This window comes from Mycobacterium sp. OTB74 (assembly GCF_029892685.1).
GTDB lineage: Bacteria > Actinomycetota > Actinomycetes > Mycobacteriales > Mycobacteriaceae > Mycobacterium.
Window position 1 is genome coordinate 114,243 of sequence record NZ_JARXVD010000007.1, and the last position, 57,671, is coordinate 171,913.

The 57,671-nt window shown below is 64.9% G+C and carries 49 protein-coding genes and 2 pseudogenes (2 of these 51 cut by a window edge); 9 read left to right on the forward strand and 42 right to left on the reverse strand.

Annotated elements, in window-relative coordinates:
* Positions 1-1,580 carry the 5' portion of a carboxylesterase family protein gene (locus M2432_RS12075; protein ID WP_280827044.1) on the reverse strand. It extends 43 nt beyond the left edge of the window, so only the first 1,580 of its 1,623 coding nucleotides appear in the window; it begins with the start codon at positions 1,578-1,580; its stop codon lies beyond the left edge, outside the window.
* Positions 1,581-1,713: 133 nt separating this feature from the next.
* On the opposite strand from M2432_RS12075, the gene M2432_RS12080 reads away from it, so the two are divergent.
* Positions 1,714-2,967: a cytochrome P450 gene (locus M2432_RS12080; protein WP_280827045.1), complete on the forward strand. Its 1,254-nt coding sequence runs from the start codon at positions 1,714-1,716 to the stop codon at positions 2,965-2,967.
* On the opposite strand, the gene M2432_RS12085 is transcribed toward M2432_RS12080, so the two are convergent.
* Positions 2,933-3,574 (reverse strand): TetR/AcrR family transcriptional regulator, encoded by a 642-nt coding sequence (locus M2432_RS12085; RefSeq protein WP_280827046.1) that lies wholly within the window; start codon positions 3,572-3,574, stop codon positions 2,933-2,935. The two genes, M2432_RS12080 and M2432_RS12085, sit on opposite strands and share 35 nt — an antisense overlap.
* Positions 3,575-3,666: 92 nt before the next feature.
* Between M2432_RS12085 and M2432_RS12090 the strand changes: the two genes are divergently transcribed.
* Positions 3,667-4,050 carry a hypothetical protein gene (locus M2432_RS12090; RefSeq protein ID WP_280827047.1) on the forward strand — a complete coding sequence of 128 codons (384 nt, stop codon included), beginning with the start codon at positions 3,667-3,669 and terminating at the stop codon, positions 4,048-4,050.
* Here M2432_RS12090 and M2432_RS12095 read toward each other — a convergent pair.
* The 8 genes from M2432_RS12095 to mftA all read right to left on the reverse strand — a co-directional run bounded on the left by M2432_RS12095 (position 4,045) and on the right by mftA (position 10,946).
* Positions 4,045-4,179 carry a hypothetical protein gene (locus M2432_RS12095; protein WP_280827048.1) on the reverse strand — a complete coding sequence of 45 codons (135 nt, stop codon included), beginning with the start codon at positions 4,177-4,179 and terminating at the stop codon, positions 4,045-4,047. The two genes, M2432_RS12090 and M2432_RS12095, sit on opposite strands and share 6 nt — an antisense overlap.
* 244 nt (positions 4,180-4,423) lie before the next feature.
* Complete coding sequence (gene mftG, locus M2432_RS12100; RefSeq protein WP_280827141.1) at positions 4,424-5,812, reverse strand: mycofactocin system GMC family oxidoreductase MftG; 1,389 nt, start codon at positions 5,810-5,812, stop codon at positions 4,424-4,426.
* Positions 5,812-7,224: a mycofactocin biosynthesis glycosyltransferase MftF gene (gene mftF / locus M2432_RS12105; RefSeq protein ID WP_280827049.1), complete on the reverse strand. Its 1,413-nt coding sequence runs from the start codon at positions 7,222-7,224 to the stop codon at positions 5,812-5,814. Before mftF ends, mftG begins: the two co-directional genes overlap by 1 nt.
* 13 nt (positions 7,225-7,237) lie before the next feature.
* The gene (mftE, locus tag M2432_RS12110; protein ID WP_280827142.1) at positions 7,238-7,990 is read right to left on the reverse strand and encodes a mycofactocin biosynthesis peptidyl-dipeptidase MftE; all 753 of its coding nucleotides are present in this window, start codon (positions 7,988-7,990) and stop codon (positions 7,238-7,240) included.
* Between the two features lie 138 nt (positions 7,991-8,128).
* Positions 8,129-9,313, reverse strand: coding sequence for a pre-mycofactocin synthase MftD (gene mftD, locus M2432_RS12115; RefSeq protein WP_280827050.1), 1,185 nt, complete (start codon positions 9,311-9,313; stop codon positions 8,129-8,131).
* 3 nt (positions 9,314-9,316) lie between these two features.
* Positions 9,317-10,507, reverse strand: coding sequence for a mycofactocin radical SAM maturase (mftC, locus tag M2432_RS12120; protein ID WP_280827051.1), 1,191 nt, complete (start codon positions 10,505-10,507; stop codon positions 9,317-9,319).
* Positions 10,504-10,836, reverse strand: a complete 333-nt coding sequence (mftB, locus tag M2432_RS12125; protein ID WP_280827052.1) for a mycofactocin biosynthesis chaperone MftB — start codon at positions 10,834-10,836, stop codon at positions 10,504-10,506. The genes mftC and mftB overlap by 4 nt, the downstream gene beginning before the upstream one ends.
* A 2-nt stretch (positions 10,837-10,838) precedes the next feature.
* Positions 10,839-10,946 (reverse strand): mycofactocin precursor MftA, encoded by a 108-nt coding sequence (mftA, locus tag M2432_RS12130; RefSeq protein WP_280827053.1) that lies wholly within the window; start codon positions 10,944-10,946, stop codon positions 10,839-10,841.
* A gap of 101 nt (positions 10,947-11,047) precedes the next feature.
* On the opposite strand from mftA, the gene mftR reads away from it, so the two are divergent.
* From mftR to M2432_RS12145, 3 genes are read left to right on the forward strand one after another with little or no spacing between them, the layout of a single operon-like run.
* Positions 11,048-11,635, forward strand: coding sequence for a mycofactocin system transcriptional regulator (gene mftR, locus M2432_RS12135; RefSeq protein WP_280827054.1), 588 nt, complete (start codon positions 11,048-11,050; stop codon positions 11,633-11,635).
* A gap of 57 nt (positions 11,636-11,692) precedes the next feature.
* Positions 11,693-12,208 carry a sigma-70 family RNA polymerase sigma factor gene (locus M2432_RS12140; RefSeq protein WP_280827055.1) on the forward strand — a complete coding sequence of 172 codons (516 nt, stop codon included), beginning with the start codon at positions 11,693-11,695 and terminating at the stop codon, positions 12,206-12,208.
* Positions 12,205-13,482 (forward strand): VOC family protein, encoded by a 1,278-nt coding sequence (locus M2432_RS12145; protein ID WP_280827056.1) that lies wholly within the window; start codon positions 12,205-12,207, stop codon positions 13,480-13,482. Before M2432_RS12140 ends, M2432_RS12145 begins: the two co-directional genes overlap by 4 nt.
* Positions 13,483-13,485: 3 nt before the next feature.
* Here the strand turns inward: M2432_RS12145 and narI are convergent.
* The 7 genes and pseudogenes from narI to M2432_RS12180 form a co-directional block, all read right to left on the reverse strand.
* A pseudogene (gene narI / locus M2432_RS12150) lies at positions 13,486-14,202 on the reverse strand (respiratory nitrate reductase subunit gamma); the annotation flags it as partial.
* 10 nt (positions 14,203-14,212) lie between these two features.
* Complete coding sequence (gene narJ / locus M2432_RS12155; RefSeq protein WP_280827057.1) at positions 14,213-14,899, reverse strand: nitrate reductase molybdenum cofactor assembly chaperone; 687 nt, start codon at positions 14,897-14,899, stop codon at positions 14,213-14,215.
* Positions 14,896-16,554 carry a nitrate reductase subunit beta gene (gene narH / locus M2432_RS12160; protein ID WP_280827058.1) on the reverse strand — a complete coding sequence of 553 codons (1,659 nt, stop codon included), beginning with the start codon at positions 16,552-16,554 and terminating at the stop codon, positions 14,896-14,898. Before narH ends, narJ begins: the two co-directional genes overlap by 4 nt.
* A 31-nt stretch (positions 16,555-16,585) precedes the next feature.
* Positions 16,586-20,275 (reverse strand): nitrate reductase subunit alpha, encoded by a 3,690-nt coding sequence (locus tag M2432_RS12165; protein WP_280827059.1) that lies wholly within the window; start codon positions 20,273-20,275, stop codon positions 16,586-16,588.
* Positions 20,268-21,447 (reverse strand): annotated as a pseudogene (locus M2432_RS12170) (nitrate/nitrite transporter). Before M2432_RS12170 ends, M2432_RS12165 begins: the two are co-directional and overlap by 8 nt.
* 150 nt (positions 21,448-21,597) lie before the next feature.
* Positions 21,598-22,797 carry an FAD/NAD(P)-binding oxidoreductase gene (locus M2432_RS12175; RefSeq protein WP_280827143.1) on the reverse strand — a complete coding sequence of 400 codons (1,200 nt, stop codon included), beginning with the start codon at positions 22,795-22,797 and terminating at the stop codon, positions 21,598-21,600.
* A gap of 30 nt (positions 22,798-22,827) precedes the next feature.
* Positions 22,828-23,295, reverse strand: a complete 468-nt coding sequence (locus M2432_RS12180; RefSeq protein ID WP_280827060.1) for an Lrp/AsnC family transcriptional regulator — start codon at positions 23,293-23,295, stop codon at positions 22,828-22,830.
* Positions 23,296-23,438: 143 nt separating this feature from the next.
* On the opposite strand from M2432_RS12180, the gene ddaH reads away from it, so the two are divergent.
* The gene (gene ddaH / locus M2432_RS12185) at positions 23,439-24,317 is read left to right on the forward strand and encodes a dimethylargininase (protein ID WP_280827061.1); all 879 of its coding nucleotides are present in this window, start codon (positions 23,439-23,441) and stop codon (positions 24,315-24,317) included.
* The gene (gene rocD / locus M2432_RS12190; protein WP_280827062.1) at positions 24,311-25,531 is read left to right on the forward strand and encodes an ornithine--oxo-acid transaminase; all 1,221 of its coding nucleotides are present in this window, start codon (positions 24,311-24,313) and stop codon (positions 25,529-25,531) included. Before ddaH ends, rocD begins: the two co-directional genes overlap by 7 nt.
* On the opposite strand, the gene M2432_RS12195 is transcribed toward rocD, so the two are convergent.
* The 10 genes from M2432_RS12195 to M2432_RS12240 all read right to left on the reverse strand — a co-directional run bounded on the left by M2432_RS12195 (position 25,518) and on the right by M2432_RS12240 (position 36,041).
* A complete protein-coding gene (locus M2432_RS12195) occupies positions 25,518-26,363 on the reverse strand; it encodes a mycofactocin-coupled SDR family oxidoreductase (protein WP_280827063.1) in 846 nt (281 codons plus the stop codon). The two genes, rocD and M2432_RS12195, sit on opposite strands and share 14 nt — an antisense overlap.
* Positions 26,364-26,485: 122 nt before the next feature.
* Positions 26,486-27,385 carry a hypothetical protein gene (locus tag M2432_RS12200; protein ID WP_280827064.1) on the reverse strand — a complete coding sequence of 300 codons (900 nt, stop codon included), beginning with the start codon at positions 27,383-27,385 and terminating at the stop codon, positions 26,486-26,488.
* Between the two features lie 284 nt (positions 27,386-27,669).
* Positions 27,670-28,509, reverse strand: a complete 840-nt coding sequence (locus M2432_RS12205; RefSeq protein ID WP_280827065.1) for an SHOCT domain-containing protein — start codon at positions 28,507-28,509, stop codon at positions 27,670-27,672.
* A gap of 57 nt (positions 28,510-28,566) precedes the next feature.
* Positions 28,567-29,286 (reverse strand): protein phosphatase 2C domain-containing protein, encoded by a 720-nt coding sequence (locus M2432_RS12210; protein WP_280827066.1) that lies wholly within the window; start codon positions 29,284-29,286, stop codon positions 28,567-28,569.
* A 141-nt stretch (positions 29,287-29,427) separates the two neighbouring features.
* Complete coding sequence (tuf, locus tag M2432_RS12215) at positions 29,428-30,618, reverse strand: elongation factor Tu (protein ID WP_280827067.1); 1,191 nt, start codon at positions 30,616-30,618, stop codon at positions 29,428-29,430.
* A gap of 131 nt (positions 30,619-30,749) precedes the next feature.
* On the reverse strand, positions 30,750-32,852 hold the full coding sequence (gene fusA, locus M2432_RS12220; protein WP_280827068.1) for an elongation factor G: 2,103 nt from the start codon (positions 32,850-32,852) through the stop codon (positions 30,750-30,752).
* 104 nt (positions 32,853-32,956) lie between these two features.
* Positions 32,957-33,427, reverse strand: a complete 471-nt coding sequence (gene rpsG, locus M2432_RS12225; RefSeq protein ID WP_280827069.1) for a 30S ribosomal protein S7 — start codon at positions 33,425-33,427, stop codon at positions 32,957-32,959.
* Positions 33,427-33,801: a 30S ribosomal protein S12 gene (gene rpsL, locus M2432_RS12230; RefSeq protein WP_280827070.1), complete on the reverse strand. Its 375-nt coding sequence runs from the start codon at positions 33,799-33,801 to the stop codon at positions 33,427-33,429. Before rpsL ends, rpsG begins: the two co-directional genes overlap by 1 nt.
* 304 nt (positions 33,802-34,105) lie before the next feature.
* A complete protein-coding gene (locus M2432_RS12235) occupies positions 34,106-35,317 on the reverse strand; it encodes a hypothetical protein (protein WP_280827071.1) in 1,212 nt (403 codons plus the stop codon).
* 88 nt (positions 35,318-35,405) lie between these two features.
* Positions 35,406-36,041: a TetR/AcrR family transcriptional regulator gene (locus tag M2432_RS12240; protein ID WP_280827072.1), complete on the reverse strand. Its 636-nt coding sequence runs from the start codon at positions 36,039-36,041 to the stop codon at positions 35,406-35,408.
* A 253-nt stretch (positions 36,042-36,294) separates the two neighbouring features.
* Between M2432_RS12240 and M2432_RS12245 the strand changes: the two genes are divergently transcribed.
* Together M2432_RS12245 and M2432_RS12250 are read left to right on the forward strand one after the other, a co-directional pair.
* On the forward strand, positions 36,295-36,666 hold the full coding sequence (locus M2432_RS12245; protein WP_280827073.1) for a DUF3060 domain-containing protein: 372 nt from the start codon (positions 36,295-36,297) through the stop codon (positions 36,664-36,666).
* A gap of 61 nt (positions 36,667-36,727) precedes the next feature.
* On the forward strand, positions 36,728-37,129 hold the full coding sequence (locus M2432_RS12250; protein WP_280827074.1) for a DUF3060 domain-containing protein: 402 nt from the start codon (positions 36,728-36,730) through the stop codon (positions 37,127-37,129).
* A 15-nt stretch (positions 37,130-37,144) separates the two neighbouring features.
* On the opposite strand, the gene M2432_RS12255 is transcribed toward M2432_RS12250, so the two are convergent.
* The 15 genes from M2432_RS12255 to M2432_RS12325 form a co-directional block, all read right to left on the reverse strand.
* A complete protein-coding gene (locus M2432_RS12255; RefSeq protein ID WP_280827075.1) occupies positions 37,145-37,909 on the reverse strand; it encodes a crotonase/enoyl-CoA hydratase family protein in 765 nt (254 codons plus the stop codon).
* Positions 37,906-38,652, reverse strand: a complete 747-nt coding sequence (locus M2432_RS12260) for a PaaX family transcriptional regulator C-terminal domain-containing protein (protein WP_280827076.1) — start codon at positions 38,650-38,652, stop codon at positions 37,906-37,908. Before M2432_RS12260 ends, M2432_RS12255 begins: the two co-directional genes overlap by 4 nt.
* Entirely contained in the window at positions 38,624-39,532 is a 909-nt protein-coding gene (locus M2432_RS12265) for a crotonase/enoyl-CoA hydratase family protein (protein ID WP_280827077.1), read from the reverse strand. Before M2432_RS12265 ends, M2432_RS12260 begins: the two co-directional genes overlap by 29 nt.
* The gene (locus M2432_RS12270) at positions 39,529-41,175 is read right to left on the reverse strand and encodes an acyl-CoA dehydrogenase family protein (RefSeq protein WP_280827078.1); all 1,647 of its coding nucleotides are present in this window, start codon (positions 41,173-41,175) and stop codon (positions 39,529-39,531) included. Before M2432_RS12270 ends, M2432_RS12265 begins: the two co-directional genes overlap by 4 nt.
* A 53-nt stretch (positions 41,176-41,228) precedes the next feature.
* The gene (locus M2432_RS12275) at positions 41,229-42,644 is read right to left on the reverse strand and encodes an amino acid permease (RefSeq protein ID WP_280827079.1); all 1,416 of its coding nucleotides are present in this window, start codon (positions 42,642-42,644) and stop codon (positions 41,229-41,231) included.
* A 79-nt stretch (positions 42,645-42,723) separates the two neighbouring features.
* A complete protein-coding gene (locus M2432_RS12280; protein ID WP_280827080.1) occupies positions 42,724-43,473 on the reverse strand; it encodes a deoxyribonuclease IV in 750 nt (249 codons plus the stop codon).
* Positions 43,474-43,521: 48 nt separating this feature from the next.
* Positions 43,522-44,607, reverse strand: a complete 1,086-nt coding sequence (locus M2432_RS12285; protein WP_280827081.1) for a hypothetical protein — start codon at positions 44,605-44,607, stop codon at positions 43,522-43,524.
* Positions 44,608-44,711: 104 nt separating this feature from the next.
* Positions 44,712-48,668 carry a DNA-directed RNA polymerase subunit beta' gene (locus tag M2432_RS12290; RefSeq protein WP_280827082.1) on the reverse strand — a complete coding sequence of 1,319 codons (3,957 nt, stop codon included), beginning with the start codon at positions 48,666-48,668 and terminating at the stop codon, positions 44,712-44,714.
* Positions 48,669-48,726: 58 nt separating this feature from the next.
* Positions 48,727-52,239, reverse strand: coding sequence for a DNA-directed RNA polymerase subunit beta (locus M2432_RS12295; protein ID WP_280827083.1), 3,513 nt, complete (start codon positions 52,237-52,239; stop codon positions 48,727-48,729).
* Between the two features lie 477 nt (positions 52,240-52,716).
* Entirely contained in the window at positions 52,717-53,790 is a 1,074-nt protein-coding gene (locus M2432_RS12300; protein ID WP_280827084.1) for an ATP-binding cassette domain-containing protein, read from the reverse strand.
* 237 nt (positions 53,791-54,027) lie between these two features.
* The gene (rplL, locus tag M2432_RS12305) at positions 54,028-54,414 is read right to left on the reverse strand and encodes a 50S ribosomal protein L7/L12 (RefSeq protein WP_280827085.1); all 387 of its coding nucleotides are present in this window, start codon (positions 54,412-54,414) and stop codon (positions 54,028-54,030) included.
* A 62-nt stretch (positions 54,415-54,476) separates the two neighbouring features.
* Positions 54,477-54,998 (reverse strand): 50S ribosomal protein L10, encoded by a 522-nt coding sequence (gene rplJ / locus M2432_RS12310; RefSeq protein WP_280827087.1) that lies wholly within the window; start codon positions 54,996-54,998, stop codon positions 54,477-54,479.
* A gap of 298 nt (positions 54,999-55,296) precedes the next feature.
* Positions 55,297-56,226 carry an ROK family protein gene (locus M2432_RS12315; RefSeq protein WP_280827088.1) on the reverse strand — a complete coding sequence of 310 codons (930 nt, stop codon included), beginning with the start codon at positions 56,224-56,226 and terminating at the stop codon, positions 55,297-55,299.
* A gap of 17 nt (positions 56,227-56,243) precedes the next feature.
* Positions 56,244-56,861, reverse strand: coding sequence for a malonyl CoA-ACP transacylase (locus M2432_RS12320; protein WP_280827089.1), 618 nt, complete (start codon positions 56,859-56,861; stop codon positions 56,244-56,246).
* Positions 56,858-57,671: the 3' portion of an NEW3 domain-containing protein gene (locus tag M2432_RS12325; RefSeq protein WP_280827144.1), read on the reverse strand. It continues 3,362 nt past the right edge of the window; the window shows 814 of its 4,176 coding nt (coding positions 3,363-4,176); its start codon lies beyond the right edge, outside the window; the stop codon is at positions 56,858-56,860. The genes M2432_RS12320 and M2432_RS12325 overlap by 4 nt, the downstream gene beginning before the upstream one ends.

Sequence of the window (57,671 nt, forward strand, 5' to 3'; positions counted from 1 at the left end):
TCGAAATCGCTCGTCACCTGGGTGCCGTCGGGGCGAAATGACAGGCGCTGGTCATCGGTACCGCCGGTCAGCTGCGGCCACTGCGGTCCGCCCGGAGCCTCCGGCCTGCCGGTCGCGACGAACGCGCTCCAGTAGTCGATCATCTGGTCGGACAGCGCCAGCTGGGCGTCTGACATCGGCGGCGCCCCACCCATGTCGAAGATGTATCGCAGATCCAGCGAATGGCTGGCGCCGAGTGGAAATGGCAAGTGGCTGAACGGATCCGGTGTCGGTGGGGCCGGATCGCTGAACTCGTAGCCATAGACCGACGCACCGTGGGTCAGCGCGTCACCGATCCGGTCACCCACACACGAGAACACACCGTCGGTGACCGCAGCCGAATACGCTTGCGGAACATTGCCATTGAATTTGCTCAGCGGGTAGTTTTCGGCCACCGCCGCGGCGTCGGCGCCGAATGTCGACGACAACAGATGCGGGTATGACGCGGCGGTGAACCGCTTCCCCGCCCTGACATATTGCAGCGCAACGAAAAGCGTGAACTCGTCCCGCGTGGTGCCGATCACCACCGGCACCTTAGCCGCCGAACCCGTATCGAATGCAGTCACCGGGTCTACCGGAAGCGAAGCCGTACCGAAGACCGGACCGCTGAGCGAGTCCTCACCAATATGGTAGTACCACACCGGCTTTCGCAGCCGTTCGGCCGGAATCCGGCGCAGGCAATCGGCCGCGGAGGCAGGATCGGTGCATCCCAGCGCGTTCGCATAGGCCGTGCTGGCGCGCTGGGCCTCGGGCAGCGCAACCTGCGCCTGGCACGGGCCGCTCTGGATCATGGCCGCCCGGAACAAGCCCGCCGAATCCGGTGCGACCAGATGGTCACACACCGACATTCCGCCGGCGGACTCGCCCGCGATGGTGACCTTATCGGGGTCGCCACCGAACGCGGCGATGTTGTCGTGCACCCAGCGCAGCGCCGCCTGCTGGTCAGCCAAGCCGTAGTTGCCGACATCAGGGCCGTCGCCGAGTGCGGGGTGGGCCAGAAAGCCCAGCGCACCCAGCCGGTAATTCAAGGTCACCACGACCATGTCGCCGCGCGCGGTCAATCGCTTCGCGTTGTAGATGCCACCGCTGCCGTTGATGAACCCGCCGCCGTGAATCCAGACCAGGACCGGCCGCCGGCCATCGGAGGGCTTCACCTCCGGCGTCCAGACGTTCAGGGTCAGGCAGTCCTCGCTGGTGTTGCGCCCCATCTCGAGGTCACCCTCAGGGTTCTGCAGACACCGCGGACCCGGCTCGGCAGCATCGCGGACTCCCGTCCACGGCACCGCAGGAGCCGGCGGCCTCCACCGCAACGGACCGATCGGCGGTGCGGCATAAGGGATTGCACCGAAAAAGCGAAGATCGGGCGCGAGCAGCCCGCGCACCGTTCCCGACGCTGTCTGCACCAGAGCCGGATCGGCCTCCGCTGTCGCCGCGGTGGCGGGAGTGGCACCGTCACCGCGGCCGCACCCGGCGAGCAACACCACAGCGGCGGTCAGGGCGAACACCCGACGCACCGCACGGCTCGCAGACAAGGACGACATGGAGCCCGAGCCTACTGAATCAACGCCCCGGTCACCCGATCGCGGCAATCCACGACGAGTGACCCAGAGCCGACCTATATTACCAAGTACACCATCAAAACCGCAGGTCGAGCGCGAGGATGTCACAGATTTGATGAGCACACGCACCATGGACGAGGCCGCCAAGGTTCTGGCCGACCCCACCGCATACGCTGACGATCAACGCCTACACACCGCGCTCACCCACCTTCGCACAACCAATCCGGTTGCCTGGGTTGATAATCCACCGTATCGACCATTCTGGGCGGTTACCCGGCACGCCGACATCATGGCGGTTGAGCGGGCAAACGACTTGTTCATCAACGAACCGCGCCCACTGCTGGCCACCGCGGCCGCCGACGACCTGGCCCGTGCCCAACTCGAAGCCGGCATGGGACTTCGCACCCTGATCCACATGGACGACCCACACCACCGCAAAATTCGCTCCATCGGGGCCGACTGGTTCCGGCCGAAGGCCATGCGGGACCTCAAGGCCCGAGTCGACGCCCTGGCCAGGCGCTACGTGGACAAGATGGCCGAGAGCGGCCCGGAATGTGACTTCGTCACCACAATCGCGGTCGACTATCCGCTGTACGTGATCATGTCGCTACTGGGGCTGCCCGAAGAAGACTTCGGCCGCATGCACATGCTCACCCAGGAGATGTTCGGCGGCGATGACGACGAGTACAAACGCGACAGCGGATCGCTCGAGGACCAACTCGCGGTCCTGATGGACTTCTTTGCCTACTTTGCGACGCTGACCGCCTCGCGTCGGGCCAACCCCACCGAAGACCTGGCATCGGCGATCGCCAATGGCCGGGTCGACGGCGAACCGCTCGGCGATGTCGACACCGCGTCCTACTACGTGATCGTGGCCAGTGCGGGCCACGACACCACCAAAGACGCCATCTCCGGCGGGCTGTATGCACTGATCGAAAACCAGGGCGAACTCGCCAGGCTGAAGGCGAACCTGGATCTGATGCCGACCGCGGTCGAGGAGATGATCCGCTGGAGCACCCCGGTCAAGGAGTTCATGCGCACTGCGACCGCCGACACCGAAATTCGTGGCGTGCCGATCGCCAAGGGCGAATCTGTTTATCTGGCTTACGTTTCCGGCAACCGGGACGAGGAGGTTTTCGCCGACCCGTTCCGGTTCGATATCGGCCGTGACCCCAACAAGCACCTGGCGTTCGGCTACGGCGTGCACTTCTGTCTGGGCGCCGCGCTGGCCCGAATGGAGATGAACAGCTTGTTCACCGAACTGCTGACGCGGCTGGATTCGATCGAATTAGCCGGTGCCCCAGAGCTTTCGGCGACCACCTTCGTGGGCGGGCTCAAGCATCTGCCGATCCGGTATTCGTTGCGCTGACCGAATGCGTGGCCAGGAATCCGTCGACGGCCGCGGCGGCGATCTCGCGGTAGTCGAAATCGGGCAACGTGCTGATCTTGCCCAGCACGATCGGACCGAGTAGCAACGCCGCAGCGCGCACCCGGTCCACCTCACCGAGTTCGGCTATGGCATCGGGACTGCCGAGTACCGCGTCGAGCGGTTCGGCGTACTGCGCGGCCACCCGTTCACGCAGGCTGCGCATCTCCTGGCTCTCGACACCCCCGCCGCCCCATGGCAGGTGCTCGAGGTTGCCGCCCAACGCCAACCAGGACATGGCAGCCAGACTCACCGGGGCCTCGGCGATCAACTCTGCCTGGGCATTGACCAATTCCAGCAGTCGATCCCGCAGCGTTCCCTCGCTCGGCGGTATCGGCGCCGGCGGGATCACTGCGTGAAATGCCGCTGCCAGCAAGTCATTTCCACTCGAAAAGTGCCGGTACAGCGTGGCCCGGGCAACGTTGGATGCCCGGATCACCGCGTCGACCGTCACCGCGCTGGGCCCACCGGCGCGCAGGAGCGAGGTCGCCGCGTCGAGCAGCTTCGCCCGCGATCTGACCGTCCGCGGATCGCTGCGTTCGCCTGGCATGCGGCAAACTCCTCCGCCTAGGAAACAAGACAGTTAGTCTTGTTTTGCGACTTCTGACCCGCTAGCCAGCGTACTCATCGAACGGAGTCCACATGGTCACCGAGCTGACCGGGGCGCCAACGACAATCACCTCGCCCCGCCGGGCAGTCACGGTGCTGTTCCTGGTGATGTTCGGCTTCTTTTACCTGGCGATGCAATTCATGCAACTGGTGATGGGATACAGCCCCATCGGCACCGCCGTCGCGCTGTCACCGCTGGCGGTACCCATGCTGGTGCTTTCCCCGATGTCGTTGTGGTACCTGCCCGGGCTGGGCCTGCGGTTGGTGGTCTTCACCGGCCTGCTCCTGCTGGCCGCCGGCCGGACGTGCCTTCGACTGGTCCACTTGGATTCACCGTACTGGGATCTGGCGTGGCCTCTCCCGCCCGCAGCACCGGCGTCGGAATCTTCACCGCCCCAACGACATCGGCGATCATGACCGCGACACCACCCGGGAAATCGGGGCGGCCCTGGGCATCGCGCTGACCGGGTCGTTACTGGCCGCCGGATACACCAAGAACATCAGCCCAGCGCTGACAGGCTTTCCGCCGACCGCACGCGAGGCCATCCGCGGCTCGCTGGCGGGCGCCACAACTGCAGCCGCCTGACTCGGCCCGCGCGCCGATCAGCTGATCGGCACTGCACGGTTGGCGTTCCTGCACGCAATGCAATCCACCCTGCTGGTACTGGCGGTGATCACCGCGATCGCCGCCGTGGTCATCGCGCTCCGAGGCCCCGGACGCGGTCGTTCGTCGTTGCTGCCGACGCCATTACCCGGTTGGCATCGTCATCAACGTCGACAATAAAGCTGTTCAGCCGCTGACGAATTCGGCCGCACGATGGCCGATCATCACGATGGTGGCATGCGGACCCCGCCCGGTGATACCGGGCAGGATCGACCCATCCACCACCCACAGGCCGTCGATTCCGAGCACCCGGCACCGGGGATCGACGACGGCCCACTCCTGCCCGTCGGTCCCCATCGGCGCGGTTGCCGACAGGTGTTGCGCCGTGGACCAGGACGGGTCGCCGACCATCGTCGTGGCCCCGAACAGTTCGCGCACCCGGTCGTAACCGGCACCGAGAACCGTTGCGTCGGCTGGGTCGGCGTGGTAGCGGTGCTCGATCACCGGTGGCACCCGCGGATCGGCAGATACCAAGCGAACTCGACCGCGAGACTTCGGACGCATCAGCGAAATCCCGATGTGCACCGGATCCACATCGGCGGTAGATCCGGTCATCGCAGCGAAACCGCATGTGTAAGGCCGTATTTCCAGCCCACCGTCGGTCAGCAGCACCTCGACGGGAGGACGGCCCGGAGTGCCGGGCCAGTCGACTGGCACCACCAATTCCGGATGATCCGCGGTATTGGTGCCCACGGGTAGGTCCGCGACCACCGGCAGCCCGGCGGCCCGCAGCTCACCGGCCGGACCAATCCCGGACAGCATCAGCAGGTGCGCCGATTCGATTGCCCCGGCGCACAACACAATCCGATCGGCATGCAGGGTCATTTCACCATCTGGGCCCGAGCAAGCGATTCCGGCCACCCGGTCCTGATCGAACAACACCTTGAGCACCTTGGTGCCGGTCAGCAGCGTCAGATTGGGCCGCCCCAGCGCAGGCACCAAGAAGGCCTCCCCGGGCCCGTGCCGGAACTGGGAGTCGGCCACATTCAGCGGCACCGCCCCGATGCCCCGCCTCTCGCCGTTCGCCCCGTTGAGATCGTCGATCCACCGGTACGCCGCGGCCGCGCCGTCGATGAACGCGCGCGCCGCCGCACCGAAATCGGCGGTGCGCCGCACCGGAATAGGTCCCTTCAGACCATGTTCAGGGCCGGTGAAATCACGGTCGGATTCGATGGCCCGGTAGTGCGGCAGTACGTCGTCCCAACTCCAGCCGGGCAGCGCCCAGGCGTCGAAGTCTGCGGCCGCGGCCCGGCAGAAATAGCCGCCGTTGACCGCGCCCGAACCGCCGACCACTGCGCCACGGACGATGCCGACCGGCTGGTGTGGATCATGCGTCAACGTCGTTCGATGATGCCGGCTGACTGGACTGTCGGGGCCGATCGGCAGCACCCAATCATCGGCGGGAGTCCAGGCCGGGCCGGCCTCGACCAATGTGACCCGGCAGGACGGATCCGCGGAAACACGTTCGGCCAGAACGCAGCCGGCACTGCCCGCACCGACAATCAGTACATCGATCAAGTACGGATCTCGGGCTTGAGCGCGCCCAGGTGACGCTCCTTGAGCACGCCACCCCACAACCCGACGCCATAGGCGATGTCGTCGAGCCGCTTGAGCACCAGATACGTCAACAGCCCAACCCGCTGAACTTCCTCGTCGACCGCCTGCTGCCGCCGAACCCAGTCGACAACACCGTCCACCACGGCAGCGATCAGCACCACATGCCGCCATCGGCGGAACAAGCAGGCCAACACCATGGCCACCGGCCAGTAGTGCCGACAGAGCGCCGCGGCGAGCTGCAACGCCGCCGCCCATAGCCCCTGCGCGGCCACCGCCGCGACCTCGCGGGGCTCGGTTTCAACGGAACGCAGCGAGTTTGCGATGCGTTTGCCCGTGATTGCCGCCACGATAGTCGAGGCCAGATAACCGACGCCCGAACCCATGGCCAGCAGCACCCACACCACCAGCGTCCATCCGGAGATGACCAGCGGCGCGGTCTTGCCCGGATGACGCAGCGCCAACGGTGCGGCCGATGATCCGTAGAAAGCCTTGCGGGTGAACCACTCTCGCAGATCGGTGCGGTGCTCGTGGGCGACCAGCGCGATCGGCTCGTACCGTAACCTGGCACCTGCCTCGATGAACCGCCAGCACAGGTCCACGTCTTCGCCGCACTGCAGCGTCTCGTCGAAGCCGCCGACTTCGTCCAACACCGACCGCCGGCAGATGATCGCCGCGCTCGGGACGTAGGCCACCGGGCCGTAGGGCACCACAGGTGCCTCGCGGATTCCCAGATCGAGCGAGGAGCGCACGGCCTCGTACCGGGCGATCAGATTCTCGGGCTCACGCAGCCCTACGATGCGCGGGGCTACCAACGCCACGGCCGGGTCACAAAAGTGCCCCAGAAGCGCTTCTAGCCACCCGCGACGGGGCACCACGTCCGAGTCCAGGAACGCGACGAAGTCTGTCTCGCAGGCCGCCAGCCCGGTGTTGCGGGCTGCGGCCGGTCCGCGACTGACGTCATGGTGCAGTACCCGCACGTCGCAGTGGTGGCCTTCCAGATCAGCGGCCATCAGCGGTACCGCCGACCCGTCGTCAACAACCACCACGCGCAGTCCGCGCAACGCCCCGAGCAGTCGTACCACGCCAATTGCGTTGTCGCGCACCGGGATGACGATGGTGACGTCGCGGTACGACGGCCCCGTCGCCGGGCGTGGATGGGCGACGGTGGCGTCCAGCAAAGTGCGGGCCAGCTGCGCACTCTGCGCGTCATGCACCTCTAAGCGGCCGCCGTCGAGCATGGTCTGCGCCGCGGGTGCAAGCTTCAGCAAGCGGGTCGGCGACCCGCCGAGCAGCGCCGAACCCTCGCCGAGCACCTTGACCCGTCGATCCACCTGGACGACAAACCCATCGGGCAGCCTTGGACCCGTCATATTCTGGTCGCCTTCACGCCAGCATCCCCCCACTACCCGGCGCCCAGGCGCCGATTCGGCGGACGCAGGTTTGCACCATCTCTGCAAAGATACGGGCGCCCTCGGCGGCGGTCGCCGTCGTGGGGTCGCCCAGCACACCAACCGGGCTGACAGCCGCCACCCCGCCGCTGCGCATCACCGGAAGCAGCTCGCGCAGAGGCGCGGTGTTGCCCGGCACGGTTTCCGACAACCAGACGTCGCCGGGTGAAATATGTAGCAGTACAGACGTTTCGGTATGCCCCGCATGAGCGTCGGCTCCCGCAGCCGCGCACGGGTACCAGGCCACGTCCCGCCCCTCGGAGCGCAACAGCGAAGTCGCAGCCGTCAGCGCGGCCACATTGCCCCCGTGTCCGTTGACGAACACCACCCGGGACGCCCAGTTGCAGGCCGAACGGCCGAACTCCACCAGCAAATGTTCCAAAGCGGCCAGTCCGATCGAGACGGTGCCCGGGAAACCCTCATGCTCGCCACTGGCGCCATAGGCGATGGCCGGCGCCACCGTCCACGCCGTCGACCCATCGAGGAGCTCGGCGGCGGCAACGGACACAGCGATGGCGATCCTAGTGTCGGTGTCCAGTGGCAGGTGCGGCCCATGCTGCTCGGTAGAACCTAGCGGGACGATCACGCAAGGCTGCAGGGATCGCAGGTGCCTCGACGTCGAGTTCCCGAGCTCGCATGGGAAGGCCACCCGCCGATGGTAAGCCGAATTAGCCTGGAGTGCGCCAATTGTTGACGTATCGGCAACAATTGGTGGACAAAGAGCGAACAATCACCGGATTCCAAGGGTCCAACTCACCACGCCAGCCACGGCAGCCACGCGCGTTTCAGTAGTGCCGTCGACATTCGCGATCGGGTCAGCGCCGGTTCAACTACGTGGAACGCCCAGAGTCCGGGTGAAACCCTCCGGCACCAGAACGTCATCGGGACCGAGGTCATGCACCGACGCCTTGCCCAGACCGCGCAGCGCCGAATCGATGCCGCCGTGCATGATGTCGAGCACGTTCTCCACACCGGTTTGGCCTTCGGCCGCCAAGCCCCACAGGTACGCCCGGCCGATCATCACCGCGCGGGCACCCAGGGCCAGCGCCTTGACCACGTCGCTGCCGCGCCGGATGCCGCCGTCCAGCAACACCTCGACCTGTTCGCCGACCGCGTCGGCGATAGCCGGCAGACAACGAATCGAGGCCGGGGTGCTGTCCAGGTTGTTACCACCGTGGTTGGACACCGAGATGGCCGAAACACCTGCATCCACAGCACGTTTGGCGTCGTCGACCCGGACGATGCCCTTGAGCATGAACGGCCCGCCCCACAACTCCCGCAACCAGGCGATGTCTTCCCAGGTCGGAGCCGGGGTACCCATCCACTCGCCGTAAGCCTGGAAGAACGGCGGGCCGGCCTCACCCTTGGCACCCTGGTTGGGCACCGAAAGGGCCGGTGGCCGCAGGGTCTTGGCCCACTGGAAGAACCACCGCGGCTTGGTCATGACCTCGGGGCTCATCTTGATGATGGTCTTGAGATCCATCTTCTCCGGGATCTTCGGGCTGCCCCAGTCCCGGCCGTGCGAGAAGCTCCAGTCGGTGGTGACGATCAGGCCTACCGCACCGGCGGCGCGGGCACGCTCGACCCGAGCGGCGATCGCATCACGGTCACCGAGCCAGTACACCTGGAAGAAGGTCTTGGGGTTCACCGCAACGACCTCTTCGATTGGCTTGCTGGCAAAGGAGGACAGGCCCATGGCGGTGCCACGAGCGGCAGCGGCTCGCGCCACCGCCACCTCGCCGTCCGGGTGCACAGCCTGAACACCCGTCGGCGAGATCACCACCGGCAGCGAAATTTCTTGCCCCATGACGGTTGTCGCCAGGTCGCGCTTGTCCAGCGCGCCGATGACGTGCGGGGCGAAGCCCAGCTCGCCGAACGCCTCTACGTTGTCGGAGACGGTCAAGCCCTTTTCGCTCGCCGAGATCAGCGAGGAGTAGGCGGACTTGGGCAGTCGCTTCTTGGCGCGCTGCTGCGCGATGGCGACGGTTTCGAACCAGGTATCACGAGCCATGATCTATACAGGACTTTCGTTGCAGAATTTCTGGGGGGCTTTAACCGGCATGGCCAGCAATTTGAGCGGAATCGGCCCTTTACGGCCGCCGCTGCGCGAATGGTCGATGTGCGACTTGGGCTTTTCGCGATCGGTTGCCAGCGCGGGCTCACCGAAGCCCTGTACGCATTCGGGGTCGGGACCGTCCATGGGCAGTCCGGTGAAGAATTTGGCCGCCATGCAGCCGCCACGGCAGCTGTCGTAGTGTCCGCAGCTACCGCAGGCACCGGCCGACTGCGGCTCGCGCAGCTCGCGGAACAACTGCGAGTTCTTCCAGACGTTGTCAAAACCGTTGTCGCTGAGGATGTTCCCGGCCAGGAACCGCTCGTGGATGGCGAACGGGCAGGCGTACACATCACCAACCGGGTCGATCAAGCACACCACCCGGCCGGCACCGCAAAGGTTGAGCCCGGCCAACGCGCCTGGCTCACCGAGCCCGGACAGGTGGAAGAACGAATCGCCGGTGAGCACCCGCTCGCCCTTGGCGACCAGCCAGTTGTAGAGCTGGACCTGTTGCTCGGCGGTGGGGTGCAGGTCGTCCCAGACGTCGGCGCCGCGGCCCGAGGGGCGCAGCCGGGTGATCCGCAGGGTGGCGCCGTACCGGTCGGCCAGGGCCTTGAAATCATCGAGTTGATCGACGTTCTGCCGTGTCACCACGACCGAGATCTTGGCGTCCTTGAAGCCCGCGGCAGAAAGGTTCTCCAACGCCCGGATGGCCATGGCGAATGAACCCGGCCCGCGCACTGCGTCATTGATCTCGGCAGTGGCGCCGTCGAGTGAAATCTGTACGTCGACATAGTCGCTGGCGGCCAGCCTGGCGGCCACTTCTTCATCGATGCGAACGCCATTGGTGGAGAACTTGACTCCGACGTGGTGTTCGGTGGCGTAGTCGACCAGCTCCCAGAAATCCGACCGTACGGTCGGTTCGCCACCGCCGATGTTCACGTAGAACACCTGCATGCGCTCAAGCTCGTCGATGATGTCCTTGCACTGCTGGGTGGTCAGCTCGCGCGGGTCGCGCTTGCCCGACGAGGACAGGCAGTGCACGCAGGACAGGTTGCACGCGTAGGTCAGTTCCCAGGTCAGGCAGATTGGCGCGTCGAGGCCATGCTCGAACTGCTCGATCAGCCGGGGTACGGGTGCCGTGGAGGTCATGGGGCTGTGGATCCTTCTGGGCTGTTCTGGTCCGCCGGCACCAGCATCTTGGACTGGACCAGTACGGCGAAAGCGTGCAGATACGGAGCTTGCTGATCGTCGTCGATCCCGGCGGCGCGGCAGGCACTACGGACATCCGGGTGCTCGGCCAGCGAGTTGACCACCTCGACGATGGTTCGGTTCTTCAGAAACGAAAGCTTGCGGGTACCAAAGTGATACAGCAGCGCGCCAAATGGCTCGGGCCGTACCGCGACCTGGTGGTGCAGCCGCCAGCCGCGGTCGGGATCGAAGGCCTGTGGCCCGGTCCGGGCCGCGGCTGGAGCCGACATGGTCAGTAGACCCCACACATGCCGTCGATCGAGACCTCTTCGACCAGCGTCTCGGTCAGAAGTTCGGTGTTATTTGCAGTGCCAGTCTCAACGTGCTGATTCGAGTCCATGGATCGCCCCTTTCGCTACCGTGGCAGTTGTCGGGACTCGACAACTGTGATCCAGGTCGCAACAATATGGCATTGAGTGCCGAAATGGAAGGGCGGGTCTGATGGTCGCCGGTCGACGCCGTTCCACCACCCAGGACCACATCACCGATGTCGCCCTCGAACTGTTCGCCACCCGGGGCTTCGACGATGTCAGCGTCGACGACGTCGCCCATGCCGCCGGGATCTCCCGGCGCACCCTGTTCCGGTACTTCTCCACAAAGAACGCCATCCCCTGGGCCGACTTCGACGCACACCTGGAGCACCTAAGGGACCTGCTCGATACGGTCCCGCAGGACATCCCGCTGGATGCGGCATTGCGGTCAGCACTGTTGGCATTCAACAGCTTTGACGAATCCGAAACGCCCCGGCACCGCCGGCGGATGCGGGTGATCCTGCAAACCGACGCGCTGCAGGCCTACTCGATGACCATGTACGCCGGCTGGCGCGGCGTAATCGCGGTGTTCGTCGCGAAACGGCTGGACATCAAATCGACCGACCTGGTGCCGCAGACCGTGGCGTGGACTGTGCTCGGGGTGGCGCTGACCGCCTACGAGCAATGGCTGGCCGACGAGACCGTCATGCTGCCCGACGCACTGGGTCGCGCGTTCGACGTGGTCAGCGCCGGATTACGTGAGCTGAACACATGCTGAGTCAAAAATTTTCCGGCCAGCCGTCGGAAAACCGCCGCCCGGCGCGACGATAAGGGTGTGGGCGACGAATCAGACGATGACGCTCCGCAGACACTGCTGGCGCTGTACGACGAGGCGCTACCTGCGGTCTACGGGTACTTCGTCCGGCGCTGCAGCGATCGGGGCACCGCCGAGGACCTGACGTCGGAGACGTTCCTGGCAGCCATGGACGCCGCCCGCCGTGACGTGCCCCCGGTCATCACGGTGCCCTGGCTGATCGGCGTGGCGCGGCACAAGCTGGCCGATCATTACCGCCGCCGGCACGACCGATTCACCGTGCCAGTACCCGAAACACCTGAACCAGCAGAGCCTTTCGATGATTGGGACGCCGAACTGGACCGGATCGTCGCTGAAGCTGCGCTGTCGCGGTTACCCGAGCACCACCGGGTGGTGCTGGCGTTGCGGTATCTGGACGACCGGTCGGTGCCTGAATGCGCCGAGCTGATCGGCCGCACCGTGCACGCCACCGAGACACTGCTGGTGCGGGCCCGGCGGGCTTTTCGAACCGAGTATCAGGAAGGGGGTGCGTCATGACGCAGTACAACGGCCGCGATCCACTGCGCGTGTTGTCCGGTGACGAACCCCCGATCGACCCCGACCCCGAATTCGCGGCCCGGCTGCGTGCCCGGCTGGAATCTGCGGCCGGTTTGCCGAGAGGAGTTGTTGTGAGTGGAACTGACGCAGCCATTGCGGAACTGAACCAGCCTGATCCGATAACCGCCCCACCGCGACCGGCGGCGCTGCCCTACCTGGCGGTCGCCGACGCCCGGGCAGCGATTGCCTGGTATGTCGACGCGCTCGGCGCAGCGACGGTCGGCGAACCGATCGTGATGGACGACGGCCGAATCGGGCACGCCGAGTTGGCACTGGCGGGCGGGGTGCTCTACCTCGCTGACGAATTCCCCGAGATCGGGCTGAAAGCACCAGCACCCCAATCGATTTCGGTAAGTCTCATGCTCACGGTGCCGAACACCGACGCCGCCCTGACCCGCGCCCGCGAGCACGGTGCAGAAGTGCAGCGGGAACCCTACGAAGCCCACGGATCGCGCACCGCCGTGGTGATCGACCCGTTCGGCCACCGCTGGATGTTCACCGGTCCGGTCTCAGTCGTGGGGTCGCTGATCCGACACGGCGACATCGGGTACGTGTCGGTGCAGACGCCGAATGCCCAGCGCGCCGCCGCCTTCTACCACCACGTGCTGGGCTGGACGTACGACCCGTCGACCCACCAGGTCACCAACAACCAACTGCACACAGGCATCTTCCAGACCACCGGCCCGCACACTCTGTTCTGCTGCTACGCGGTGACCGACCTCGACGCTGCCCGGCGCGCCATCGTGGCCGCAGGCGGACAGGTGGGTACGCCCGAGAATCACGAATGGGGCGCGACGCTCGACGCCACCGATTCACTGGGCACCGACTTCGCGGTGTTCCAGCCTGCGCCGGGCATTCCCCGGCCCGCGCTGAATGGCGCAGGGCCGGGCGAACTTTCGTATCTGACGTACGAGGAGACGGACTCGGCCGCCTTCAAGGAGTTCTACGGTCAGGTGCTGGGCTGGACGTTCGAGCCCGGCCGGGTCGTCGACGGGTGGGCGTTGCAGGGCTGCCAGCCGATGTCCGGGGTGGCCGGCGGCTCGGCCCGCACCGCAGCCGTCCCGATGTGGACGGTGACCGACATCGATGGAGCCGTGGCGCGGGTGCTCGAGGCCGGGGGTTCGGTTATCGACGCGCCGTCGCGTCAGCCGTACGGCATGTCAGCCCAGTGCACTGACGATCAAGGCGCCCGTTTCTACCTCGGCTCCTTGTGATGGCTACCAGCCGCGGCGGCGCGGCGCGGAGCCGACCAGTTGACCCTGCTTCGCCACATCGCGGCTGCGGTAGACGATGTATGGCCGGAACAGATAGCCGATGGGCGCACTGAATACGTGCACCAGTCGAGTGAACGGCCATAGACAGAACAGCACCAACCCGATGGCGACATGCACCTGGTAATACACCGGCGCCTCTTCCATCAGGTCACCGCGAGGCCGGAACACCCAGATGGACCGGAACCAGATGGAAACGGACTCCCGATAGTTGTAGGCCTCACCGAACAGGCCCGAACCCAACGTCGTCGCGGTCAACCCCGCCGCAATGGCGGCGACCAGGAACACGTACATCACCTTGTCGTTGACAGTGGTGGCCATGAACACCGGTCCGGTTGATCGGCGCCGGTAGATCAACAGGACTATGCCGGTCAGCGTCGCCACCCCAGCGGGGAATCCCAGCAAGACGGCCTGCACGTGATAGGCGTGTTCGCTGAGACCGGCTGCGGTGGTCCAGGATTCGGGGATCAACAGGCCTATGACGTGCCCGGCGAACACGACCAGGATGCCGAAATGGAACATGGGACTGGCGATCCGCAGCAGTCTCGACTCGTACAACTGTGACGACCGGGTGGTCCAGCCGAACTTGTCGTAGCGGTAGCGCCACCAACTGCCGACGACGACCATCGCCAGCGTCACGTACGGGACGATGTTCCAGAAGATCCTGTCCATCTCAGACCTCTCCTCCAGCCGCAACGCGGCTCGTACCCACCTCTGCCTCGCCTGACCGCCGCGGCGGCACGGTCAATGTGAACGGTTCCAGCCCAACGGCTTCGGCCGGCGCCCCACCGGCCGTCAGCTGTTGCGCACGTTGTACGTCACGCTCCGTCGGCACCGGTAACGTCGCGCACACAGCGGCGACGGCCGGGGCGTATGCCGACCTTCGAGCGCTAAGCGCGGCGAGCAGGACCTGGATGGGTACCCGGTGGGCAACCAGCAGTTGGCGCCCCGCATCCGGATCTACGGTGGCGGCGAATTCCAGTACTACCGGAAGGTGGTCGGGCGCTTCATCTTTCGGTGCCGGCACTCCGGCATCGTGATACGCCCGAACAAAGGCATGCATATAACTGCCCCGGTTGCGGGTGTCACCTGCGGTCCAGTAGGTCAGGTACATGGTGGCGCGCTTGTGCATGTCGAAGGTGTCGACATAATCGATGGCAGCGCGCGCCTGATCCGTGTTCCGCAGCGCTGCAACGGATTCATCAAGCAACGTGGCGGCCCGGCCGGTAATGCCGGCACGCAACCGGTCCACCGTGGCGAGCCGCTGCATCCACCGCTCGTCCGGATAGGCCAGCAACAACGAAGCCGACTGCCACACCAATCGGTCGTTCAGTATGCGGTCCCTGGCCCGGAACCTCATTGCGACGACCCGTTCTGCCCCTTCGGGAACATGCCCGACGGGACCCCACGACCGTCCCAGTTCAGCAGGTTCACCCGCGACGGCCGGCGCTCGTTGGCCGCCATGCTCTCGCTGGTCTGCCGATCGTAGAGGGCATGGAACGTCTCGACCGCCACCGGCACCGGCGTTCCACTGGTCTCCCCGAACGGACCGGACTCGTACATGCCCGGGCCACCCTCGAACGACAACGAGCACCCAGGCTCCTCGACGCCGGGTAGCTCAGCGCTGTATGCCGTCGGAATCACGTACCGTTCATCGTATTTCGCTATGGCCAGCAGTCGGTACATGTTGTACATCTGCTCCTCCGTCATCCCGACGGACTGCGGGATGTGCGGCTGGGTTTCGCGGCCGAGATTGATATCGCGCATATACGACCGCATGGCCGCCAGCCGTTTGAGCACGCATTCGACCACCGTGGTATCGCCCGCAGTGAACAACCCGGCCAGATACTCCATCGGGATACGCAGCGCGTCGATGGCGCCGAACAGATTGCCCAGCTCCTCACCGTCGTGGCCGTCCCGGCAGACGGCATCGACCACCGGTGACAGCGGCGGGATGTACCAAACCATCGGCACTGTGCGGAACTCCGGGTGCAGTGGGAGCGCCACCTGATACGTATGGATCAACGCGAAGATCGGCGACTGCTGGGCAGCCTCGATCCACTCATCGGAGATGCCTGAGGCCCGCGCCCCGGCAATGACCTCCGGATCGTGCGGATCCAGCAGGATGTCCCGCTGCGCGGGGTACAGGTCCGTCTCGTCCTCGACCGACGCGGCCTCGAGCACCCGGTCCATGTCGTACAGCACCAAGCCGAGGTATCGCAGCCGGCCGACGCAGGTCTCCGAGCACACCGTCGGCAGACCTACCTCAATGCGCGGATAGCACAACGTGCACTTCTCAGCCTTACCGGTCTTGTGGTTGAAATACACCTTCTTGTAAGGACATCCGGACACGCACATCCGCCAGCCGCGGCACCGGTCCTGATCGACCAGCACGATCCCGTCCTCCGCACGCTTGTACATGGCGCCCGACGGGCACGACGCCACGCACGCCGGATTCAGGCAGTGCTCGCAGATCCGGGGCAGATAGAACATGAAAGTCTGCTCAAATTCCAGCTTGACCTGCTCGGAGACCTTCTTCAGGATCGGATCGCCGGGCACGATCTCGGGGGAACCACCCAGATCGTCATCCCAGTTCGCCGACCAGGACACCTTCATGGGCTTGCCGCTGATCAGGCTGCGCGGCGGGGCCACCGGCATGTGCTCCCCAAGCGGAGCCGACGTCAGGTTCTCGTAGTCGTAGGTCCACGGCTCGTAGTAGTCGTCGATAGACGGCAGCTTGGGGTTGGCGAAAATCCGCGCGAGCTTGGCGAACCGGCCACCGTCGCGCAGACGCAACCGGCCGCGCTTGTCCCGTACCCAGCCACCGTGCCACTTCTCCTGGTCCTGGTAGGTGCGCGGATACCCTTGTCCGGGGCGGGTTTCCACGTTATTGAACCAGACGTACTCGGTGCCTGCGCGGTTGGTCCAGGCCTGTTTGCAGGTCACTGAACAGGTGTGGCAGCCTATGCACTTGTCCAGATTCATCACCATTGCCATCTGGGCCATGACCTTCATGCGGACCTCATTTCGCAGGCTTCGCGCGGTGTCACTGGTATCGCACCTCCTGGCTGCGGCGGCGCACCACCGTCACCTCGTCACGCTGGTTTCCGGTCGGGCCGAGATAGTTGAAGGCGAACGTGTTCTGGGCGTAGCCACCGGCCAGGTGGGTCGGCTTGATGTGCAGCCGGGTCAGTGAATTGTGAATACCGCCGCGCCGGCCGGTGGTTTCGGTAAGCGGTACATCGATGGTGCGCTCCTGGGCGTGGTAGACGTACACCAGTCCCTCGGGCATCCGGTGCGAGACGATCGCCCGGCAGACCACCACCCCGTTCCGGTTGACTGCCTCAACCCAATCATTGTCCTGCACTTGGATTTTCGCGGCATCCTGCGGACTCATCCACATGGTCGGGCCGCCACGCGACAGCGACAACATGAACAGGTTGTCCTGATACTCGGAGTGAATCGACCATTTGGAGTGCGGTGTCACATAACGGACCGTGAGCCCCACCCCATCGCTCGACCCCAACTCGGGCTCACCGAACAGCCGTGCCATGTCCAGCGGCGGACGGTACGCGGGCAGTTGCTCGCCGAGTTCTTCCAACCAGTCGTGGTCGACGAAGAAGTGCATGCGCCCGGTGAGCGTGTGAAACGGTTTGAGCAACTCGATGTTCACCGTGAACGGCGCGTAGCGGCGTCCTCCGGTCTCACTGCCGGACCACTCCGGGCTGGTGATCACCGGTACGGGGCGCGACTGCGTGTCGGCGTAGGTGACGCGCTTCTCCTCACTGCCCTCGGCCAGGTGCACCAGCTTGCGGCCGGTACGGCGCTCCAATTCCTTGAAGCCCTCGACTGCCAGCCGACCGTTGGTGGTGCCGGACAGGGCCAGGATGACGTCGGCCATCCGCTCGGCCGTCGTCACGGCCGGACGGCCCTGGCCCGCACCGGAATCCATCACCCCGAATTTGGCGGCCAGCTCCGCCACCTCCTGATCGGGGTGGGTGGTGATGCCCTTGGTGGTCAGACCCAAGGTATCCACCAACGGACCGAGCGTCGCCCACTTCTCGGCGACAGCACCGTAGTCTCGCTCAACCACCACCAGCGGCGCCATGGTCTTGCCGGGCACCGGAACTTCCCCGGTTTCCCGCCAATCCTTTTGCACCCCAGCGGGATACGCCAGGGCCCCGGGGCTGTCGTGTTGGAACGCGCCCATCACCACGTCGGTGCGGGTGCCCAGGTGCTTGCGAGCCATCGCACTGAAGGTGCGGGCGATGGCACCGAATGCCTCGTAGTCCGAACGGGTTTCCCACGGCGGGTCGATGGCCGGGGTGAACGCGTGCACAAATGGGTGCATGTCGGTGCTGGACAGATCGGCCTTCTCGTACCAGGTCGCCGCAGGCAACACCACGTCAGACAGCATGGTTGTCGAAGTCATCCGGAAGTCGATGGACATCAACAGGTCGAGCTTGCCCTCTGGGACGTCATCAGTCCACGCGATGTCCCTGGGCCGCACCGCCTCCGGCGCGGGCTGCGCCTGCAGGTTGGAATCGGTGCCCAGCAGGTGTTTCAGAAAATACTCGTTGCCCTTGCTGGACGAGCCCAGCAGATTGGCCCGCCAAACACTGAGCACCCGTGGCCAGTTCTTCGGATTGTCCGGATCGGTGATGGCCAGCTTCAGCTGTCCGGACCCCAATTGTTCAGCCACGTAACCGGGGATATCTGCACCGGCCGCCTTGGCTTCCTCGGCGAGTTCGAGGCTGGACCGATCGAACTGTGGGTAGAACGGATTCCAGCCCATGGCCGTCGAGGATGCCAATACATCCATGGTGTGTTTGCCGTTGAACAGGTTCCGGCCCACCGGACTGGACAGCGCGTCGGCCCGGTAGCCGTCGTAGCGCCACTGGTCGGCGTGCACGTACCAGTACGACGTGCCCGCCACCTGGCGCGGCGGCCGGGACCAGTCCAACGCGTTGGCCATATGGGCCCACCCGGTAACCGGACGACATTTCTCCTGACCGACGTAGTGGGCCCAGCCTCCGCCGTTGCGGCCCATCGAGCCGGTGAGCAGCAACAGCGACAGCACCGCACGATAGGTCGCGTCTGCGTGGAACCACTGGCAGATGCCGGCGCCCATGATGATCATGGACCGACCGCCGGATTCCTCGGCGTTGCGCGCAAACTCCCGGGCGACCCGAATCGCCTGCGCCGCAGGAACTCCGGTGATCTCCTCCTGCCAGGCCGGGGTATGTGGCCGACTGGCGTCGTCGTAACTGGTGGGCCAGTCACCAGGCATGCCCGGCCGGTGCACGCCGTACTGCGCCAGCATGAGGTCGAATACGGTGCACACCAAGTGTTCACCGACCCGACGTACCGGCACCCCGCGCCGCATGGTCGCACCGCTGCCGTCGACAGTGTCGAAACGGGGCAGAGTGATCTCCGCGGTCTCGGAGAGGTCCTGCAGCACAGTTAGTGCGGGAGAAAGACTCTCGAGGTCGAGGTTCCACTTACCCACACCGTCATTGCCGAATCGGAAGCCGAGCGAGCCCTGCGGTACCGCGACACTGTCACTGGCGCCGTCAAGCAGCACCGGTTTGAACGCCGCGTTCTCCTGTTCGGCCACGGGCCCGCCGAGATCGGCTGCGGTGAGGTTCTTCCCGGGCACCAGCACGCCATCGCGCTCTTCGAGCTTCACCAGAAATGGCAGGTCGGTGAATTGGCGGACATAGTCGACGAAGAAGGGAACCCGTTTCTGCACAAAGCATTCGTCGAGAATGACGTGACCCATGGCCATTGCCAGGGCGCCATCGGTGCCGGCCGCGCACGGCATCCACTCGTCGGCGAACTTCGTGTTGTCGGCGAAGTCCGGGCTGACGGTGACCACCTTGGTACCCCGGTACCGCACCTCGGCCATCCAGTGCGCGTCAGGTGTGCGGGTCACCGGGACGTTGGAGCCCCACATCATCAAATACGCTGCGTCCCACCAGTCCCCGGACTCCGGCACGTCGGTCTGATCCCCGAACACCTGCGGTGAGGCCACCGGCAGATCGGCGTACCAGTCGTAGAACGACGTCATGGCGCCGCCGAGCAGTTGGATGAACCGCGCACCGGCGGCGAACGACACCATCGACATCGCCGGAATGGGCGAGAACCCCACGACCCGATCCGGACCGTACCGCTTGACGGTGTGCACATGCGCGGCCGCGATCGTCTCGGTGGCTTCGGCCCAGGTGATCCGCACCAGACCACCTTTGCCGCGGGCCTGCTGATAGCGCCGCCGCCGCTGCGGATCGTCCTGAATATCGGCCCAGGCCAGCACCGGATCCTTCAAGCGCGCCTTGGCTTCCCGATACATGTCCACCAGCAGGCCGCGCGCGTACGGATAACGCACCCGGGTCGGCGAATAGGTGTACCAGGAGAACGCCGCGCCGCGTGGGCACCCTCGCGGCTCGTACTCAGGACGGTCGGGACCTACCGACGGATAGTCCGTCTGCTGAGTCTCCCAGGTGATGATGCCGTCTTTGACATACACCTTCCACGAACAGGATCCGGTGCAGTTGACCCCGTGCGCCGAGCGCACCACTTTGTCGTGGCTCCACCGGTCGCGGTAGAACACGTCGCCTTCACGACCGCCCTGCCGCGTGATGGTGCGCAGATCGGCAGAAACCTTGGCACCCGGGAAGAATCGGGCGCTGCTGGTGAGCAGTTCCTCTATAGGTCCACCGACCTGCGCATTACTCATGGGCTGTTGTTGCCTCCGGTTCTCGCGCATGCAATCGCAACGCGGTGTACCCGAAGGCCACCAGCGCGGTAACCGTCAGCAACAGCAGGCCGACGGTGTAGTTGTTCTTGGCAGCGTTGTAGGTGGCACCCATCACCAAAGGCGGGAAATAGCCGCCCAATCCGCCTGCGGCGGCGACGATGCCCGTGACCGATCCCACCGCGTGCGCGGGCGAACGCCGCGCCACCCAGGCGAAAACGCCACCTGTACCGATCCCGAGGAACACCGCGAGCAGGACGAAGGTGATACCCGACCACAAGTCCGGCGGCGGTTTGAAAACCGCGACCAATGCCATGACCGCGGTACCGGCAAATGACGCCAGCACAACATATTTCGGTGAGATCCGGTCGGAAAGAGCGCCGCCCACCGGCCGGGCCAACACCGCTGCCAGAGCGAAACCCGCTGTGCGCGCACCGGCATCGACTGCTGAGAAGTGATAGATGGTCTTGATATATGTCGGCAGGTAGTTGCTGAATGCGACGAAGCCGCCGAACACGACGGCATATAGCGCCGACATCTCCCACGTCACCGACAGTTTGAGAGCCGCTTTCAATTTGGGTAGCACTGGATCGTTGTTGGGCTGGAACGCCGGTGAATCGCGCATCAACACAATGCACAGAACGGCCGTCACCGCGAGCGCAACCGCGATCACGATGTGGGTGGGAAACAGGCCGAACGCCTTGACCATTCGCGGCGTGAAGAACGCCGACAACGCGGTACCGACCATTCCCATACCGAACACGCCGGTGGCAAAACCACGACGAGACGGCTCATACCAATTGTTGGCGAACGGAATACCGACCGCGAAGATGGTGCCAGCGATGCCGAGGAAGAACCCGAACACCAACAACCAGGTAAATGACCTGGCGTCCCCGGCCGCCCCCACCGCCAGCACGGGCGGAATGGACAACAGCGAAACCGCGATGAACATCACCCGGCCGCCGTTATCGGTCGGTCAGTGAACCAATCGGAATCCGGCCCAGCGAACCGACCAGAATGGGCGTCGCGACCAACAGCGATGCCTGTGTACTGGACAGCCGTATATCGCCGGCATAAGTGGTGGATAGTGGCCCGATCATGTTCCAGGCCCAGAAATTGATCGCCGAAACCCATGTGGACAGCACCAAGTTCATCGTCTGGCGCCGACCTGTCAACAGCACGGTTGCCGTGGTCACCTGACCAGCGAACCACTTCCTAACGGCCGCTGCGCGGATTTAGTCGAAAACTGCAGGCGTGTTCACGTTTGGTACCGGTCACCGATACCAAACGTGAACAGACCCTTCCTAAAGGACGTCGGCGATCGGAACAGCCCCGGCGACCTTGGCCCGGTTCTTCATCACCTTGCCGGGCATCCCGCCGCCGACCACACCACTGACCTTGCCGTCGCGCTCGTAGAACGCCAAGAACTTCCGGCCGTCGTCCTCGACGATGTGCACGGTGTCGCCGGAAGCGGGCTCACCCAGGCACTGGATCTTCACGTCGTACTGGTCGCTCCAGAAGTACGGCACCACCACCGGCGCGGTGGCTTCCTGTCCCAGCATGGCCGGCACGATCACTCGCGCCTGCTCGGCCACATTGCTCCAATGTTCAACACGCACTTGGTGTCCGGCGGTGTCCCGCCACGACGCGACGTCACCGATGGCCCAAACGTTGGGCGCGCTGGTGCGACCGGCCTCGTCACAAACCACACCGTTGTCGACCGCGATGCCACTGCCCTCGAGCCAGTCCGTGGACGGCCGCGAGCCAATCCCGACCACCACGACGTCGGCGTCCAGCTCGGAACCGTCGGCCAACTGCACCTTTTCGACGTGGCCCGAACCGGTCACCCCGGTAACACCGACGCCGCAGCGCACGTCGACCCCTTCGGCGCGGTGCAGCCGCGCGACCAGTTCACCGATCTGCTCGCCGAGCACCGAAGCCAGCGGGGTGGGCTGCGGCTCGACCAACGTCACCTCGACACCCAGCTTGCGCAGGCTGGCGGCGACCTCACAACCGATGAAGCCGGCACCGATCACCACAGCACGCTTGGCAGACCCCGCATGCTCACGCAGCGCCATCGACTCGTCGTAGGTGCGCAGAACCCGGATGCCCGCCAGATCCGGCAGCGACGGGATGGTCCTGGGCACCAGACCCGTGGCGATGACCAGCTCGTCGTAGCCGATCACCTCGCCGTTCGACAGCGTCACAGTCTGTGCTTCGGTGTCGAGCTCGGCCGCACCCGACCCCAGCTTGACGGTGATGTTGTTCTCGTCGTAGAACTCGGCCGGCTTGAGGGCCACGTCGTCGCTCTCGGCCCGCAACACTTCCTTGGACAGCGGCGGGCGGTCGTACGGCAGATGGTCCTCGTCGCTGATCAGCGTGATCGTCCCGTCGTACTCGGCGCGGCGCAACTGCTCGGCAGTGCGCGCAGCGGCCAGACCGCCGCCGACGATGACGATGCCTCCCTTAGTAGTCACGTGGGCTTTCTTACACGATCCGGCCAACGTAAGGTAGAGCACCCTGCACTTTGCTGCTCAGCCCTGGCTTGGTGGGGTCGGGCCGCGCCTGCGGTCGATGATATTCGACAGCACGACAATGCTCTCGCTGCGTTCGATGGCCGCACTGGACCGGATGCGCTCCAGCGCCTCCTCCAGGTGGCGCATGTCCTGGGCCAGGACATGCAGGATGGCGTCTGACGTTCCTGTCACAGTGGCCGCGCTGACCACCTCCGGAATGCTCTCCCAGGCCTGTCGCAGTTGGTCAGGGGCAATGGTGCCGTGGCAGTAGACCTGGACGAAAGCCTCGGTCTCCCAGCCCAACACGTTGTGGTCGACGATGGTGGTGAAACCCTTGATGACACCTGTGTCCACCATTCGATCAACCCGCCTCTTGACCGCCGGGGCCGAGAGGTTCACCCGTTGACCGATGTCGGCGAAAGTGGCGCGAGCGTTCTCAGTGAGCTCACCGAGGATGCGTTCATCGGTGTCATCGAGCCGGTCCACCGGCGCTCACCTCCGTATCCACTTACCAACCCGACCAACCGCGCAACAGACAGCCGACAGACGAAGGATCACACAACAGATCACCTATAGACACGCAATATTCGGTGATTGCTTGCGCATGATATTACTCCTACGCTCGGTGTATGACGATCTCTGAAGTCGTCAGGTCGACGACACCGCAACCCGGGCCCCCACCGGAACGCACCTCCCGACGCCGGCACTACGTCATGACCCCACCCACGCATTTCACCGTCGAATATGCGATCAACCCCTGGATGGACCCGACCGTCAGCGTCGACACCGCGCTAGCCACCCGGCAATGGCAGACGCTGGTCGGCACCTATCGCGACCTCGGGCACACCGTCGAGATGGTCGAACCGGTGGCCGGGCTGCCCGACATGGTCTATGCCGCAAACGGCGGCCTGGTGCTCGACGACGGCATCGACAAGGTGGCCATCATCGCGCGCTTCGCCTACCCGCAACGGGAAGCCGAATCGGCCGCATACGCGAACTGGATGTACGAGCACGGCTACTGCCCGCTCTACACCGAACACGCCAACGAAGGACAGGGCGACCTTCTGCTCGTCGGCTCACAGATACTAGCCGGCTACGGGTTCCGGACCGACCGTCGCGCGCACGATGAAGTCGCGAAACTGGCCGGACTGCCGGTGCTGAACCTGCAATTGGTCAATTCGCGCTTCTACCACCTGGATACCGCGCTGACAGTCCTCGATGAGGACACCATCGCCTTCTACCCGCCCGCGTTCGGTTCGCAATCCATCGCACTGTTGCGCAAGACGTTTCCCGGCGCCATCGAGGTATCCGACACGGATGCCTATGCGCTGGGCCTCAATTCGGTGTCCGACGGCCGCAACGTCATCCATCCGGCGGCGGCGACCGGATTCGCAGCACAACTAGCGCACGCAGGCTTCATCCCGATCGGGGTCGACCTGTCCGAGCTGCTCAAAGGCGGCGGTTCGGTCAAGTGCTGCACGCTGGAGGTGTACCCGGTGACATGTTGAAAGCCACTGCGACAGAACAGGAAACCGCTCGAGTCATCGAGCTCGACAATCGTTACACCGCACACAACTACGCGCCGCTGCCGGTGGTCGCCACATCTGCCGAAGGCGTCTGGATCACCGACGTGTCAGGCCGCCGCTACCTCGACTGCCTGTCGGCGTACTCGGCCGTCAACTTCGGCCATTGCAACCCGGAAATCCTGGCGACTGCGCACGCCCAGTTGGACACCGTCACCTTGGTCAGTCGAGCCTTCCACTCCGACCAACTCGGTCCCTTCTGCGCAGCACTGGCGGACTTGTGCGGCAAGGACATGGTGCTGCCCATGAACAGCGGCGCCGAGGCGGTGGAGAGTGCCATCAAAGTGGCGCGCAAATGGGGCGCCGACGTCCGCGGTATCGATGACCCCAATATCGTTGTGGCACACGATAATTTCCATGGGCGCACCACTACGATAATCAGTTTCTCCGATGACCCGGTAGCCCGGTCCGGCTTCGGTCCCTACACCCCGGGCTTCCGTTCCATCCCGTTCGGCGACGCCGATGCCCTGGCCGCCGCCATCGACCACAACACCGTGGCGGTATTGATCGAGCCGATTCAGGGCGAGGCCGGCGTCATCGTGCCTCCCGACGACTTCCTGCCGCGGGTCCGCGCACTGTGCACCGAACGCCACGTGCTGATGATCGCCGACGAAATCCAGTCCGGCTTGGCTCGCACCGGTCGCACCTTCGCCTGCGACCACTGGTCCGTGGTGCCCGATGTCTACCTGCTGGGCAAGGCTCTCGGCGGCGGTGTGGTCCCCCTGTCGACCGTGGTGGCCGACCGCGACGTGCTCGGTGTCCTGCACCCCGGTGAGCACGGGTCCACGTTCGGCGGCAATCCACTGGCTGCCGCAATCGGCTCCACCGTCGTGGCGATGCTGCAGAGCGGCGAATTCCAGTCCAGGTCAACCGAACTCGGCTGGCGCTTGCACGCCCGCCTGCAGGCGCTTATCGGGCACGGGGTCGATGCCGTTCGCGGGCTGGGACTGTGGGCCGGGGTCGATATCGACCCGGCCATCGGCACCGGCCGTCAGCTCAGCCTGCGCTTGCTCGAACTGGGGGTCCTGGTGAAGGACACCCACGGTCAGACCCTTCGTTTCGCCCCGCCGCTGGTGATCAGCGAATCCGAGATCGACTGGACGATAGACAGATTCGAGCGGGCGCTCAGTACTTCATGACGCCGCGGTCGACCGCGATCTGCGAACCCGAGATGGCGCCCGACCCCGGCCCGGCCAGCCAGGCCACCACGTCGGAGACCTCCTCGGGGGTCATGAACTCCTGTAGCCCCGCCTTGCCGTCATGCGAGACCGGCTTGTAGGGCATCGGGGCAAAGCTGTGCAGGTAGCTCGGGTACTTGGTGAAGATGTCCGTCATGGCCTCTGGTTCGATCATCGGCGTCATGATCGAGTACGGATGGATCGAGTTGACCCGAATCCCGAACTCCCCCACCTCAAGTGACAATGCGTTGGTCAGACCGACCAGACCGAACTTGGACGCCGCGTAGTGGCCGTTGCCCGGGGTGGCCTTCAACCCGGCCGACGAGCTGACGATGATGATCGACCCACCGTTGCCGGCCTCGATCATGGCCGGCACGACCGCGCGAATGGTGCGCCAGGTACCCGACAGGTTGACGTCGACGACGCTGTCCCACTGGTCCTCATCCATCTCGAACAGCCGTCCCCAGCTCAGCACACCGGCGTTGGCGACCAGCACATCCAGCCGACCGAACTGCTCGACGGCCTCGGCAACCAATTGCTTCTGCGCGGCCAGGTCCCGAATGTCGACCTCGCGGGCCAGCACCTTGCGGCCCTCGGCCTCGACCAGGCGCGCGGTTTCGGCGAGGTCCTCCGGCGTCGGCAGCGGGTAGGTGATGGAGTCCGACACCGGGCCGCAGATGTCGATGGCGATGACGTCGGCGCCCTCTTTGGCCAACCGGATCGCGTGCGACCGGCCCTGCCCACGGGCCGCCCCGGTAACGAACGCCACCTTGCCTTCGAGAGATCCCGTCATCGCCAGTCCTTTCAACACATCCAGCGTGAATTCATGGCCAGGCTAGCAGCCAAACTGAAACGTGTTCTAGCGTTCCCGTCCAGTGCGAGCGCGGCAAGCACACCGATGGTGATGGGCCTGGATCAGAAGGGAAGACCGATCGCCCGCGTTGGGCTCGGCAGCATGGCAAGCGGGTTGCCCAGTGACGGAAGCGGCGGTGGCGGCGGAAGCGGCGGCAACTTCGTCAAATCAAACGACGGCGGTGGCGGCAACTTCGTCAAGTCAAACGACGGCGGTGGCGGCAACTTCGTCAAGTCAAACGACGGCAAGCCCGGAAGACCGAGGCCGGCGTTCGTCACGGAGGGCAACAGCAGCGAAGCAAGGCCGTTCGGCGTTGAGGTACCGCCACTCTGGCTGGCGTAGGTCGAGGCCGTGATGATGGCGCCGAGTACATCCAACACACCGCCGCCTACCCCACCAACCGGGCCGGAAATGGCGGAGGCGATGGTCGAGGCCGTGGATTGCGCACTCGATCCGAAAGGATCCAGCGGTGGCACGGACGAGCTATCGAACCACGGCCAGGAGATGGCCGGCGCTTCTGCCCGCACAGCAGGCGCTTCTGCTTCGGCTGGCACAGCCGGTGCTTCCGCTTCGGCCGGCAAGTCCGGTGGCGAGCCGAAGATCGGCGCGGTGTGGTTGAAGGTGTCGGAACTACGGGTCGTTCCACCGGTGGCCGGCAGCATCGATGCAGGAGGAGCCGACGGTTTGGGCGATGGTGCAACGGGCGCAGCGGCCTCTGCGGCGGCCGGCTCTGTCGGGTGCGCCGCGATGGGTTGCACGTGCTCGACAGGCACCGACGCCACGACAGCCGGCTTCGGGCTTTCCACCGTCGGACCGGCCGGGTCCTGCCCGACCACCCATAGCAACGCACCGACTGCGACGACGGCGACCGTCGTCGAAATACCTGCGATGACACGTGACGGACTCAATTCCCGCCGGATCCGTTCGCCGAGCGCCACCGGCACCAGGATCGGTCCTGTCACGTCAGCGTCCATCTGGTAGCTCGCCCTCTAACAATCAATCGTGTCGACCGCTCATGTTAAACGTCCAGCGCTCTGAGCGGGACCGTTTCTCGGTCGGTGTACGTGCAGCGAGCATACAAAGACCCCCGAAATCCGGAGATTGCGGGGGTCTTCGCAGTGCCAGGTCGGATCATCACTTGATGATCTTGGTGCCCCCGGCCGGCGCCCACGCTCCACACGACCGGTGACCACATTGCCACGGCCGGTGAAGACGTCCTCGACGGGCATCGGGAACGGCTTGTCCGTTACAGCTCAGCGATGATCTGCGCGCGCTTGTCGGTGTATTCCGCCTCGCTGACCGTGCCCATCGCCCGCAGCGTCTCCAATTCCTGCAACCGCTGTGCGGTCGACGGGCTGGGCGGTACCGGCAGCACTGGGGTTTGCGGAGCCACCGACTCGGCCACCGCGCCGGGCGCTGCGGTACCAACCGGTGCGGTACGTCGCAGCACCGCCATGACCTGTTGGCGCACCACCGGATTGGACCGGATGTCCACAGCGCCCTGCACCGGCACGTTGTTCGCCCTCAGAATTTGGAGGATCTCCATGATCGGGCCGGCCTGCCCGGACAAGTCATACGTCTTGCCATCCTCGTCCGAAGTGAACTGCGCCGGGACCACGCCGGACAGCAAAGCGCTTCGCTGCCAATCGATCTGGAATTTTCTGGTCTCGGGATCGACCAAGACGGCCAGCTTGCGGCCTGTGATCATGGGCAACCGGGGCACCGAGGCCAGCACCCGGTCCTCGGCGTCGAACGGGGACAGGCCCGGTCCCTCTATGTGCAGACCGACCTTCACCAGCGGATGATCGTTGATCGACGTGCCGGTCTCGGCTATCCCGGTGATCTGAGCCAGCGCCAACACACCTTGGGTTTCCAGCAGGTTTTGCTGAGCAGACTGTTTGGCACTGAAATTCGCCAGCGCGAGCGCGGCCAGCACATCGATGGCGGTGACGATGGCCCCGACCCAGAACATCCATTTCAGGATGGGTTCCTGGCCCGTCCAGAAGTACACGCCCAAGAAGATGGGCCCGACCAGTCCACCGCACAGCAGGACCATGGCCTGCGCCTTCAGATAGCGCAAGAGCACGTCATACGCTCCTCAACGTCAGCCTGGGACAAATGCTGTCAGAGAGCTTAACGCTTATCAGTCGTCGATGACGTCCAGCAGGATGAACGTGAAATTATCTGCTGCACCGTTGGCCCGGGCCGTCCCGATGATGATTGCTGCGCCGTCTGCTCGATCGTTGCACGATGTCGCGGCCTGCAGGTCGTGATGCTCCATCTGCCCGTGCACGCCGTCCGAACACATCAGATAACTGCCAGGCGCCAGCGGCGTGGCCGTCAGATGCGGATTGACCGGGATGCCCTGGCCCAGCGACTGGGTGATGATGTTGGTCGGTCGGCCGGCCTCGTCGAGCACCGCGTCGTCCACCGAAACCTGGTGCAGCTCACCGCCGTTGATCGAATACACCCGGCTGTCACCGACATTGAAGACGATAACCTCGCCCTCGGTCAGGCAGACCCCGGCGATGGTGGTGCCCATACCGGCCAACTCGGTGTCCCGGCCCATGTCATGAAGCCAGTCACTGACGTAGGCCAGCGACGAACCGATGTCGTCGCATCCGGTCCAGCCCGGCGACATTGTGGCGATCATGCTCAGCGCGGTCCGACTGGCCACGTCACCACCGACATGGCCGCCCATCCCGTCACAAACCGCGCAGACGAACGGTGCCCCGGGTTGCATCCGCATCTCCACCAGAACGCCGTTGTGGGTCTGGCTGACCCAACCGCCGACCATCACCGCGTCTTCGTTGCGCTTGCGGCGCAGCCCCGTATCGGTGAAGGCCCGCACACTTACCCGCATTACCGGGCACCCCTCATTGTGTTGTTCCCCTCCATTGCGAACGATCCTGCCATCTTGCCCGCGTAAACAAAGTGCCGCCCACCCTTTCGGGTGAGCGGCACTTTGTTTACGTATTCAGATCACCTAAGTGCGCGAGGCTACTTACTTGATGATCTTGGTAACGCGGCCGGCGCCGACGGTACGGCCACCCTCACGGATGGCGAACCGCAGGCCCTCGTCCATGGCGACCGGCTGGATCAGCTTGACGGAGATGTCGGTGTTGTCACCGGGCATAACCATCTCGGTGCCCTCGGGCAGGGTCACAACGCCCGTCACGTCAGTGGTACGGAAGTAGAACTGCGGACGGTAGTTGTTGAAGAACGGCGTGTGGCGGCCGCCCTCGTCCTTGGACAGGATGTAGACGCTGCCCTCGAACTCGGTGTGCGGGGTGGTGGTACCCGGCTTCACGACGACCTGGCCGCGCTCGACCTCTTCGCGCTTGATGCCACGAACCAGCAGACCGACGTTGTCGCCGGCCTGGCCCTGGTCGAGCAGCTTGCGGAACATCTCGACACCGGTGACGGTGGTCTTGGTGGTGGTCGGCTTGATGCCGACGATCTCGACCTCTTCGTTGACGTTGATCACGCCACGCTCCACACGACCGGTGACGACGGTGCCACGGCCGGTGATGGTGAAGACGTCCTCGACTGGCATCAGGAACGGCTTGTCGGTCTCGCGGACCGGGTCCGGGATCGACTCGTCGACAGCGTCCATCAGGTCCTCAACGGACTTGACCCAGGTGGCGTCGCCCTCGAGCGCCTTGAGCGCCGAGACGCGGATGACCGGGGCGTCCTCGTCGAATTCCTGGGCGGCCAGCAGTTCGCGGACCTCCATCTCGACGAGCTCCAGGAGCTCCTCGTCCTCAACCATGTCGGACTTGTTCAGCGCGACGAGGATGTAGGGCACGCCGACCTGGCGGGCGAGCAGCACGTGCTCACGCGTCTGCGGCATCGGGCCGTCGGTGGCGGCGACCACGAGGATGGCGCCGTCCATCTGAGCGGCACCGGTGATCATGTTCTTGATGTAGTCAGCGTGACCGGGGGCGTCCACGTGGGCGTAGTGACGCTTGTCGGTCTGGTACTCAACATGCGAGATGTTGATGGTGATACCGCGCTGACGCTCCTCGGGCGCATTGTCGATCTGGTCGAATGCGCGCGACTCGTTCAAATCGGGGTACTTGTCGTGCAGAACCTTGGTGATTGCTGCAGTCAGCGTGGTCTTGCCGTGGTCAACGTGACCGATGGTCCCGATGTTGACGTGCGGCTTCGTCCGCTCGAACTTCGCCTTCGCCACTGTGGTGTCCTCCTGGACTTGTTGGTGCTTTTACTTAAAGCAGTGTTGATGTGTTCAGTTGTGTGCCGCGGCAGCGACGGGACTACTGACCCGTCGCCTTCGCTGATCCCATTGCGGGACGACAGGTCAGATTACTGACCCGTCGCCTTCGCGATGATCTCCTTCGACACGTTCGCCGGAACTTCGGCGTACGAGTCGAACACCATGGAGTAGTTCGCCCGGCCCTGGGTCTTCGACCGGAGGTCGCCGACGTAGCCGAACATTTCGGACAGCGGCACCTGTGCCTTGACGACACGCGCACCGCTGCGCTCCTCCATGGCCTGGATCTGGCCACGGCGGGAGTTCAGGTCGCCGATCACATCGCCCATGTAATCCTCGGGCGTGGTGACCTCGACTGCCATGATCGGTTCGAGGATGACCGGCTGCGCACCCTGTGCCGCCTTCTTCAGTGCCTGCGAACCAGCGACCTTGAATGCCATTTCCGACGAGTCGACGTCGTGGTAGGCACCATCGAGCAGTGTCAGCTTCAGGTTCACCAGCGGGTAGCCGGCCAAGATGCCGTACTGCATGGCGTCCTGCGCACCGGCATCCACCGACGGGATGTACTCACGCGGGATGCGACCACCGGTGACCTTGTTCTCGAACTCGTAGGTCGCGCCATCTTCGCCGACGAACGGCTCGATGCTGATGATGACCTTCGCGAACTGCCCCGAGCCACCGGTCTGCTTCTTGTGGGTGTACTCGACGTTCTGGACGGCCTTGCGGATGGTCTCGCGGTAGGCAACCTGCGGCTTACCGACGTTGGCCTCGACCTTGAACTCGCGACGCATGCGGTCCACCAGGATGTCCAGGTGCAGTTCGCCCATACCGCCGATGACGGTCTGGCCGGTCTCCTGGTCCAGGTGCACCTTGAAGGTCGGGTCCTCTTCGGCGAGCTTCTGGATCGCCGTACCCAGCTTCTCCTGGTCGCTCTTGGTCTTGGGCTCGATGGCCACCTCGATGACCGGGTCCGGGAAGGTCATGGACTCCAGCACGATCTGGTGGTTCGGATCGCACAGGGTGTCACCGGTGGTGGTGTCCTTCAGACCGATAACCGCGTAGATGTGGCCGGCGGCAGCGGACTCGACCGGGTTCTCCTTGTTGGAGTGCATCTGGAACAGCTTGCCCAGACGCTCCTTCTTGCCCTTGGTCGAGTTGATGACCTGGGCGCCGGAGTCGACCTTGCCCGAGTAGACACGCACGTAGGTCAGCTTGCCGAAGAACGGGTGGGTGGCCACCTTGAACGCAAGACCTGAGAACGGCTCGTCGGCCGACGGCTTGCGAGAGATGACCTCGTCTTCCTTGCCCGGAACGTGGCCCTCTGCGGCCGGCACGTCCAAGGGCGTCGGCAGGTAGTCGATGACCGCGTCGAGCATGGGCTGCACACCCTTGTTCTTGAACGCGGAACCGCACAGCACCGGGTAGGCAGCGCTGGTGACGGTCAGCTTGCGCAGGCCGCCCTTGATCTCGTCGATGGTGAGTTCTTCGCCACCGAGGTACTTCTCCATGAGCTCGTCGTCGGTCTCGGCGACGGCCTCGATCATGGCGGTGCGGTACTCCTCGGCCTTCTCCTGCAGGTCAGCCGGGATGTCGACGACGTCGTACTTCTCACCGAGTTTGGTCTCGCCGCGCCAGACCTTGGCCTTCATCTCGACCAGGTCGACGACGCCCTCGAAGTCGCCCTCGGAGCCGATGGGCAGCTGGATCGGGATGACGTTGGCACCCAGGCGATCCTTCATGGTCTGCACCGAGAAGTAGAAGTCGGCGCCCAGCTTGTCCATCTTGTTGACGAAGCAAATACGCGGCACGTCGTACTTGTCGGCCTGACGCCACACCTGCTCGGACTGCGGCTCTACGCCCTCTTTGCCGTCGAACACGGCAACGGCGCCGTCGAGCACGCGCAGCGACCGCTCCACCTCGACGGTGAAGTCGACGTGACCCGGGGTGTCGATGATGTTGATCTGGTTGTCGTTCCAGAAACAGGTGGTCGCAGCGGACGTGATGGTGATACCACGCTCCTGCTCCTGCTCCATCCAGTCCATGGTGGCCGCGCCGTCATGGACCTCACCGATCTTGTAGCTGATACCGGTGTAGAAAAGGATGCGCTCGGTCGTCGTCGTCTTGCCGGCGTCGATGTGCGCCATGATGCCGATGTTGCGGACCTTGTTCAGGTCGGTCAGCACGTCCTGTGCCACGGCTAGATTCCCACTCTTTCAGTTGCTTTGGTGTATCGCATCGCCCCGAAGGGCGGTTCAGTTGTGAGTGCGCCGGCCACCGCCATTGGTGGCCGGCGATGACGTCACCAGCGGTAGTGCGCGAACGCCCGGTTCGCCTCGGCCATCTTGTGGGTGTCCTCACGCCGCTTGACGGCGGCACCCAGGCCATTGCTTGCGTCCAGAATTTCGTTGGCCAGGCGCTCGATCATCGTCTTCTCCCGGCGAGCCTTCGAGAAGCTCACCAGCCAGCGCAACGCCAGCGTGGTCGAGCGGTCCGGACGGACCTCAACCGGAACCTGGTAGGTCGCACCACCGACGCGGCGGCTGCGGACCTCAAGCGACGGCTTGACGTTGTCCATGGCGCGCTTGAGCGTCACGACGGGGTCGGTGCCGGTCTTTTCGCGGGCCTGCTCGAGGGCGCCGTAGACAATGCGCTCAGCGAGCGACTTCTTGCCGTCCAACAGCACCTTGTTGACGAGCTGGGTGACCAGCTGCGAACCGTAGACCGGGTCGTTGACCAGCGGACGCTTCGGCGCGGGGCCCTTGCGTGGCATTAGCTCTTCTCCTTCTTGGCGCCGTAACGGCTACGGGCTTGCTTGCGGTTCTTGACACCCTGGGTGTCCAACGAGCCGCGGATGATCTTGTAACGCACACCGGGGAGGTCCTTCACACGACCGCCACGCACGAGCACCATCGAGTGCTCCTGCAGGTTGTGGCCTTCACCCGGGATGTAGGCCGTGACCTCGACCCCGCTGGTCAGCTTGACGCGGGCGACCTTACGAAGCGCGGAGTTCGGCTTCTTGGGTGTGGTGGTGTACACGCGGGTGCACACGCCGCGCCGCTGCGGGCTCCCCTTGAGCGCCGCGGTCTTGACCTTGGAGGTCTTGTCGTGGCGACCCTTGCGGACCAGCTGGTTGATGGTTGGCATCTATCGGCTTTCTGTGTTGCGTATCTACTGCGGTTCTAAGTCTCTGTACTGCGGTTTTCACCCGATTGCGTACCCCGCATCCGGGCGTGTCGCACGTGGTAAGGTGCGAACCTGAAGGTGCACCACGGACATGCGAAGTGGCCCGGCGTGCAGGCTTGCTCACACATCACAATCAATGCGAGCGCCTAGTCGGCCAGGCACGAGCTACCACGATACCAGCACTGACCGCCCCGCTCCAAACCCGCCAGGACGACCCTAATCGCAGGTCAGAGCCATCGACCAAGACGCACCCGACACCCGGCAGCTATCGACGCGCCGGTGGCCTCATTACCAGCAGGCCTGCGATGACAGTGAGGAGAACCACGATTCCGCCGCACGCCACCGCAATCCGTGGCACGGTCCAGAACTTAGGTTTCAGAGGCTCGACCTGCGTCGATTGCAGGTCGACGGCCAACGGCAGCGGTTCGCTGGCCAGTGTAGCGGCCAGCGACCGGGCCTCATCACCGGTGAAATTCCCGATGATCTGGACGTGCCCGTCAGGCATCGATTCCCGGATGACCGGAGCGCTGGTCACCTGAGCGTCGAGAGTAAAGGCCGTCTGCACACCGACATTGGCGGCGGTGAAGGCAGCCCAGGTTGCCGCGGCTTTGTCGTTGAACTGCAGGTCGATGACGTACTGGCCCTGCTGCTGGTCGAGGTGCGAAGAGGCGCTCTTGATCTGACCCGCCCCCACGATCGACTTGGCCAGCAGATACACCTGCTTGTGGTCCTTGGAGCAGGTGACCAGCGGGAGGATCGGATCGTCACTGCCCGCCAGTGGGTCAGTCTGATCGCAACGCGTGGCCTGGAACTGCAGCGCCAACAATTGAATCTGCGGGTTTGCGCTCTGCCGCAGTTGTTTTTCGGCGGCGACGAGTTTGGCCGCATCCGCGACGGGTTGGGCGGGGCGGGACCTGACAGCACCTGGTCTAGCGGCGATTGTGTGGATGACCGGCCGAATGTCCAGCCGACCAACGCCGCTGATCCCGCGCAATTGCGCTTCGCTGACCCCGGAGGTTTGCACGGTGAGGTGGTCCCCCCCGGCAGTCACCGTCGTGTCACGGCCGCCAAGGTGATTGATCCGCGATTGCAGGCCGTCGTGCGTCTGAGCAAGTAGGTCCGGGGTGATCGAGCCGCCCGCAAGCGCTCGGACCGTGAACTCTGCGCGGGTAGTCGACCTCGGCTCACCGCTGCTCCACGCGTCCTTGGTGAGCAGTACTGCCGCTCCGTACGCCAGCACGACGACCGCAAGAATGATGCTCACCCACGTGCGCACCGTCCGTTGGCTATGCGCAGCGTCGACTTCAGGTGGGGCAAAGGTCGACGCATTCCACTGGTTCTGCGGCGGCGCCCACCCCGCGCCTGGCGGCGGGTACCCGCCGACCTGGTAGCCCGGAAACGTGGCCGGCTCTGACGGCGTCGATTCGCCAGGGGCCGGCGGCACTGCCTGCGATTCGTCAGGAGAGTAATCGGTCATCGCGACACCGGATTCGATACGCCTGGACCGGTGAATGCGGACGGCGAGTGCAATGCGGCCCGGGCCACGACGACCATGCCTACAGAAGCTACCCGCGCCGTTCCATCCCGGCCGCCAGCCTCAGCACCATGTTGGTGAAAACCGCATCCGTGTCGACGCCGTCCATCACGCCCGTCATCTCCAGCAGGACGAATCCGTGCAGCGCGGACCAGAATTCGAGCGCCGCATAGAAAGCGTTCTCGTCGTCCATCCCGTAGGAGGCGAGCACCGCGATGACCGGGCCCGCAGCAGCGTGGGTGGCCGCGGTGTACTCGGGGTCGTCACCGCCCAGGGGCATGCGGGTGAAGGCCGAATACCGACCGGCGTGATGACGCGCATAGCTGCGGTACGCGCTGGCCATCGCCATGACCGCGTCGTCTCGACTGCGGCCCTCCCCCACTGTGTTGAGCATCCCGATGATGTCGTCGATGACCCGCATCCGGACGGTTCGACGCAGGTCATCGAGGCTCTGCACGTGGTTGTACAGCGACGGGCCCTTGGTCCCGAGCTGATTCGCCAGAGCGTTGATGGTCAGCGCGTCCCAACCGTCGCGGTCCAGAAACGTCAGCGCGGCATTGACAATTGAGTCCCGACTGAGCTTGGTGGACCGCGCCGCCCCGCGCGATCGCGCCGGCGCTGCGGCCCGGGCATCGCCCAGCCGCTGCGACTCTGGCCGAGCTGCCATGTAGCCGTTCCTCCATAGTCGTCGTGGATTCGACCGCGCACCCTACGGCGAATTTAACTAATGACTCTAACCTTAAGACGCTGCAGATTCAGGCTCAATCGGGTACTTCTTGTAACCGCGTCTCATTCCGGTGCGACCAGAAGTCCCACAGAACGGGCGAACCGCCGCCGCTAAATCGTTGCGGCAACGTAGGCTCCCTCTACACAGACCGCCGCTGGGTCTGCCTCAGCCGAGCGAAGGGGGAAAGAAAATCGTGGGTTTCAGAGCGTGGGGCGCTGCACTGGTTAGCGGAGTGCTGGTCCTGCCGCTTGCGCTCGGCGTGCCGAACGCAGCCGCGATCAACGGTGACACACACATCGTCGGGCAGGGCATCAACCAGACCCTGGACTGTGGTGGCGGCACGCTGTTCGTCAACGGCTCCGGCAACACCATCAATGCCTTCGGCACCTGCTGGGCGGTGACGGTGCAGGGATCGTCGAACGTCATCATCGCCGACACCGTCGTCAACGACATCACGGTGTACGGGGCCAACCAGACGGTGATCTACCACAACGGAGACCCGGCGCTGATCGACCGCGGGCGCGAGCTCGGCATGACGAACCGGCTGAACCGGGCTCCGGCGTAACGTTCCAGGGACCAATAGGGGTACCGAAAAGGCGCTGTTCGCCGACAGGGAGGGACCACAAATGAACTCCACCAAGATCACGGCAACGATCGGCGCCTTCGCCGCCGCAGCCATGGTGCTGGCGGGCTGCGGAACCTCGAACGACGGCGGTTCTGGCGCTGGAGCATCGTCGGTCAGCCCGCCGATCGAAGTCGGTAACACCATCAACTACAGCTCGGTGGGCACGACGGCGGAAGTCGATTGCGCCAACGGAAAATCGCTGACCGTTGGCGGCGCCAACAACACCCTGACGGTCAAAGGCACCTGCGCCAAGGCCAACATCGGAGGCACTGACAACAAGGTGACCTTCGACAAGATCGACCAGCAACTCGACGTCGTCGGCATGCACGCCACCGTCACCTACAAAGATGGCTCGCCCAAGGTCAACGACACCGGCAGCGGGAACACCATCCGCAAGGGCTGAGCCCGTACCACCGGATCAGGCCTTGGCCCCATGCCGTCCGGCGCCGTCGGCGAACCGCCTGGCGCCTGCGACCGATTCCGCGGCCACCTGCTCAAGGCTCCGGAACTCGAAATCCATTGCAGATGCCTCTGATTCGCCCCACTGCCGCAGCGCGGACATCCGGTCTGCGCGCAGACACAGCTGCGGCAGCGCAGCCAGCTCAAGAGCCAGTTCCTCGGCCTTCTGGCGGGACTGTCCAGTGGGTACCACCCGATTGGCCAGCCCGATCGCCAGGGCCTCCGCGGCGTCGACCTGACGACCGGTGAGAATCAGGTCCATCGCTCGACTCTGCCCGATCAGCCGGGGCAGTCGCACGGTTCCGCCATCGATCAACGGGACACCCCAACGTCTGCAGAACACACCGAAGGTGGCGTTTTCCTCGGCGACCCGCAAGTCGCACCACAGCGCCAATTCCAAACCGCCGGCGACGGCATAACCACTGACCGCGGCGATCACCGGCTTGGACAGCATCATCCGGCTCGGTCCCATGGGCCCGGGCCCCGTGGCCTCGGTTCGGTTCATCTGCGGGGTACCGAACGCCTTGAGATCGGCTCCGGCGCAAAACGTTCCGTTGTCACCCCACAGCACCGCAACCGACGCAGACTCGTCGCGGTCGAATTCGTCGAATGCCGCATAGAGAGCCTCGGCCGTCGGCCGGTCGACCGCATTGCGGGCCCCGGGGCGGTCGATGACGACCGTCGTCACGGGCCCGTTCTTCTCCACCCGCACCGGATCGTTCACATCGCCTCCATCGATTGGTCACGCCGCGCGGTCAATTCGGCGGCGAAATCAGCGTAGGCCTGGCGCAGCTGGTTGCCGGGCCAATCTCCGGGGAGCAGTTCGGCCGGCAGCACCGGGTCCGTCAGCAGCTGCCGAACAATGGCCGCGGCAGCAACAAACCGGCCGGGAACGTCGGTGGCCGCGGCAATCTCGTCGAGCAGTCGGCGCGCCGTCGCGGCCCACTCGGGCAGGTCCCACAGCGTCACGGCCAGCCCCACCGGATCGCCATCACGGCTGCTCAAGACCCGCGCATTGGTCGCTATCTCCGCCGGTAGCTCAGCGGTCAAGTTGTCCGGACGTAACCACAGGCCTTCGCGAAGTTCTCCGAACCGGTTCTGTATCAGGTCATTTCGCAGATCAGCCCGAGTCCGCGCATCAGCGCCGACGGTAGTGATGACGACGGTGGTCCAGGTGCCGTCCCATGGCTTGAGCTGCGGGTCGATGGCGGCGTCCTGACGCCGTTGCCGGGTAAGCAACCGATCGGCCAACCGATACCCGTCGGCCGACCGCACCAGATCTCCGGCGCTGACCATGCGGGTCAGCGCCACCCGCAGCGTTTGTTCCTTGATGTCGAAATCAGCAGTGAGCCTGACCAATTCAGCGGCCGATGCCCAAGCAGGGTGCGCGCCCAGCAGGACGCTGAGCACCACCGATCGTGCGGTGAGTCGCTTGACCTCAGACCCCGGAGGCAACGCGGCCCGCATCCCCGAACGGATCGTCCCGGTGCCGCACCGCGTCCCGGAAGCCGTGCTGCACCGCGTCGGCGACGAACGCGTGCCCTTCCGGGGTGTGCCGGGCGATGCCGTCGAACACCGTGCTGACCATCCGACTGGTCGCCACACCCTGCTGCAGCAGCGAGGTATTGCAGGCCAGCTTGGCCATGATCAGCTGATTGACCGGCATGGCCGCGATACGCGCGACGAGCCGTTCGGTGCGTTCGTCAAGGTCTTGCGGTTCGGGTGCTTCGACGGCCAGACCCCATTCGGCGGCTTGCGCGCCGGTGATGCAATCGCCGGTGAAGAGCAGACGTTTCGCGCGCTGGTCCCCCAGCCGGTGTGCCCAGAGCCCGGCCGCCGGCACACCCCACACCCGCATGGGCGGGTAGCCGATCTTGGCATCGGAGGCGGCGATCACCTGATCGGCGTGCAGCGCGATATCGGTGCCGCCCGCAACGCAGTAGCCGTGGATCTTGACCACTGTCGGCTTGTCGCAGTGCATCAAGGACGAGAAGCCTCGTACGAAGCGGCTCATCATCTGGTAGTCGATCATCGGATCCCATGGCCGGTCCGGAAGATGATTGACCGCTTGGGTTTTCCCGTCCAGTACGGTGCCGCGGTGCGCTGATCCGCCGGCCGACCCGGTGCCGTCGGCGTAGGCGCTCAGATCGAAACCGGCGCAGAACCCCTCACCCCGACCCGACACCAGGATCACGTGCACGTTCGGATCGAGGTCCGCGCGTTCGACACACGCCGCCAACTCCACTGGCGTGTCCGCGACTATGGAGTTGCCCTTTTCCGGGCGGTTGAACGTGATTCGCGCGACGCGATCGGTGACCTCGTAGGTCATCGTGTTGAGCGTGTTCATCCTTTGACGAGCGCGCGCTCGATGATCGGAGCGAGGTCCAGCCCCGTGGGCAGGGTGCCGAACGCGCCGCCCCACTGGCCGCCGAGGCGGCTGGCCAGAAACGCCTCGGCCACCGCGGGATGTCCGTGCCGCACCAGCAGCGCGCCCTGCATGGCCAGCGAAATGTCTTCGGCCACTTTGCGTCCGCGGTATTCGAGGGTCTGTGCGTCAGCGAGTTGCGCCTTCAGCGAATTGACGTGCGCGTCCAACCGTGGCTCCTGCGCCAGCGCCAGCTCGTCGAACAGCACGTCGATGCATTCCGGCTTGGTTGCCATGGCGCGCAGGGTATCCAGCGCGCTGACGTTGCCGGAACCTTCCCAGATGCCCATCAACGGGGCCTCCCGGTACAACCGCGGCATGCCGGATTCCTCGGCATAACCGTTGCCGCCCAAGCATTCCATCGCCTCCGCGGCATGCGGCGTGGCGCGCTTGCACACCCAGTACTTGCCGGCCGCCAAACCGATTCGTCGCAAGAGGGATTCGCGCTCATCGCCGCGGACGGCCTTGTCGGCCGCACCGGCCATCCGCATGGCCAGCATGGTCGCCGCCTCGGCCTCGACGGCCATATCGGCGAGCACGTTGCGCATCAGCGGCTGGTCGATCAGGTAGGCGCCGAATGCCTTCCGATGCTGGGCGTGGTGCACGGCCTGGGTCAGACCGCTGCGCATGCTGGTTGCGCTACCGAGCGTGCAGTCCAGTCGGGTCATGTTGACCATCTCGATAATGGTCGGCACGCCGCGGCCTTCCTCTCCGACCAGCCAGGCGACCGCTCCGTCGTACTCGATCTCACTGGAGGCGTTGGCGTGGTTGCCCAGCTTGTCCTTTAGCCGCTGAATGTGCATGCGGTTCCGGGTGCCGTCGGGCAGCACCCGGGGCAGGAAGAAGCACGACAGCCCGTCGGGCGCCTGGGCCAGGACCAGGAAGATGTCGCCCATAGGGGCCGAGGTGAACCACTTGTGGCCCCGCAGCAAGTAACTGCCGTCACCGTTGGGGGTCGCCTGGGTGGAGCCGGCGCGCACATCAGAGCCGCCCTGCTTCTCGGTCATCGACATACCGGCCGTGATACCGGCTTTGGTGGCAGGAACTTTCAGCTCCGGGTCATAGACCCGGCTGGTCAGCAGCGGCTCGTAGATCTTGGACAGCTCAGGGTTGAAGCGCAGCGCGGGAACCACGGCGTAGGTCATCGAGATCGGGCAGACGTGCCCGGGCTCTGGCGTCCATACCGACATCTTCGCGGCGCGCACCACGTGCGCGCCCGGACGATCGTCGGCCCACGGGGCACCGTGCAGGCCGTGGGTGACGGCCACATTCATCAGCTCGTGGTAGGCCGGATCGTATTCGACCTCGTCGACGCGGTAACCGTACCGGTCGTGGGTGTGCAGGATGGGAACGTTGCGGTCGGCGAGCTCACCCCAGCGCTGCGCCTTCGCACTGCCACCGATGGCGCCGACCTCGTGCACCTCGTCGACGCCCCATTCGCCGCCCTCGCGGATCAGCGCCTCGGCCAGCACCGGCGAGGTGGCCGGGTTGTAGTCCTCCAGCAGTGGAACCTGATTGGTTACGTCATGGGTGCGCGGGGTTGCGAAGTGCGAGCGATCGGCCATAAACTGAGTATTACAGTTCTCCGACGGTTGCACAAGGATTGTAATATCAGTCGCTAGTTGCGTTCGACTGCCCCAACCTTCGCGGCCCGATCGGCCCGGTGAATGAAGTATCCGAGCACCACCAGCACAAACCAGACGGCGCCCACCATGATCGCGGTGCGTCCGTCATCGCTGAAGAACAGCAACACCACGACCAGGGCCAGGAAGGCCAGGGCCAATACCGACGTGTAGGGCGCACCGGGCAGCCGGTAGTCCGAGGCGGGCAGCAGGCCCGCGGCCACCCGCTTGCGATAGACCATGTGCGACACCAGGATCGAACCCCACACGAAAATGATGCCGATGGTCGACACCGAGGTGATGTAGGCAAACGCCTTGTCCGGCGACAGGTAGTTCACCAGCACACCCAACCCCATGCCCATTGCCGAGAAACAGATGGCCAGCATCGGCACGTGTCGGTTACTGAGTTGCTGCAGGCCGGTCGGCGCATCGCCGCGCTGCGACAAGCTGCGCACCATGCGGCCGGTGGAGTAGATGCCCGAGTTGCACGACGACAGCGCCGCCGTCAGCAGAATGAAGTTCACGATGCCCGCGGCCGCCGGGATGTTGAGGTACTGGAATACCGCAACGAAAGGGCTCTGGCCGGCGTGGTAGTGCCGCCAACCCTGGATGGACAGGATCATGACCAGCGCGCCGACGTAGAACAGCCCGATGCGGAACGGCAAGGTGTTGATCGCCTTGCGCAGCGTGACTTTCGGGTTCTCCGCCTCTCCCGCAGTCACGCCCACCAGCTCGACACCGACGTATGCGAACACCACGATCTGCAGGCTCAGCAACGCCGAGGCGAACCCGGTCGAGAAGAAGCCGCCGTCATTCCACAGATTGGCCAGCGACGACCCCGGGCCGGGAGCCATGCCGGTGAACGGCAGCAGCACACCGATGCCGATGAGAATCATGCCGATGATGGCAGTCACCTTGATCATCGAGAACCAGAACTCGGCCTCACCGAAGATCTTCACCGAGATCAGATTGGCCACGAACAACACCACCAGCACCACCAGCGCGGTGACCCACTGCGGGATGGCATGGCCCCAGCCCCAGTTCTGCACATACTTGCCGGCCACCGTGATCTCGGCCATGCAGGTGGTAACCCACACCGCCCAGTACGTCCAGCCGTTGGCGAAACCGGCGAAGCGGCCCAGAAACTCCTCGGCGTACTCGGAGATACTGCCGGACACCGGGCGGTACACCAGCAACTCACCGAGTGCTCGCATGATGACGAAAACCGCAAGGCCTGCAACGAGGTAGGCCAGGATCAGCGCCGGGCCGGCTTTCTCGATGGCGCCGCCGGCACCCCAGAACAACCCGGTACCGATGGCCCCGCCGATCGCGATCATCTGCACGGTCCGCGCGGACAAGCCCCGCTGATACCCGGCGTCGACGGCTTCTACTTCAGTGTTGACGTCTCCCACCGGAAACGTCTACCACATATCCAGACGGGAAAACGGGCGAAGCTGTGGGTTGGCTCGGAGTTGATTGCGCTGTAACGAATCAGATGTTCTCGCGCAAGAACGCGATGTCGTCCTTGCGCCCCTCTTCAGAGGTCTCGCAGATGACCGGCGCGTCAGCTGCCCGCACCACGGCCGCCAGCAGCTGCGGATCGATCTGGCCCGCACCGAAGTTGGCGTGGCGGTCGGCGCCGGAGCCGGCGGCGTCACGGGAGTCGTTGCAGTGCACCAGGTCGATGCGCCCGGTGATGGACTTGATTCGCTCCACCGCGTCGATCAGCACCTCACCCGCAGCCCAGGCGTGGCAGGTGTCCAGGCAGAAGCCGATTCCCTTGTCCCCGATGTGATCCCACAACCGGGCGATGGTGTCGAAGTGCCGGGCCATGGCGTGGTCGCCACCGGCGGTGTTCTCCAAATACACCGGAACCTCGGTCGTGAGGGCGGCCAGCGCTTTCACCCAACGCTCGAAGCCGGCCTCGATGTCGTTGTCATCGGCGTGACCACCGTGCACGATGACTGCCGTCGCACCGATCTCGGCAGCGGCGTCGCAGGTGTCCTGCAAAATTTTGCGGGACGGGATGCGCACCTTGTTGTTGGCCGACGCGAGATTGATCAGGTACGGCGCGTGCACGTACAGCGGAACGCCCGACGCCTTGAGAACCTCGGCATCTTCACGTGGTTTGGGCTTCTTCCAGCTCTGCGGGTTGCCGAGGAAGAACTGCACCACATCGGCACCGTCCGCCGCGGCCTCGGCCAGTGGGTCCATACCGTTGACATGCGATCCGATCAGCACGTCGGCCAGTCTAATGACAGCGGCCGGGACGCCGGCCCGCCCGACAGCTCAACCCCACGTCTGTCTGACGACGTGGCGCTCCACCGCTCCGGTCAACATCGCAAGGCGCTCACGCATCACCCACCAGTTGATGAGGAGCCATATCGCCACCAGCTCGTACAGCGATGCGATCACCCAGTGATACGGCGACTGCCGAGCGATGAGTGCAGCCGCGCCCACCGCCACCAGATAGCCCGCCCATACCAACCGGAACAGGTTTTCTCGTCGACTCGTGTGCAGCCGGGCCTTCCAGGTATCGGGTACGACGGCTGCCGGCAACGATCCGGTACGCAGCGTGCTGTTGTATTCGGCGTACTGGTCATAGGAGTCGAAGTTCCGGCGCAAGTCGCGTTCGTCGCTCAGGATCATCCATGCCATTCCCAGCAGAGCCGCACAACCCACCGCCCACCTCAGCCCGATGATTGAGGGGCCGCCGTAGAACAGCGAGTCGAGGTCGGCGACCAACAACATCAACGAGGCGATGATGATCCACGTCAGCGCGCCGACGCCCAATCGCTGCGCCAGAGATTGGGCGAACATTTCCTCCCGCCGGGCCGATTGCCTGTCGGGCGCAGTGCCGTCAACCGCGCGGAGCGCGCTGCGACGGTTCCGGATGGCGGCTGTCAATCGCTTGACGCGCGAGCCTCGTAGGGCAACGAAGCCAAACCCCCACACCGCGAAGATCCCGAAGGCTGCAGTCGGAGCCCATCGGTATTCCGATTGCCAGTACATGCCGGCCATCAGGCCGAACAGCACATACGGGCCGACGAGGAGCCAGGCAAACGCGCACCAAGCCTGACTGCCGGCCAGCCGGCGCAACCACACGCCAGGGTCGGCGCCTTCTGGAAAATCACCGGTGCGCAACGCGCGCCGATAGGCCCGCAGTTGCTCAACCGAGCCGAACTTGCGGTGCAACCGGTGGTCCAGGCCGACCGTGACACCGGCACCCACCACGCATGCAGCACCGACCCACAACCCGATCCGGTCGGCGCTCTGGGGCCCGAGCATTCTGAGTACCAGAAACCCGTAGCCGAACCAGGCCATGATGATGACCGCGACGCGCGCCAATGGCGGCGAACGGAACCAGCCCTCCATAGCAAAGAGTGTGAAGGCACGTAGCGGCGTTCGCGCGTTTTTGCTCACAGATACGAAAAAGCCCCGGCCTCCCAAAACAGGGGGCGGGGGCTTCCTCGCTTCGACTACCTGTAGTCGCTGTAACCGTAATCGTCCAGCGGCACCGCAGCACCGGTGGCCTGGCCGAAGTCCGGGCTGTAGTACTGATCCTCGTACGACGGGATCGTGTACGCCGCAGCGCGGGCTTCCTCGGTCGGCTGCACCTGGATGTTGCGGTAACGGTTGATACCGGTACCGGCCGGGATCAACTTACCGATGATCACGTTCTCCTTCAGACCCTGCAGCTTGTCGCTACGGCAGTTGATCGCCGCATCGGTCAGCACGCGAGTGGTCTCCTGGAACGACGCCGCCGACAGCCACGAATCGGTGGCCAGCGACGCCTTCGTGATACCCATGAGCACCGGCCGGCCGGCCGCGGGCTCGCCGCCCTCGGCAACCACCCGACGGTTCTCGGTCTCGAACTCGCCACGCTCGGTCAGCGAGCCGGGCAGGAACTCCGTCGAGCCCGAGTCGATGATGGTGACGCGACGCAGCATCTGCCGAACGATGACCTCGATGTGCTTGTCGTGGATCGACACACCCTGGGCGCGGTAGACCTCCTGGACCTCCTTGACGAGGTGAATCTGCACCTCGCGCGGGCCCTGGACCCGGAGCACCTCATGCGGGTTCGCCGAACCCTCCATGAGCTGCTGACCGACCTCGACGTGGTCACCATCGGCGAGCAGGCGCTCGCTGCCGTCGTCGTGCTTGAACACGCGCAGGCGGCGGTTACGGCGGGGCAGCTTGTCGTAGACGACTTCCTCGCCACCATCGTCGGGAACGATGGTGATCTTGTAGAACTTGTCGTCCTCTTCCAGCCGAACCCGGCCGGCCACGTCGGCGATCGGAGCGACGTTGCGGGGCACGCGGGCCTCGAACAGCTCCTGCACGCGGGGCAGACCACCGACGATGTCGGCGCCACCGGTAACACCACCCTGGTGGAAGGTACGCATGGTCAGCTGGGTACCGGGCTCACCGATGGACTGGGCGGCGACGATACCAACGGCCTCGCCGATGTCGACCAGCTTGCCGGTGGCCATGCTGCGGCCATAGCACTTGGCGCACACGCCAGTACCGGTCGCACAGGTCAGCACCGAACGCACCTTGACCTGCGGGATGCCCGCGGCCAGCAGCGCCTCGATCGCCGGATCGCCCAGATCGTGACCACGCTCGACGACGACGTTGCCGTTGGCATCGACGGCATCAGTGGCCAGGGTCCGCGCGTACGCCGAGGTCTCGACGTGGGCGTCGCGAACCAGCGAGCCATCGGCCTGCACCTCGGCCAAGGTGACGGTGACGCCACGCTCGGTCTGGCAGTCTTCTTCGCGCACGATGACGTCCTGCGACACGTCCACCAGACGACGGGTCAGGTAACCCGAGTCGGCGGTACGCAACGCGGTGTCGGCCAGACCCTTACGGGCACCGTGGGTGTTGATGAAGTACTCCAACACCGTCAGGCCCTCGCGGAACGACGACTTGATGGGCCGCGGGATGAACTCACCCTTCGGGTTGGTCACCAGACCCTTCATGCCGGCCAGGGTGCGGGTCTGGGTGAGGTTACCCGTGGCGCCCGACTTCACGATGGTGATGATCGGGTTATCCGCCGGGTAGTAGTCCTCCAGAGCTTTACCCACCTCTTCGGTGGCCTGCTGCCAGATCTTGACCAGCGATTCGTTGCGCTCGTCGTGGTTCAGACCACCGCGCTGGTACTTCTTCTCGATGGCGTCGGCCTGGCCCTCGTAGCGCTCCAGGATTTCCTGCTTCTGCGGCGGAACCAGAACGTCGGCCATCGACACGGTGACGCCCGAACGTGTGGCCCAGTAGAAGCCGGCGTCCTTGAGCTTGTCCACGGTCTGAGCGACCACGATCATCGGGTAGCGCTCGGCCAGATCGTTGATGATCGCGGCCTGCACCTTCTTGTGCATCTGCTTGTCGATGAACGGGTAGCCCTTGGGCAGCAGCTCGTTGAACAGCACGCGGCCCAGGGTGGTCTCGGCGGTCCAGGCGTCGCCCGGCTTCCAGCCATCCTCGAACAGCTCGGCCTCGATGTCGGCCGGCGGACGCAGCTGCGTCAGCCGAACCTTGATCTTGGCGCGCACCGACAGCGCACCGCGGTCCATGGCCATGATGGCCTCGGCCGGGCTGCTGTACACACCGGTTTCCGCCTGATCCTTGCCTGCCGGCTTGAATTCGCCGGTGTCACCCTCGATGTGGGTGGTCAGGAAGAACAGGCCGGTCACCATGTCCAGACGCGGCATGGCCAGCGGGCGACCCGACGCGGGCGACAGGATGTTGTTCGAGGACAGCATCAGGATGCGGGCCTCGGCCTGCGCCTCTGCCGACAGCGGCAGGTGCACAGCCATCTGGTCACCGTCGAAGTCGGCGTTGAACGCCTCACACACCAGCGGATGCAGCTGGATGGCCTTGCCTTCCACCAGCTGCGGCTCGAAGGCCTGGATACCCAGGCGGTGCAGCGTCGGTGCACGGTTCAGCAGCACCGGGTGCTCGGCGATGACCTCTTCGAGGACATCCCACACCTGCGCGCGCTGACGCTCGACCATGCGCTTGGCGCTCTTGATGTTCTGCGCGTGGTTCAGGTCGACCAGGCGCTTCATCACGAACGGCTTGAACAGCTCGAGGGCCATCAGCTTCGGCAGACCACACTGGTGCAGCTTGAGCTGCGGACCGACCACGATGACCGAACGGCCCGAGTAGTCGACGCGCTTACCCAGCAGGTTCTGACGGAAGCGGCCCTGCTTGCCCTTGAGCAGATCGGACAGCGACTTCAGCGGACGGTTGCCCGGACCGGTGACCGGCCGGCCACGACGGCCGTTGTCGAACAGCGCGTCCACCGACTCCTGAAGCATGCGCTTCTCGTTGTTGACGATGATCTCGGGCGCGCCGAGGTCGATCAGTCGCTTCAACCGGTTGTTGCGGTTGATGACGCGGCGGTACAGGTCGTTCAGGTCGGAGGTGGCGAAGCGGCCACCATCGAGCTGAACCATCGGGCGCAGCTCCGGCGGGATCACCGGAACGGCGTCGAGCACCATGCCCATGGGCGAGTTGCCCGATTGCTGGAATGCCGCAACGACTTTCAGACGCTTCAGCGCGCGAAGCTTCTTCTGGCCCTTGCCGTTCTTGATGGTGTCGCGCAGCGACTCTGCCTCGGCGTCGATGTCGAAGGTCTCGATGAGCTTCTTGATCGACTCCGCGCCCATGGCGCCCTGGAAGTACTCGCCGTAGCGATCCTGCAGCTCGCGGTAGAGCACCTCGTCGACGATGAGCTGCTTGGGAGCCAGCTTGGTGAAGGTGGTCCAGATCTCGTCGAGACGGTCCAGCTCGCGCTGGGCCCGGTCGCGGAGCTGACGCATCTCGCGCTCGCCGCCGTCGCGCACCTTGCGGCGGACGTCGGACTTGGCGCCTTCCTTCTCCAGCTCGGCCATGTCGTTCTCGAGCTTCTGGGCGCGCTCGGCCAAGTCGAGATCTCGCTGATCCTCGACGGCCTTCTTCTCGACGACCATCTCGGCCTCGAGCGTGGACAGCTCGTTGTGCCGCATCTCGGTGTCGACGGCGGTGATGACGTAGGCAGCGAAGTAGATGATCTTCTCGAGATCCTTCGGCGCCAGGTCGAGCAGGTAGCCCAACCGCGACGGCACACCCTTGAAGTACCAGATGTGCGTGACCGGAGCGGCCAGCTCGATGTGACCCATCCGCTCACGACGCACCTTGGCGCGAGTCACCTCGACGCCGCAGCGCTCACAGATGATGCCCTTGAAGCGGACGCGCTTGTACTTACCGCAGTAGCACTCCCAGTCGCGAGTCGGTCCGAAGATCTTCTCGCAGAACAGGCCGTCCTTCTCGGGCTTGAGCGTGCGGTAGTTGATGGTCTCCGGCTTCTTGACCTCACCGAAGGACCAATTGCGGATGTCCTCGGCAGTGGCCAGGCCGATGCGGAGTTCATCGAAGAAGTTGACGTCTAGCACGTAACTCCCTTTCCCCTTGCGGGTGTTGAAACTTTATGGCGGATGGCTTGAGCGAGAACTACGCCAGGTCTTCGACGGACGCGGACTCGTTGCGCGACAGGTTGATACCCAGGTTCGCGGCGGTGCGCTCCAAGTCCTCGTCGTCACTGTCGCGCATCTCGATCGCAGCGCCGTCCGAAGACAGCACCTCGACGTTGAGGCACAGCGACTGGAGTTCCTTGAGCAGAACCTTGAACGACTCCGGGATACCCGGCTCAGGAATGTTCTCGCCCTTGACGATCGCCTCGTAGACCTTCACACGACCGACGGTGTCGTCGGACTTGATGGTCAACAGCTCCTGCAGCGTGTACGCCGCACCGTAGGCCTGCATGGCCCAGCACTCCATCTCACCGAACCGCTGGCCACCGAACTGCGCCTTACCACCGAGCGGCTGCTGGGTGATCATCGAGTACGGGCCGGTCGAACGCGCGTGGATCTTGTCGTCGACCAAGTGGTGCAGCTTCAGGATGTACATGTAGCCGACCGTCACCGGGTACGGGAACGGCTCACCGCTACGGCCGTCGAACAGCTGCGACTTGCCGTCTGCGTCGACCATGACGTCGCCGTCACGGTTGGGCAGCGTCGAGCCGAGCAGACCCTGCAGCTCGTTCTCGCGAGCACCGTCGAACACCGGGGTGGCCACAATGCTGTCGCGCGGAGCGCTCTGCATCCCCTCGGGCAGGTTGGCCGCCCACGCTGGATAGTTCCCGGTTGCGTCCTTCTCAATTTCCCAGCCGGCCTTGGCCACCCACCCGAGGTGGGTTTCCAGGATCTGGCCGATGTTCATACGACGCGGCACACCGTGGGTGTTCAGGATGATGTCGACCGGGGTGCCGTCCGGCATGAACGGCATGTCCTCGATCGGCAGGATCTTGCCGATGACGCCCTTGTTGCCGTGGCGGCCGGCGAGCTTGTCACCGTCGGAGATCTTGCGCTTCTGGGCCACGTAGACGCGGACCAGCTCGTTGACGCCGGCGGGCAGATCGTCGTCGTCCTCGCGCGAGAACACCCGGACGCCGATGACCTTGCCGGACTCACCGTGCGGCACCTTCAGCGAGGTGTCGCGGACCTCACGGGCCTTCTCACCGAAGATGGCACGCAGCAGGCGCTCTTCCGGAGTCAGCTCGGTCTCACCCTTCGGGGTGACCTTGCCGACCAGGATGTCGCCGTCGCGGACCTCGGCGCCGATGCGGACGATGCCGCGCTCGTCGAGGTCAGCCAACACCTCATCGGAGACGTTCGGGATGTCCCGGGTGATCTCCTCGGCGCCCAGCTTGGTGTCGCGAGCATCGATCTCGTGCTCCTCGATGTGAATCGAGGTGAGCACGTCCTGCTCCACCAGACGCTGGCTCAGGATGATCGCGTCCTCGTAGTTGTGGCCTTCCCACGGCATGACCGCGACCAACAGGTTCTTGCCCAGGGCCATCTCACCGTTCTCGGTGCAGGGGCCGTCGGCGATGACCTGGCCGGCCTCGACACGCTGACCGGAGTCCACGATCGGGCGCTGGTTCGCGCAGGTGCCGTGGTTGGAGCGGTTGAACTTACGCATCCGGTAGGTGTGCCGGGTGCCCTCGTCGGCCATCACGGTGACGTAGTCGGCGGAGACCTCTTCGACCACACCGGCCTTGTCGGCCACCACGACATCACCGGCGTCGATCGCGGCACGGAGTTCCATGCCGGTACCGACCAGCGGGGCCTCGCTGCGCACCAGCGGAACCGCCTGGCGCTGCATGTTGGCACCCATCAGGGCGCGGTTGGCGTCGTCGTGCTCGAGGAACGGGATCATGGCCGTGGCGACCGACACCATCTGGCGCGGCGAGACGTCCATGTAGTCCACGTCGGTGGAGGCGACGTACTCGACCTCGCCACCCTTACGACGAACCAGGATGCGCTCTTCGGTGAAGTGACCCTTCTCGTCCAGCGGCGAGTTGGCCTGCGCCACGACGTGGCGGTCCTCCTCGTCGGCGGTCAGGTAGTCGATCTGGTCGGTGACCACACCGTCGGTGACCTTGCGGTACGGGGTCTCGATGAAGCCGAACGGGTTGACCCGGGCGTACACCGACAGCGAACCGATCAGACCGATGTTCGGACCTTCGGGGGTCTCGATCGGGCACATACGGCCGTAGTGCGACGAGTGGACGTCGCGGACCTCGAGGCCGGCGCGCTCACGGGACAGACCGCCGGGGCCCAGCGCCGACAGACGACGCTTGTGGGTCAGACCCGACAGCGGGTTGTTCTGGTCCATGAACTGCGACAGCTGGCTGGTACCGAAGAACTCCTTGATCGCCGCCACGACGGGGCGGATGTTGATCAGGGTCTGCGGGGTGATCGCCTCGACATCCTGGGTGGTCATGCGCTCACGCACGACACGCTCCATGCGCGACAGGCCGACCCGGATCTGGTTCTGGATCAGCTCGCCGACGGTACGTAGACGACGGTTACCGAAGTGGTCGATGTCGTCGACGTCAACCGGGACCTCCACGCCGCCCGGAGCGGTCATGGTCTTGTCGCCGTCGTGCAGACGCACCAGGTACTCGATGGTGGCGACGATGTCCTCTTCGGTCAGCGTCGAGCTGGTGATCGGCTGGCCGGCGTTCAGGCCCAGCTTCTTGTTGACCTTGTAGCGGCCCACGCGGGCCAGGTCGTAGCGCTTCTCCTTGAAGAACAGGTTCTCCAGCAGAGCCTGCGCGGACTCCTTGGTCGGCGGCTCGCCCGGACGCAGCTTGCGGTAGATGTCCAGCAGCGCCTCGTCGGGACCGGCGGTCGGGTCCTTCTCGAGGGTGCCCATCATGATCTCGGAGAAGCCGAAACGCTCCCGGATCTGCTCGTTGGTCCAACCCAGCGCCTTGAGCAGCACGGTGACCGGCTGACGGCGCTTGCGGTCGATGCGCACGCCGACGGTGTCGCGCTTGTCGACGTCGAACTCGAGCCAGGCGCCACGACCGGGGATGACCTTGACGCTGTGCAGGGTCTTCTCGGTGGCCTTGTCGATGGCCTCGTCGAAGTACACACCCGGCGAACGGACGAGCTGCGACACGACGACGCGCTCGGTGCCGTTGATGATGAAGGTGCCCTTTTCGGTCATCATCGGGAAGTCACCCATGAAGACCGTCTGGCTCTTGATCTCGCCGGTGGTGTTGTTGATGAACTCCGCGGTGACGAACAGCGGGGCCGCGTACGTCTGGTCCTTTTCCTTGCACTCATCGACCGGAGCTTTGACCTCGTCGAAACGCGGGTCGGAGAAGCTCAGCGACAGGGTGCCGGCGAAGTCCTCGATCGGGGACAATTCGTCGAGCACCTCTTCGAGGCCGCCCTTGGGATCGATATCGCCACGCTCGACGGCCTTCGCGCGCCATTCGGGCGAACCGACCAGCCAATCGAAGGAATCCGTCTGCACATCGAGCAGCCCAGGAACCTCCAGCGGCTCGCGCAGCTTGGCGAAGGAAACTCGGTTGGGTGCTCCCGGAACGGAGTTGTGGGTATCTACTGACTTGCTCTGGCGAGAGACTGCCAAGATGCGTCCTTCCAGCACCTCACGCGACCCTATCGGTGCCGGTTGAACCGGTTCCCGAAAAGCCGCTCTATCTGCGTCGGTCCGGCTGACTGGATCATGCCCGGTCCAAGACCAGACTCTCCGAATACACGGCACGCAACTTAGAGTGCTGAGCAGAACTCAGACTAGGTCCACGGTGTCAGGTACAGGTGAGATGGGCAGGATGCAGCCAGCGCAAAGTCCAACACTACCGTAGGACGGCGCATTCCTCAACCACGGCACGCTGCAAAGAGGGTCGCACCGGCTGACGCTGGCTGGCGCCTGTACCCACGAACAAGACCCTCGAACACATGCTGCCCAACAGACTGGCCCGTTTGCGACCGTCAGTCAAGAGCTCACACGGTGTTTGGTGTGGACTTTTCCCTACTTTTCGCACCCAGGCCATTCGAGTTACCCAAAAGACCAAAAACGCCCGGGCCGAGCGTATCGGTCCAGGCGCAATTGGTTTGCCATAGCTCAGACTTTGTGCGGAACCTCGATGGTCGAGGTCACCTCGTCATCGCTCGGGCGTGCAACGTGAGCGGTCGGCGCATCGGTGGGGCTGCCGGCCGGGTTGTTGTTCAGGTCCTCCATGATGGCGGCCTGCGCGGCCGGCGGGAGGGTGTGCAGGATGGAACGGACGCGAGCCTGACGACGAGCGACCGCCTGGCGCACCGGCATGCCCGGGGTCACCGCGATCTGCGGCGGCACGCCTTCGACCTCCTCGACACCACCATCACCATGACCGGCATCCAGCGCCGCAGCCTCGGCCGCGGCAGTGGCCGCGTCCTTCTCCTCGGACATCCCGATGGGGCCGATACGACGACCGTTGAGGAACTGCTTGACCGCCGGCTCCTCGCTGGTCAGCAGCACCTCACGCGGGCCGAACATGACCAGGTGCTTGCGGTAGAGCATGCCGATGTTGTCCGGCACGGTACGCACCACGTTGATGTTGTGGGTAACGATCAGGATCGTGGCGTCGATCTGCGCGTTGATGTCGATCAGCAGCTGCGACAGGTAGGCGGTACGCACCGGGTCCAGACCCGAGTCCGGCTCGTCGACCAGGATGATCTGCGGGTCGAGCACCAGGGCGCGGGCCAGACCGGCACGCTTGCGCATACCACCGGAAATCTCACCGGGGAACTTGTGCCCGTCATTGGGCATACCCACGATGTCGAGCTTCTCCATCACGATCTTGCGGATGTCGCTCTCGGACTTCTTGGTGTGCTCGCGCAGCGGGAAGGCCGTGTTGTCGTAGATGTTCATCGAGCCGAACAGCGCGCCGTCCTGGAACAGCACACCGAACAGGGTGCGGATCTCGTAGAGCTCCTTGGCCGAGCACTCGATGATGTTGGTGCCGTCAATGACGATGGAACCGCGCTCGGGACGCAGCAGGCCGATCAGCGACTTCAGGAACACCGACTTACCGGTACCGGACGGGCCCAGCATGACGCTGACCTCGCCGGCCGGGATAGTCAACGTGACGTCTTCCCAGATCTTCGACGACCCGAACGACTTGCTCAGTCCCGTCACGTCGATTTGGACGCCCATATGCACTACCTTTCGCCAGCGCTCGCGCGCCATCTACTGCCCTACCTGTGGCTTGAGTCACTGTAGCGCATCTGCTGCGTCCCGATGCACATTGTTCCCACTATGCGAACGAACGGTGACCAAGCGGCTACGCAGCCCCGAAAAGTGCAGCTCAGGAGCTGTTGAGATAGCCCGAAAACGGCAAATCCCCCATTGTCCGAGTGGACTCCGGGGGACTTGCGTGCAGTTCTGCAGAACTTACTTGACGGTGACCGATGCGCCGGCAGCCTCGAGCTTGGCCTTGGCGTCCTCGGCGGCCTCCTTGTTGACCTTCTCCAGCACCGGCTTCGGGGCGCCGTCGACCAGGTCCTTGGCTTCCTTCAGACCCAGGCCGGAAACGATCTCGCGGACGACCTTGATGACGCCGATCTTCTTGTCGCCGGCACCCTCGAGGATGACGTCGAACTCGGACTGCTCTTCAGCAGCCTCGGCGGGAGCAGCAGCGCCACCAGCGGCGGCAACGGCGACCGGAGCAGCAGCAGTGACGTCGAAGGTCTCCTCGAACTGCTTCACGAACTCCGAGAGCTCCAGCAGGGTCATTTCCTTGAACGCGTCGAGCAATTCTTCGGTGGACAGCTTGGCCATGTGAATGGTCCTTCCTTATTTCTTGGTTTGTTTGGTCTTGTTTGGTGTTTGAAGCCGGCGGCTCAGTTTTCTGAGGCCTTCTTTTCCTGCAGAGCAGCTGCCAGGCGAGCGACCTGGGACGCGGGCGCAACGAACAGCGCCGCGGCCTGAGACTGCTTCGCCTTCAGTGCGCCGGCCAGCTTGGACAGCAGCACCTCGCGCGACTCGAGGTCGGCGATCTTCTCGACCTGCGCCACGGACAGCGCGGCGCCGTCCATGTAGCCGCCCTTGATCACGAGCTGCTTGTGATCCTTCGCGAACTTCTTGATTGCCTTCGCGGCATCGACCGGCTCGCCGGTGATGAACGCGATAGCGGTCGGACCTGCGAACAGGTCGTCGAGGCCTTCGATCCCAGCCTCCGAGGCGGCGCGCTTGACCAGGGTGTTCTTGGCGACCGTGTAGGTCGTCGAAGCACCAAGGGAGCGACGCAGCTCGGCGAGATTGGCAACCGTCAGACCGCGGTATTCGGTCACGACGGTGGCCGTCGAGGCCCTGAACTGTTCGGCAATGTCAGCGACCGCAGTGGCTTTGTCAGCCTTGGCCATGCATGCCTCCTTGTGGTGTGTTCGTTTGCCCACTGGAGACTGCCGGGGATTCGGTTCGGAATCCGACCCGGAAACGACAAGCGCCCCGACGCAGACAGGCCGGGGCGCGCAGAAATACGGAGCTGGTCCGCAATACGTAACCTCGTCCTCCTGCGTGGGCCGCCGGGCATCTGATGAACCGCTTGCGCGAAGAACAACAGATGTTTCCGGACCTTCAACCGATTGCTCGGTGACCGACGGTCTTCGGTGGAACTGGACCAGAGTAGCCGATGCGGCGCCGATCAGCCAAAACGGCGATTCAGGCGAGGGCAGATCCGGACCGGAACAAGGCGGCAGCGCCGACCAGTCCGGCGTCGCCGCCAAGCTGAGCGGGCTCCACGCGCAATTCGCGGATGAAGCTCAGACCAGCGTAGTGGGCCAGCCGCTCTCGCAGCGGGGTGAACAACGCCGGGCCGGCCTTGGCCACCCCGCCACCGATGACCACAAGGTCCAGGTCGCACACCGCGGCCGCCGACGCGATCGCCATCGCGAGGGCCTCGGCACCACGCCCGAATGCCTGCAAGGCCACCGCGTCACCGCATCCAGCAGCCTCGGCCAGCGCCTTGGCATCAGCGTCCGGTGGCGCGTCCCATCCGTGTTCGTGTGCCCACCGCGCGAGATGTGGCCCGGAGGCCACGGTCTCGACGCAGCCGTGACCGCCGCAGGTGCACAAGTGGCCGTCGGGTTCGACGACGATGTGGCCGACGTGCCCGGCATTCCCGGTGCGGCCGTCATACGGGACGCCATCGAGCACCAAGCCGCCGCCGATACCGGTGGACACCACCATCCCGAGCATGAACTGGGCCCCACGCCCGGCGCCGAGCCATGACTCCCCCATCGCCAGGCACAGCACGTCGCCGCCCAGCCGGACCGGCAGCCCGGTGCGCTCGGCTACCCGCTGGACGATCGGAAACCGTTGCCAGGCGGTGATGTTGATCGGGCTGACGGTGCCGGCCACCACGTCGACCGGTCCGGCCGAGCCGATCCCCACCCCGTCGGGTGGTCCACCTGGCCCGCCTGGGGCGTCGCACACCTCGCCGATCAACGCGTCGACCGTCGACCAGATCGCTTCGGGGTCAACGTGCGGAGTCGGCTGCTGGGCACGACGCACAATGGTGCCGTCGGCATCGACCAACGCCGCAGCGATCTTGGTCCCGCCGATATCGAGAGCCATTGTCAATTCAGACATTTCGATACCTTGGGTGGTCAATGGCGGTGTACGTGGTCGGGTTGGCGCGGGTCTCCCGGGTGTTCGTAACCCGGCTCCAGATGCACCAGATCGGCGCGTCTGGCATCCAGCCACCTGCGGAAGGCTTGGCGACGGGCCGAGCCCAGTAGTTCCGCGGCGATCTCCGACCACACCGCACCCAGTGTCGGCGGGACCGTCGGCGCGACCAGCCAGCCGTCCGGCCCGGGCACCGGACGAGCGAAGCGCATCGGGTTGCGCTGGTGGTATTCGACGATGGCGTCGTCACCGACCTGAACGGCGTCGGTGACTCTGACGAACAGCGCTCGAGCCAGCGGCTGCTCGAGCGCTGCGGCGGCGACGCTGCCGATCTCCAACCGCGCAGCCATGTCCGGCAGCAGTTCGGTTTCGTCCGGTGCATCACCCGCGGCTACTCCCAAGGCCTCCGATTCGTGTTGCACCACAACATCGGTCACCACCAGCTGAGTCAGCCAGCGCCGCAATTGCCGCCCCTCACTGGTGCCAATCCTGGGCAATGCGTCCGCCAATCCGCTTGACCGCAAACGGGATTCACGCTCATCGATCGCACTGACCCGCACCGGCCGGCCACCGACGGTGGCTGCGAGCGGCGTGCTCATCGGACGGTCACCGATACAGCCTGGGTATAGATCAGGCTGCCGGCGCCCGCGATCCGGATCAACGCCCACCACCGACCCGGTGCCGTCCACGGCGGTGGCGCCACATCGAAGTCCAGCGCCACAGTGCCGCGGGCCGGAAGCTCGGCGCCAATGACTCTGGGCCCCAACCATTCCCACGTACCCCATGGACTCAACAGGTGCGCTTCGATGCTCAGATCAGCCCCGGCCTCGGTGCCGACGGTGACGCTGAGGAAGGCACTGTCCCCCGCCGCGACCTCGACGGGTTCCGGCTCGGCAACCAGCTTGAGCAGTTGAGCAGTGCCAGGCGCAGGGTCACCCACGGTCACCACGCAGACGTCCTCGACCATCTGCCGCCACGAGGCCGGAACCTGACCGTGTCGCGCCCCGCCCGTGATGGCCAGTTCACCGCGCACCGGATACCGGCCCGCCGGTGTCCCGGCCGGAATCTCCAGCTGAACCTCGGTCTCCAAGTAGCTGCCCGGCGGCAACATGAAGGGCAGTTCGTCGGGGACGACCGACCAGCCGTCCGGGCCGAGCACCCTGATCCGGCCGTTCAGGGCGAGGTCAGTGCAGTCGCTGGCCGCGGTGAGTCGAAGCTTGATCTGTGACCCCGCCTCACCGACCAGATTCTGTGGATGCAGGTAGGCCACCGCAGGCAGCCCGCCGAGCGGCGCGGGCCCCCGGTTGTGCAGCCAATACCTGGCGTAGACCGGTTGTGCCACTTCGGCATCGGGCGCCAGCGTGGTGTGGTCGCCGTTGAGCACGTGCGGTAGGTCGAGCCGGGCCCGC

Coding starts and splice junctions, on each gene's coding strand:
- M2432_RS12080 (WP_280827045.1), top strand. CDS start 1,714: ATGAGCACACGCACCATGGACGAGGCCGCCAAGGTTCTGGCCGACCCC.
- M2432_RS12085 (WP_280827046.1), bottom strand. CDS start 3,574: ATGCCAGGCGAACGCAGCGATCCGCGGACGGTCAGATCGCGGGCGAAG.
- M2432_RS12090 (WP_280827047.1), top strand. CDS start 3,667: ATGGTCACCGAGCTGACCGGGGCGCCAACGACAATCACCTCGCCCCGC.
- M2432_RS12095 (WP_280827048.1), bottom strand. CDS start 4,179: ATGGCCTCGCGTGCGGTCGGCGGAAAGCCTGTCAGCGCTGGGCTGATG.
- mftF (WP_280827049.1), bottom strand. CDS start 7,224: ATGACGGGTCCAAGGCTGCCCGATGGGTTTGTCGTCCAGGTGGATCGA.
- mftD (WP_280827050.1), bottom strand. CDS start 9,313: ATGGCTCGTGATACCTGGTTCGAAACCGTCGCCATCGCGCAGCAGCGC.
- mftC (WP_280827051.1), bottom strand. CDS start 10,507: ATGACCTCCACGGCACCCGTACCCCGGCTGATCGAGCAGTTCGAGCAT.
- mftB (WP_280827052.1), bottom strand. CDS start 10,836: ATGTCGGCTCCAGCCGCGGCCCGGACCGGGCCACAGGCCTTCGATCCC.
- mftA (WP_280827053.1), bottom strand. CDS start 10,946: ATGGACTCGAATCAGCACGTTGAGACTGGCACTGCAAATAACACCGAA.
- mftR (WP_280827054.1), top strand. CDS start 11,048: ATGGTCGCCGGTCGACGCCGTTCCACCACCCAGGACCACATCACCGAT.
- M2432_RS12145 (WP_280827056.1), top strand. CDS start 12,205: ATGACGCAGTACAACGGCCGCGATCCACTGCGCGTGTTGTCCGGTGAC.
- narJ (WP_280827057.1), bottom strand. CDS start 14,899: ATGAGGTTCCGGGCCAGGGACCGCATACTGAACGACCGATTGGTGTGG.
- narH (WP_280827058.1), bottom strand. CDS start 16,554: ATGAAGGTCATGGCCCAGATGGCAATGGTGATGAATCTGGACAAGTGC.
- M2432_RS12165 (WP_280827059.1), bottom strand. CDS start 20,275: ATGAGTAATGCGCAGGTCGGTGGACCTATAGAGGAACTGCTCACCAGC.
- ddaH (WP_280827061.1), top strand. CDS start 23,439: ATGACGATCTCTGAAGTCGTCAGGTCGACGACACCGCAACCCGGGCCC.
- rocD (WP_280827062.1), top strand. CDS start 24,311: ATGTTGAAAGCCACTGCGACAGAACAGGAAACCGCTCGAGTCATCGAG.
- M2432_RS12195 (WP_280827063.1), bottom strand. CDS start 26,363: ATGACGGGATCTCTCGAAGGCAAGGTGGCGTTCGTTACCGGGGCGGCC.
- M2432_RS12210 (WP_280827066.1), bottom strand. CDS start 29,286: ATGCGGGTAAGTGTGCGGGCCTTCACCGATACGGGGCTGCGCCGCAAG.
- rpsG (WP_280827069.1), bottom strand. CDS start 33,427: ATGCCACGCAAGGGCCCCGCGCCGAAGCGTCCGCTGGTCAACGACCCG.
- rpsL (WP_280827070.1), bottom strand. CDS start 33,801: ATGCCAACCATCAACCAGCTGGTCCGCAAGGGTCGCCACGACAAGACC.
- M2432_RS12235 (WP_280827071.1), bottom strand. CDS start 35,317: ATGACCGATTACTCTCCTGACGAATCGCAGGCAGTGCCGCCGGCCCCT.
- M2432_RS12240 (WP_280827072.1), bottom strand. CDS start 36,041: ATGGCAGCTCGGCCAGAGTCGCAGCGGCTGGGCGATGCCCGGGCCGCA.
- M2432_RS12250 (WP_280827074.1), top strand. CDS start 36,728: ATGAACTCCACCAAGATCACGGCAACGATCGGCGCCTTCGCCGCCGCA.
- M2432_RS12260 (WP_280827076.1), bottom strand. CDS start 38,652: ATGCGGGCCGCGTTGCCTCCGGGGTCTGAGGTCAAGCGACTCACCGCA.
- M2432_RS12265 (WP_280827077.1), bottom strand. CDS start 39,532: ATGAACACGCTCAACACGATGACCTACGAGGTCACCGATCGCGTCGCG.
- M2432_RS12270 (WP_280827078.1), bottom strand. CDS start 41,175: ATGGCCGATCGCTCGCACTTCGCAACCCCGCGCACCCATGACGTAACC.
- M2432_RS12285 (WP_280827081.1), bottom strand. CDS start 44,607: ATGGAGGGCTGGTTCCGTTCGCCGCCATTGGCGCGCGTCGCGGTCATC.
- M2432_RS12300 (WP_280827084.1), bottom strand. CDS start 53,790: ATGGGCGTCCAAATCGACGTGACGGGACTGAGCAAGTCGTTCGGGTCG.
- rplL (WP_280827085.1), bottom strand. CDS start 54,414: ATGGCCAAGCTGTCCACCGAAGAATTGCTCGACGCGTTCAAGGAAATG.
- rplJ (WP_280827087.1), bottom strand. CDS start 54,998: ATGGCCAAGGCTGACAAAGCCACTGCGGTCGCTGACATTGCCGAACAG.
- M2432_RS12315 (WP_280827088.1), bottom strand. CDS start 56,226: ATGTCTGAATTGACAATGGCTCTCGATATCGGCGGGACCAAGATCGCT.
- M2432_RS12320 (WP_280827089.1), bottom strand. CDS start 56,861: ATGAGCACGCCGCTCGCAGCCACCGTCGGTGGCCGGCCGGTGCGGGTC.